At 32.7% G+C, this 57,671-nt stretch carries 37 protein-coding genes and 1 pseudogene (2 of these 38 running past the window's edge); 12 read left to right on the forward strand and 26 right to left on the reverse strand.

The window, feature by feature from the left end; genetic code table 11:
* From E0H99_RS12510 to mobA, 4 genes are all read right to left on the reverse strand, one after another.
* Window positions 1-1,248, reverse strand: partial view of a recombinase family protein gene (locus E0H99_RS12510; RefSeq protein ID WP_131995973.1) — the 5' portion only. The gene continues 276 nt to the left of window position 1, outside the view; only the first 1,248 of its 1,524 coding nucleotides appear in the window; its start codon is at window positions 1,246-1,248; the stop codon falls past the left edge of the window.
* Window positions 1,232-1,387: a hypothetical protein gene (locus E0H99_RS17255; RefSeq protein ID WP_165930299.1), complete on the reverse strand. Its 156-nt coding sequence runs from the start codon at window positions 1,385-1,387 to the stop codon at window positions 1,232-1,234. The genes E0H99_RS12510 and E0H99_RS17255 overlap by 17 nt, the downstream gene beginning before the upstream one ends.
* Before the next feature lie 279 nt (window positions 1,388-1,666).
* Window positions 1,667-2,956, reverse strand: a complete 1,290-nt coding sequence (gene mobB / locus E0H99_RS12515; RefSeq protein WP_131995976.1) for a conjugal transfer protein MobB — start codon at window positions 2,954-2,956, stop codon at window positions 1,667-1,669.
* On the reverse strand, window positions 2,953-3,384 hold the full coding sequence (gene mobA, locus E0H99_RS12520; RefSeq protein ID WP_131995979.1) for a conjugal transfer protein MobA: 432 nt from the start codon (window positions 3,382-3,384) through the stop codon (window positions 2,953-2,955). The genes mobB and mobA overlap by 4 nt, the downstream gene beginning before the upstream one ends.
* A gap of 216 nt (window positions 3,385-3,600) precedes the next feature.
* Between mobA and E0H99_RS12525 the strand changes: the two genes are divergently transcribed.
* Entirely contained in the window at window positions 3,601-4,281 is a 681-nt protein-coding gene (locus tag E0H99_RS12525) for a nucleotidyl transferase AbiEii/AbiGii toxin family protein (RefSeq protein WP_131995982.1), read from the forward strand.
* Between the two features lie 39 nt (window positions 4,282-4,320).
* Window positions 4,321-4,638: a DUF6922 domain-containing protein gene (locus E0H99_RS12530; RefSeq protein WP_131995985.1), complete on the forward strand. Its 318-nt coding sequence runs from the start codon at window positions 4,321-4,323 to the stop codon at window positions 4,636-4,638.
* A gap of 790 nt (window positions 4,639-5,428) precedes the next feature.
* On the opposite strand, the gene E0H99_RS12535 is transcribed toward E0H99_RS12530, so the two are convergent.
* Together E0H99_RS12535 and E0H99_RS12540 are read right to left on the reverse strand one after the other, a co-directional pair.
* The gene (locus tag E0H99_RS12535) at window positions 5,429-5,782 is read right to left on the reverse strand and encodes a hypothetical protein (protein WP_131995988.1); all 354 of its coding nucleotides are present in this window, start codon (window positions 5,780-5,782) and stop codon (window positions 5,429-5,431) included.
* A gap of 43 nt (window positions 5,783-5,825) precedes the next feature.
* Entirely contained in the window at window positions 5,826-7,442 is a 1,617-nt protein-coding gene (locus E0H99_RS12540; RefSeq protein WP_131995991.1) for a hypothetical protein, read from the reverse strand.
* Window positions 7,443-7,614: 172 nt separating this feature from the next.
* Between E0H99_RS12540 and E0H99_RS12545 the strand changes: the two genes are divergently transcribed.
* Complete coding sequence (locus E0H99_RS12545; RefSeq protein WP_131995994.1) at window positions 7,615-8,016, forward strand: helix-turn-helix domain-containing protein; 402 nt, start codon at window positions 7,615-7,617, stop codon at window positions 8,014-8,016.
* 188 nt (window positions 8,017-8,204) lie between these two features.
* Here E0H99_RS12545 and E0H99_RS12550 read toward each other — a convergent pair whose 3' ends face one another.
* The 12 genes from E0H99_RS12550 to E0H99_RS12610 form a co-directional block, all read right to left on the reverse strand.
* A complete protein-coding gene (locus tag E0H99_RS12550) occupies window positions 8,205-9,869 on the reverse strand; it encodes a hypothetical protein (protein WP_131995997.1) in 1,665 nt (554 codons plus the stop codon).
* Complete coding sequence (locus E0H99_RS12555; RefSeq protein WP_131996000.1) at window positions 9,866-11,458, reverse strand: hypothetical protein; 1,593 nt, start codon at window positions 11,456-11,458, stop codon at window positions 9,866-9,868. Before E0H99_RS12555 ends, E0H99_RS12550 begins: the two co-directional genes overlap by 4 nt.
* A gap of 234 nt (window positions 11,459-11,692) precedes the next feature.
* Window positions 11,693-12,400: an STING domain-containing protein gene (locus tag E0H99_RS12560; protein ID WP_131996003.1), complete on the reverse strand. Its 708-nt coding sequence runs from the start codon at window positions 12,398-12,400 to the stop codon at window positions 11,693-11,695.
* A complete protein-coding gene (locus E0H99_RS12565; protein ID WP_131996006.1) occupies window positions 12,400-13,497 on the reverse strand; it encodes a hypothetical protein in 1,098 nt (365 codons plus the stop codon). The genes E0H99_RS12560 and E0H99_RS12565 overlap by 1 nt, the downstream gene beginning before the upstream one ends.
* 93 nt (window positions 13,498-13,590) lie before the next feature.
* Window positions 13,591-17,046, reverse strand: coding sequence for a DEAD/DEAH box helicase family protein (locus tag E0H99_RS12570; RefSeq protein WP_131996009.1), 3,456 nt, complete (start codon window positions 17,044-17,046; stop codon window positions 13,591-13,593).
* A gap of 38 nt (window positions 17,047-17,084) precedes the next feature.
* Window positions 17,085-19,286 (reverse strand): DUF262 domain-containing protein, encoded by a 2,202-nt coding sequence (locus E0H99_RS12575; RefSeq protein WP_131996012.1) that lies wholly within the window; start codon window positions 19,284-19,286, stop codon window positions 17,085-17,087.
* A complete protein-coding gene (locus E0H99_RS12580) occupies window positions 19,276-21,054 on the reverse strand; it encodes a DUF262 domain-containing protein (RefSeq protein ID WP_131996015.1) in 1,779 nt (592 codons plus the stop codon). Before E0H99_RS12580 ends, E0H99_RS12575 begins: the two co-directional genes overlap by 11 nt.
* Window positions 21,055-21,070: 16 nt before the next feature.
* Window positions 21,071-22,237: a restriction endonuclease subunit S gene (locus tag E0H99_RS12585; protein ID WP_131996018.1), complete on the reverse strand. Its 1,167-nt coding sequence runs from the start codon at window positions 22,235-22,237 to the stop codon at window positions 21,071-21,073.
* A gap of 329 nt (window positions 22,238-22,566) precedes the next feature.
* Window positions 22,567-24,120, reverse strand: a complete 1,554-nt coding sequence (locus E0H99_RS12595; RefSeq protein WP_131996021.1) for a class I SAM-dependent DNA methyltransferase — start codon at window positions 24,118-24,120, stop codon at window positions 22,567-22,569.
* 6 nt (window positions 24,121-24,126) lie between these two features.
* Entirely contained in the window at window positions 24,127-25,308 is a 1,182-nt protein-coding gene (locus E0H99_RS12600) for a hypothetical protein (RefSeq protein ID WP_131996024.1), read from the reverse strand.
* A 2-nt stretch (window positions 25,309-25,310) separates the two neighbouring features.
* Window positions 25,311-27,773 carry an N-6 DNA methylase gene (locus E0H99_RS12605; RefSeq protein WP_131996027.1) on the reverse strand — a complete coding sequence of 821 codons (2,463 nt, stop codon included), beginning with the start codon at window positions 27,771-27,773 and terminating at the stop codon, window positions 25,311-25,313.
* 68 nt (window positions 27,774-27,841) lie between these two features.
* Window positions 27,842-28,852, reverse strand: coding sequence for a helix-turn-helix transcriptional regulator (locus E0H99_RS12610; protein WP_131996030.1), 1,011 nt, complete (start codon window positions 28,850-28,852; stop codon window positions 27,842-27,844).
* A gap of 996 nt (window positions 28,853-29,848) precedes the next feature.
* Between E0H99_RS12610 and E0H99_RS12615 the strand changes: the two genes are divergently transcribed.
* On the forward strand, window positions 29,849-32,725 hold the full coding sequence (locus tag E0H99_RS12615) for a hypothetical protein (RefSeq protein ID WP_131996033.1): 2,877 nt from the start codon (window positions 29,849-29,851) through the stop codon (window positions 32,723-32,725).
* A 374-nt stretch (window positions 32,726-33,099) separates the two neighbouring features.
* Here the strand turns inward: E0H99_RS12615 and E0H99_RS17570 are convergent.
* Window positions 33,100-33,237: pseudogene (locus E0H99_RS17570) on the reverse strand (transposase); the annotation flags it as partial.
* A gap of 181 nt (window positions 33,238-33,418) precedes the next feature.
* Between E0H99_RS17570 and E0H99_RS12625 the strand changes: the two are divergent.
* Window positions 33,419-34,612, forward strand: coding sequence for a hypothetical protein (locus E0H99_RS12625; protein ID WP_131996036.1), 1,194 nt, complete (start codon window positions 33,419-33,421; stop codon window positions 34,610-34,612).
* Window positions 34,613-34,621: 9 nt separating this feature from the next.
* Window positions 34,622-36,037 carry a hypothetical protein gene (locus E0H99_RS12630; protein WP_131996039.1) on the forward strand — a complete coding sequence of 472 codons (1,416 nt, stop codon included), beginning with the start codon at window positions 34,622-34,624 and terminating at the stop codon, window positions 36,035-36,037.
* A gap of 505 nt (window positions 36,038-36,542) precedes the next feature.
* On the opposite strand, the gene E0H99_RS12635 is transcribed toward E0H99_RS12630, so the two are convergent.
* From E0H99_RS12635 to gldJ, 3 genes are all read right to left on the reverse strand, one after another.
* Window positions 36,543-37,298, reverse strand: coding sequence for an NUDIX hydrolase (locus tag E0H99_RS12635; RefSeq protein WP_131996042.1), 756 nt, complete (start codon window positions 37,296-37,298; stop codon window positions 36,543-36,545).
* A gap of 420 nt (window positions 37,299-37,718) precedes the next feature.
* Complete coding sequence (locus E0H99_RS12640) at window positions 37,719-39,005, reverse strand: UDP-N-acetylmuramoyl-tripeptide--D-alanyl-D-alanine ligase (protein WP_131996045.1); 1,287 nt, start codon at window positions 39,003-39,005, stop codon at window positions 37,719-37,721.
* A 64-nt stretch (window positions 39,006-39,069) separates the two neighbouring features.
* A complete protein-coding gene (gldJ, locus tag E0H99_RS12645) occupies window positions 39,070-40,755 on the reverse strand; it encodes a gliding motility lipoprotein GldJ (protein WP_131996048.1) in 1,686 nt (561 codons plus the stop codon).
* Between the two features lie 207 nt (window positions 40,756-40,962).
* Here gldJ and porU point away from each other — a divergent pair, with 207 nt between their 5' ends.
* The 5 genes from porU to E0H99_RS12670 all read left to right on the forward strand — a co-directional run bounded on the left by porU (window position 40,963) and on the right by E0H99_RS12670 (window position 49,370).
* Window positions 40,963-44,793: a type IX secretion system sortase PorU gene (porU, locus tag E0H99_RS12650; protein WP_131996051.1), complete on the forward strand. Its 3,831-nt coding sequence runs from the start codon at window positions 40,963-40,965 to the stop codon at window positions 44,791-44,793.
* A 38-nt stretch (window positions 44,794-44,831) separates the two neighbouring features.
* Window positions 44,832-46,001 (forward strand): type IX secretion system outer membrane channel protein PorV, encoded by a 1,170-nt coding sequence (porV, locus tag E0H99_RS12655; RefSeq protein ID WP_131996054.1) that lies wholly within the window; start codon window positions 44,832-44,834, stop codon window positions 45,999-46,001.
* A gap of 84 nt (window positions 46,002-46,085) precedes the next feature.
* Window positions 46,086-46,568 (forward strand): cytidine deaminase, encoded by a 483-nt coding sequence (cdd, locus tag E0H99_RS12660; protein WP_131996057.1) that lies wholly within the window; start codon window positions 46,086-46,088, stop codon window positions 46,566-46,568.
* Window positions 46,569-46,711: 143 nt separating this feature from the next.
* Window positions 46,712-47,710 (forward strand): pyruvate dehydrogenase (acetyl-transferring) E1 component subunit alpha, encoded by a 999-nt coding sequence (pdhA, locus tag E0H99_RS12665; protein WP_131996060.1) that lies wholly within the window; start codon window positions 46,712-46,714, stop codon window positions 47,708-47,710.
* Between the two features lie 7 nt (window positions 47,711-47,717).
* Window positions 47,718-49,370: a pyruvate dehydrogenase complex dihydrolipoamide acetyltransferase gene (locus tag E0H99_RS12670; RefSeq protein ID WP_131996063.1), complete on the forward strand. Its 1,653-nt coding sequence runs from the start codon at window positions 47,718-47,720 to the stop codon at window positions 49,368-49,370.
* Between the two features lie 56 nt (window positions 49,371-49,426).
* Here the strand turns inward: E0H99_RS12670 and E0H99_RS12675 are convergent, their stop codons facing one another.
* Window positions 49,427-50,668: a glycosyltransferase gene (locus tag E0H99_RS12675; RefSeq protein WP_131996066.1), complete on the reverse strand. Its 1,242-nt coding sequence runs from the start codon at window positions 50,666-50,668 to the stop codon at window positions 49,427-49,429.
* A gap of 111 nt (window positions 50,669-50,779) precedes the next feature.
* On the opposite strand from E0H99_RS12675, the gene E0H99_RS12680 reads away from it, so the two are divergent.
* Window positions 50,780-51,361 carry a tRNA-(ms[2]io[6]A)-hydroxylase gene (locus E0H99_RS12680; protein ID WP_131996069.1) on the forward strand — a complete coding sequence of 194 codons (582 nt, stop codon included), beginning with the start codon at window positions 50,780-50,782 and terminating at the stop codon, window positions 51,359-51,361.
* A gap of 76 nt (window positions 51,362-51,437) precedes the next feature.
* On the opposite strand, the gene E0H99_RS12685 is transcribed toward E0H99_RS12680, so the two are convergent.
* The 3 genes from E0H99_RS12685 to E0H99_RS12695 all read right to left on the reverse strand — a co-directional run.
* The gene (locus tag E0H99_RS12685; protein ID WP_131996072.1) at window positions 51,438-53,303 is read right to left on the reverse strand and encodes an OmpA family protein; all 1,866 of its coding nucleotides are present in this window, start codon (window positions 53,301-53,303) and stop codon (window positions 51,438-51,440) included.
* A gap of 19 nt (window positions 53,304-53,322) precedes the next feature.
* Window positions 53,323-54,240 (reverse strand): type IX secretion system membrane protein PorP/SprF, encoded by a 918-nt coding sequence (locus E0H99_RS12690; protein ID WP_131996075.1) that lies wholly within the window; start codon window positions 54,238-54,240, stop codon window positions 53,323-53,325.
* A 61-nt stretch (window positions 54,241-54,301) separates the two neighbouring features.
* Window positions 54,302-57,671, reverse strand: partial view of a gliding motility-associated C-terminal domain-containing protein gene (locus E0H99_RS12695; protein ID WP_131996078.1) — the 3' portion only. The gene runs 1,439 nt beyond the window's last position; the window shows 3,370 of its 4,809 coding nt (coding positions 1,440-4,809); the start codon falls outside the window, past its right edge; it ends in the stop codon at window positions 54,302-54,304.

A 57,671-nucleotide genomic window follows, 5' to 3' on the forward strand; every position in this document is an offset into this window, starting at 1 on the left:
GAGTCTTTCTATTGCTGCTGAAAGGGTTAATATGTGATCACTGTAGGTAGAATACCATCTTTCGTAGGTGTCCTTGTTTATTTCATCCTTAAACCATTTTTCTTCTACTGCATTTAATCGATGCAGTACTTCCTCCAGTTCCTGTTTTTTGATTGCTACTTTTTTCTTGTTTGCCTTTACTTCCTGTTCAATTGAGGCATAACTGCCATCTCTTATTTCTTTAATCTGTCTTTCAGGAACACTCATGAAATCGCAGGCATTTAAGAACTGCTCATGTGCTTTTATTGCACTTATGTTGTTGTGTTTTGAATGTTTGCATTTATAGTAGTAAAAATATTTACCCGATTTACCACGGGAAGGTGCACCTGTAAGCGGACTTCCACAATGACATTTTACAACGCCCCGTAGCGGTATTTCATCATCGATAACTACCTTTACTTTATCAGCTTTCTTCATTTTGGACTGTACCATTGTCCATGTCGTCTTATCAACTATTGGCTCATGAATGGCTGGGAAAAGTCCCCCTGGCAAATCCTTGAAAGGTTCAACTCTTACAAGTCCCGCATAAACAGGATTTGCCAGCACACGATCAATAGCCATGTTTCCTTTCCTGTCAAAACCTGATTGATAAGCTATTTCTTTGATTTTATATAACGGCACATCACGCAGATACATATCATAAATTGTTTTGACAATTTTAGCTTCTATCTCATTTACTTCAAGGTGGCGCTGTTTTCCTTCTCCAACCTTGCTGTAGCCGAAAGGTTTTTCTCTAGTAAGGAAGCGACCTTCTTTTGCACGGGCTGTATAGAGTCCGCCACGCACTTTTATACTCCTGTTGATATTGTCTTCTTCAGCTAGCAACAATTGCAAGCCTGCTCTGAAAAAGCTTCCCGGTGTATCATAATCAAAAACTATCCCTTCGGTCACGCTGATAATCTGAATACTGTATTTTTTTTGGAATTGTTTGACCAAACTCATAGCTTCACCCGCATCCCTGCTGAAACGGTCAAGCTGGTCTACAAGTAGGTAATCCACTGATTTATAATGTTTGGCAATGAATGCCTGTAATTTTATAAAATCTGGACGGTCAAAAGTCTTGGCACTTTTACCCCGGTCGATGAAGGAATCCACCAACTGTATATTATTATATTGCAGATATTGGTCTGTGTATAATTCCTGTCTTTCAATCGAGCCATTACTCTGCCCTAACTGACTAAATCTTAGATATCTAATCGCCCTCTTCATATAATTCTTTCAATGTTAATGATACAATAATTTCAATCATTAAATCTACGAATTTTTGTTCTTTTTCCCGTTCTATATCTTCATAATTTTTCAAGATATATTCTTCTATATCAGTCTGTTTGATAAAATTCTGTTTCATTCTGCACCTCCTTTTCCTTTTGGTAAAACAATGATTCTTAATGTGCCTATGAATTTAATACCACTGATGGCTTAAGAGTAACTACAGTCTCACCAAGGAACTCTTTGGCCGCTTTAGTCTCAAAGCAATATTAAAAACAGTTATATAAAAAAAAAGACAATCCCTCCTTATTGTCGGGACAGTCTTTGTTTTTAAAAATAGTTGATACAGCCAATTTGATGAATCACTCCTCTGTCGTGAATCAACAAGAAGGCTGGCGATTAAAATTGATTGTATGCACTATCTTTTTTTGCGTCTGGCTTTATTTTTTATTTGGTTGGTAAATAATTCTTCATCATAGTCTTCTGCTTTTGCATTGGATAATAACCCTCCAAAGAATTTAAAAAAGTTGCTTTCTTCGTGGCTATAGGACAGATCTTCCTTAACCAAAAAGCCAAACAGATTGTTTGGTTCTTTGATCTCTTCATCTATAGTGATTTTGTCCTTTGAATTAACATTTCCCTTTGCAGGCTGATCCATTTTATTGTCATTATTCCACAAATCATTGAAAACGTTAGCCGAAAAGTTTTTGCCTAATTGTGAACCATTCCACACGGATTTCGAACTATGGTCTACAAAGGTGATTCCGTAAACTCTCCCTTGGCCATTTCGTCTTACAACGGTATTAATTCTTCGTTCCAACAACCGTTTTTTGAATTCCCTTTCATCCGATGCCTCCTGAAAGGACATTTCAATCGTTGTTTTAAGCAAAGCTTTGGATGGCTCATTTTTCAACAATTCTTTGGACTGGGCATAGTGTTGTTGAAGCTGAACATATCCTGCCTGTTTACCGAAAAGCGAAGCCTTAAAGGGATTGCTTGCTTTTTCTCCCTTTTCATTTAATGCAAAATATATCAGTCCCTGCCTTGTGATTCCATTAAATTCGCCCTTTACTTCTTCGGTGGCAATATTGAAAAGTGAAAGCAGGGCATTATAGGCACCGAAACCCTCAAATTTATAGTTCTTTGGTAAATGACGGATTACCGAAGCCATCTGGCTCTTTATGTCCCCAGCATTATAATCAACAGGCATGAATATTTGATTTTGGGGATTTTGTTTTTTCTCAATAGCCGATATCAGGCAGTATTCTTTTTCCAGTTCACGACAGACATCCATCGAACGCCTTTTTTCAAATTTGTCGGATATTTTCTTGCCGTCTTCATCCACACAAACTGATACGATATGAATATGGGTCCGCTCAAGATCAGTGTGCTTGAATACCACAAAAGGCTGTTCTCCATATCCCATTTCTTGCATATACTTTTGCGCCAGCTCTTCAAACTGTTCATCACTTACCTTATCGTTCGGATCAGGATTCAGCGATATATGCAATACTGGTTTTTCTGTCTTTCGATTGGCCAATAGGTACGGTTCAAAAGATCGCAACAGTTGACCGACGGCATAACTGCCATCAGGAGTTTCAATTATCTTATTGGTATACAAAACCTGCCCGCTTCCTTTTTCCACTTTGAGCTGATTGTATGCCAGTGCACCATATAGATTACTCCCTCTTCCAATTTTAGCTATCATTTTTTCAGGTGTTTTGCTTCAAACTCCTCGGTTAGCTGAATAATCTTTTGGCATAACACCGCCATTTCAGCAGTTTGTTTTTCCAGTTTATAGAGATAGGCTGCGGCTTTTTTCTCTGAAAAATTGCGGTACAGTATTTTTACCACTTGGTTATAATTTGTTCCTATAGCCCTGAACTGGCCGAATAAGGTAGTCAGACGCATATAGTAATCCATGGTTGCCTTGTCAATCGTTACGGTCGTAATGCCTTTTTGGAAAACACATGCGGTAATAAAATGTGCCATTATATCCATGCGTGAGGCTTCATAGAGGGAAAGGAAACGTGCATTTTCTTCAGCCGTAAGGCTTATGGAATAGCGGTGAACGGCGGGATCTTTCTTGGGATGCCTGCCTCCTTTATGTGGCGTGGTTTTGCCGTTGCTTTCCATAACTATTATTACTGGTTTCGTTTAAAGAATTTTAAAACCAATATATTTTATTATTAGTAATGACATCTAAATATTGGTGGATATGGAAGCATTTGGCCTATTATTTCCGCATATGGATTTTCGCCTTAAGGACAACTTCCGTCAAGTAAAGCCACGACAGGACACTTTCAAAGAGTGCCTCGCTTTCGGGATTAATTTCATGAAAAACGTGAAATTATGCTCTACAAAGAAACAGTTACCAAAGAGATGTGGGAACTTCTTCAAAGACTCATGAAAGATGAAAAATTGAAAGATTTTAACCTTGTAGGAGGAACAGCTCTCAGCCTAATGATTGGCCATAGATTAAGCATCGATTTGGATCTGTTCACCACGAATGATTTTGACGAGCAAGCCATACTTACCCATTTAGGAAATCAACACTCGGTAAAGATCAGGCAGATTCTTGAAAATACAATGCTTTTGGATATAGGCTGTGTCAAGGTAGACATTCTCGCCCATAAATATCCATGGCAGGAACCTGTTCAGAATGAAGAAGGAATACGGCTGGTCTCTTTATATGACATCGGTGCCATGAAGCTTCATGCGATATTTCAAAACGGAACAAGAATAAAAGACTTTGTAGATATGCATTTTCTTTTGGAACACCATCCCCTTAAGACCTATTTAGAAGCTTACCAAAACAAATATAATGGAAATCCGAGACTGGCAGCTCTTGCATTAATGGATCACAGGAATATAGACAAAGAAGAAAAAGTCAAACTCCTGAAAGGCAAAGAAACCAATTGGAACAAAATGACCCAGCGACTGAAAAAAGCAGTTTTCAATCCTTCCATTTTATTTTCTGAATCAAAAAATCAAATTCCTCCACCCAATAAAGGACGTGGATTTAGACGCTAAGCGTTTGAATAAGTAGTTAAAAAATCGTATATTTACTTCATGGCAAGAGTTAAAAAAAATAAGGCAATCCCAAATCTAAACCCAGTATTTTTTTGGGATTTCGACATAGATGCAATGGACTTTGAGAAAGCCTACAAAACTATTATTGCCCGTATCGTAGAGCGTGGAGGACAGGAAGAAATCGACGAAATTGTTCGTTTCTACGGCCTTGAAAAGGTGATAAAAGCGATTCGTGACGAAATTTATTTTCTTCCTAATTATGCCATTGACAAGGCTTTAAAATTGTTTCCTGAACTTAAAAAGGAAGAGATGTACTGCTATCTTAACCGTAAGGATAAACCCTACCACTGGATTTAGTTTTTAGACTATAAGCCATTCTTACGAACAAATAAAGAAAAAGAAAACGAAGTTAGGCCAGGCATTAACCTTAGCAAAAGACTACGGCATAATGTCTTGCTCGTTCCTCACAATCCACCCCTACGGGACTTATTCCGTTTCCTTTTGCTAAGCTTACTGCCAGCCCTGTGAAATTGCTTTCTTTTTCTTTTTTCCGGTTTTTCTGTTTTCTTTTGCATTTATATTTATGGCTTTACATATGCACATACAGCAATATTTGAAAGCTTAAATATTTACTCATGTTCACATTCATATTTATATGTAAAAGCGTATGTACATAAATACAGTTTTAAAAGCATATGTATATATTCCAATCTGTAGCTATCAACAACTATGCTTACATATTTACTTTTGTAAAGTAGTGCGTGGCTACATAGCTTTATGCTTATGGGTTGACAGGCGTAAATACGTAAATACATAATTAGGTAAGTTTGATTTCCAAACTTGAGTGTGATAAACAATCATAATCCTAATACTTCGATGATTATACTGGTCTGAGATTTGAAATCGAACGCTTTTTAAATTAATTTACCTTCCAGTTTCGCCATATCAAAAAAAGGGCATCAAGCCCTTTCAATTAAAACCATATCAAATAATATTTTCGCAGGAAAATAGCAAGTTGTGTTTTGAGATGCTTGAAATGAATTCAGCATCTCAAAACCACTTGCCCTTGCAGGGGCCGGAAAACGCCTCCAAAGTCGGCGTTTTATTAAAATTAGAATTGGACGTAGGTTAGTTAACAATGTGATTGTTACTTATTAATAATCTCATGTTCCTTTTTAGAATCGGCAGGAAATAATATGCTTATTTCATTTAGCAATTCGAATTCATCAATTGGAAATAACTGCAAAGCAATCCCAAGAATAAGCCCAACATCGATCGACTTATTTTCGATAGTATTAGGAACTTCAGCGCCATCATGATCCAGAGCCACTATACATAACTTCATTAGATTTCTAATAACTGAGGCAAGTTCATAATAATCATATACTTTTATTTCAGCACTATGAATCTTTCTTTTATCATTAACTGGTCTCAACGTACTGAGACAATTGGAAGTTAATCTTTTAATGGTCTCAAGCTTTTCAATTTCATTTGTTTCCATGATTTTTATTTTAAATCGATTAATTTTATTAAATATTTATTAATCAGTCTTGCTCAAAATTTGTGAGTAACCTTCCTTCAATAACCAAATTATCTAATTCATACATCAGTTTCTCAACAATAACAGTCATCTGATCAACTTCATTTTTTTTGAGCATTGATAACTTATGATAAAGGTTCATATGCTTATCTAAATAAGGAAAGAAATCAGTCCAGAACTGTTCTGTCAAATAATTGCATTTTCTTATGTCCGCATCTGCATAAATACACAGTTCCCACAATGCTTGACTTGACAGATAATGAGGTAAGTAGAAGGTTTTAACGAAAATATATGTTCTGCAAAAGGACAGGAAAAATAATGTAAAAAGAGCATCTAAACCGCAGTAATTCTCTTTAGTATTATTGACAACCGCACAAAATTGTAAAGCACTATCTTTGGCTGATTTATAATAAAAATACAAATCAGCATGGTAAGGATTGTGAGGAACCTCCCAATGAAATTCTGGGTGGTATGGGCTGGATGAATATATCAGGTATTTATCTTGTATAATATTATAAAAAAAACTCTGACACTGATACAGGCTCTTTTGAATCCAGTTGCGGTTATGACTTATCAAAACAAAATCATATTTTCCGACCATTTTACTTTTCAGGGATTGAATGATTGATATCAATTTTTCATTACCTATACCATTACCTATTATCAGTAGATAATAGGTTGTTTTTTCACCGTACACTATTTGATGATATAAGTAGATCTGCTCAACTTTAAAGGACTTTAATATGGTTTCGATGGCTAAGTCAAGAATAATATTTTTAGGTTTTTCATCAACTTGAAATGACACTTCTCTCTTTTCAAAATATCTTTTTTTTATTAATTTCTTAAGTTCTCCAAAGCGTTCTTCGATCAATCGATAGAGACTTTGTTCAACAATTCCAACTGCTTTATACATTTCATTTCTATATATTACATCATCATCGGCAGTTGCTTCTTTCGCTTTTACAAACAGATCAGTAAGATAATATTTGTTGTGGCTGTTCCTCACAAAGTATTTTTGAATCTCAGGAATGTATTGGATTAAGTTATTGATTCTGTCATTTAAATTCAGCGAAGTAGAAGTATTTCCCGAATATAGCTCTTCTAAATATTCAAGATCATATTCGATTACTCTTGCATATGAAGTAAAAACACTGTTTGAGAAACCTTCTGAAATGATATTCTGAACTTGTACCTTGTAAAGGTCGTGGTCGTGATAAAAGCATTCTACAAACTCATTAAACTTTTTCTTATATTTTCCCCAATCTCTCGTAATAATTAGCGGATTTACAGAGTCTTCATTTTGGTAGATAAGAGCCGAATCATAACAGTAAAATTCAATAAATGGATGACCCATAGACATTCGATGTCGAAGCTTTCCTGAATAAATGAAATAGACATCGATCTGATAGAAATTTTTAACTTTTTTCACCCATTTAGTCATTTGTAGCTGTTCAGCATCTATCTTTTTTTCGAGATTAATTACAAGATGTGAGTTTAAAGAAAGTTCTTGTTTAGTAAAAAATATCTGAACTACAGAATACTGATTTACTAATTGTCGAAGAATATTTTCTAAAAACTCGTTTTCGAGTTTTGGAAATGAAAGTTTTTTTGAAGTTTTCATAATTTTGCTTTTTTAGTTAAAACTTATCCGAAAAATTGTATTTTTGTTTAAATACACAGCAAGTAAGCAATAGATTGTACCGTACCGAACTACTGGGAATTGTATCTCACAAAAGCAGACTTGTTTTTTACCAAAGCCTTTTTTTTAAATGATTTTTAAATACCTTTGAGTTATGAACACAGCAACAAAACCAAAACATATTGGCAGAAATATCAGCCGAATTAGAGAACTAAAAGGTATGAAGCAAGAAGCCCTTGCTACTGCAATTGGTGTTAGTCAGCAGTCTGTTTCTAATATCGAAGCAAGTGAAACAATTGAAGAAGAAAAATTAATTGAAGTTGCAAAAGCTCTTGGTGTGACCACAGAAGCAATAAAAAACTTTTCGGAAGAAGCTATGATTAATTATTTCAATACCTTTACTGATACTGATTTCAGTAATAGTCAGGGTGCATTTGGTCATAATCATCAATGCACATTTAACCCTCTTGATAAAGTAGTTGAGTTGTACGAACGTTTAGTGCAGGCAGAAAAAGACAAAGTCGAGTATTTGGAAAAACTACTAAAAGGAAAATAAACTATATAGAAAACAAAATAATTCAAAAAATGAGACTTGATAGGTCTCATTTTTTTATTTAGGAATACTTTATGTGAAATATTAATAACAAACAATAAGATGGACAAAAACCATTAAACTTCATGTAAAAAAGGAATTGACAACAGTGAGAGCGGACGAGGTTTTCTTGGAAAAGTAATGATAAGTCGTCAGTTTAAAAATTCTCTCCAAAATAAAGGCAATAAGTTTGAGCGATAATGTCTTGATGATAAATAACCTAAATAATAGAAATATTGTGAGAAGATTGAGAACTCTTTTTCCTCACAAAATAATGTCTTTTCTTCAAGCATTTCCTTTTTATATTTTTCAACGTCATCATATAATTCAATCGAGCATTTTGCATGTCCACTTTTTCTACTCATATTGGTGGTATATAAAAAGTCTTCTGAAGTGGATTCAGGAAACCAAATCTGCAAATCAATTTCTGGATAGTTTTCAGAGATCATTTTTTTTACTAAATCATAAAGTCCTGGTTCATTTAAAATTACAGCCCATTCGGCTAATAAGGGAAGTAACATAGAGGAATGTGGCTCCGAAATACTATTGCCTAAATGTATGTTTGCGAGTTCTTCGTAATCAGTTCTAAATAGAGGAATAAATTTTTTTAATTTGAAAGAGTCATTTAAACCTAAAATTATATCAGCAATCCATTTTTTTGCAAATTCAAATTCTTTAGCCTTGTGCATAAGGATTAATGCTAAGGAGATTTCTATCAAATGCTCATCATATTCTGGATACTTAGATGGGGGATTATAAGAAATTAAGAATTTTAATCCTATGACATATTCATTTGCATTAGAAAAGCAAGTATTTGCATAATCAGTGTTACCTATTGCTGATTGAATTTGACCTTCAGCTACTTCTGATAATGCTATGGAACTTAGGATCCCTATTTGTTCCCAAATAGTTAAGGAATATTCTAATTGATTTCGGGAGTATTTGAACAAACTGTGTTTAATATACAAATGTTCTCTAATTTTTAGAAAATATTCACGGCCAATAGTGATTTTTAAACTATGGATATTATAAAACTCGTCTAAGACATAATTATTCTTTAATAAATCATTTTCCCGTATCCAATTCCATGTCAACAATAGAGTTCGCTCTGAAGCTATAATGGATTGTTTTAAATTCTGGGCATCCTTTGACCATTTATGGATTACGCTGAAACATACCCGAACAATTCTTAATATTTTGAGAATTTCTTTTTTCTTAGCAGTTTTGCTTTCAAATAGCTTTTCTAACAATAAGTAATAATGATTACAATCGTAATCTTCTAAATCAATGAAAGCAAGGGTTTTGCGCAGTAATATTTTAAAATCATTTGGAAATATCTGTTCAGGTAACAAGTATTTGTCAATATCGGATGCTATTTGGTCAATACCCCAAAAATCAAACTCAATTTTATTAGGTTGGGTATTTTCATCTCGATAACTATTCCAGTTAAATTGTACTGTTTGCTCCAGAACACCATTCGTAGCCACAATGATTTTTTTGGGTAATACATTTTGACTTTTCGTAAGTACTTTTGGAATGTAAAAATCTAAAATCTCGTTTAGAGTCGGTCTTATAGAAGTTGGGTTAGTGTCCCAGATATTTCTGGTAATATTACCCTGTTTGACTGCAAATAAAAATACCTTTTTAATTCCATCCTCATCAACACCAATAGCAGAAATATCCACTCCAAACTGTCTTCCTCTTTGAGGCTTGGAAATAGGGATTATATTCATACTAAAAAGAAGATCTGTAATTAATGAATCTAATTCACCATCTTCTTTTAGTAATTCCAAATATTCTTTTAAAACAAATTTCATATTTCTCTTGTATAATTTCGATAGATTGTCCTGAGTTTTTCTTGTCCAATAGCATCTATAAATTCTCCTCTAGGAAGTTCAGCACTGGATTGAATTCGAGACATTTCTGTTTTTTCCGTATATATGCCTTCATGTTTAGAAAACATCCCTTTTCCTGTCCTAAGCTGAATGTTTTTACACATATTTAAAAAAGAATGTTTATTATCAGTGGTTTCTTTTAGTTTTATTTGGAACTCCTTTTGATGAATGCCATTATAAATTTTAAGCCTTTTGTCTGATGGATTGAATTCATTTATGAAGTCCAGCTGATTAATTTTTTCAAAATACTCTTTGTTGATTTCTATTATTTCGTTGACTACTTTTTGGACTTTTTTAGAAGATTTTTTTTTCTCTTCTTCAAGATATTCAATTGTAGAAGGATAATTGAATACTATATATTCATTGAAAATGGATTTTATAAAATTAACACAATCCACATCATCAATTTTTACTTTTAGTATTGAAAATATTGACGAACGTATAAGCTCTTTAAAGTAAATATATCCAACAATTTTTATTACAATGAACTGAATTTCTTTGTAATTAAGCTGACCAAGATAATTCTCATCTAATTCTAGATTTTTGAACTCATAGTGAGGGGCTTCCATTATTAATTTGCTGATAGCTTTATGAAAAACAGGATCATCAGTATTAAGCCAAGAGGAGACCATTTTTTTAAAATAATTGCTGTTTTTTGAATGTAGTTCCTCGAAAGTATTACTGAATTTAATGATTTCTCCTGCCCTTTTTTTGTCAAATAATAACCATTCTTTCAAGAATCTATCTATTAGTTCAGGACTATCAATTACAAACTTTTGAAACACTAAATGATTTAATAAACTGATAATATTGTGATATTTGGGATCAATTGTTTTAAGATTAAACAGGAGTATTTCATAGATTTCGGGATTATTTGAATATTTCAATTCGTAGCTAAGAAGTCTGGTAATTTCATATAGAACCTCTTGGGAATCTAACTTTGATAATGAAATTAAATTCTCTTTAGCTTCTGGTAAAACCTTGATAAATTTTCCGAGCACTCTAATAATATAGCTAAAAAATATTGTAATACTATTCTTAATATCAGTTTTAATCAAATTATAGATATATCCCCTAAAATCTTGGTTTTGGTTTAATTCCTCTTCTTTAAAAGTTATCAAAAAAGCATATCCCTGTTTTTTTAATTCGTCCAATTTATTTTCTAATAAAAACTTGGCTTCTTTAAATTTATTGAATTCGGTATTTGATTTACTTATTCCATCCAAAGTGCTTGGGACTAGTGTCAATACTTCCTTATTCTCAATTTTTATCAGTTTACTGAATAGTTCAATACCTTTATTGGGCTGGAATTCAGAAAGTTTACTTACTGCATCATAGATTTGGTACGATAGAGCGTTTTTTTCAATTTGCTTAAATATCTTTGGTAAAAGAGCTACAAAACAATCAATATCGATGTCTTCCTGATATAAATCATTGCAAAATGAACGGTAGTTATTCCAAAACTTATTTTTGCGCATTGAATTTTCCAAATTATATAAAATTACACTCATGTTTCTCAAAAATTTAATTAATAATTTGAAATTTTACTAAAGATATCTGACACAACTAGATTAACTGTACTAATTGGGTGGATAAGTCTGATAAATGTCAGGCATTTTCTGCCTTAAATATAGAAACAATTCATTATAAATAATCAGAGCAACTTTTTATTATTTTATACTTTGGTACTTTTAATACTGTTCATTGTGTTAAGAACCAAATGTATCTAAAATGAAATGTAAAGACTAAAACAAATTTAAATCTCCATCACAAAATTTAATATTTTCGTAAATTCTTTTTTCTTTAGTAAGTTCTTCTACTTTTTTGTAAAATTTAGTGATTAGACCAATACCTAATTCTGTTTTTAATTTGTCTGGCGAAGTATTAGGTTTAGATTCTGCTTTATAATCTATATAATTCAATAAAGACAAAAGTGTATTTGGAAAATCAAAATAAATTTGTTTGTTTTCATTTTTCTGAATTGTTAAAATATCCCTAGCTCTAGCTTGCTTCAGATTTAACTTAACTTCTTGTAATAAATATTTTTTGTTACGCAGATCTGCTTTTATTACATCAATATTACTAGCTTCAAGTTCATTGATTTTATTTGGTTTGTAAATACATAAATTTGGATTTTTTATTCCATCTTCTTTTAATTGTGTTATCACCGGTAAAAGAAAATTATTTACATACCCAAGTGCCAATACATCAGCTGGTGAATATTCTGTTCTTTCAAAAAGCTTTCTGTTTAGTTGGTTTAATGTCACAGCAAAAAACGAAACTATAGTAACTAAAGCTTCTAAATCAATATTTTCAAATTTAGGTATGGCTTTTTTTAATAACCAAAAAATAATAATTATAGCGGTAATAGTATTTAAGAGATAACTTAAATAGGTGAAAATTTTGATATTACTGGTAGCTAAATCTAAAAGAGAATTTTGTAATTTTTTCATTATATAAGTTGTTTATTAAGAAGGTTTAAATCGATTATAATTTGATTAATTTCCGCCTGTAAAAAGCGAATTTCTTGAAGTTTTTTATCACAATCTTTTTCAAAAATTGTTTCAGTACCATCAACTGATTTGATATTGTCTCTATACGATTTATCAATTAAAATTCGAATTAATTCGTCATTAATTACTGTAACAAGTTCCAAAAAGTGAGCATATTGATATTTTGCTACATCGATATTGAAACAAATTGCATTAATATGAAAGCTTCTGATTGCTCCTTTATTATCAATATTATCACAATCAAATTTGACGTTTTTAATAAAACGAATCATATTTTTCAATCTACCATTAGTGAGAATGCTTCTTTCATTGATACGTTTTATGCTCCAAAATGGATAATCTACATTTGAAAGCTTGTGTAATTCTTTATTGTAGATTTGTATCCCTCTTCGATAATCACGATTAGTTTTCATATAATCAACACCTTTATAGTATGTTGCAGTAACTACATCAACATCTCTTTTAGGTGAACTAACTTGAACATAAATTGAATTAACCTTTTCAACATCAACCTCTTTATAGGTAGAGGCCAAGACTTCTTCGGATTTTTTTCTAATATTTTTAAGATCAGTTAATTGATTGCCTTCATATTGTGAAAAATCCTCTGAATGTTTCTTTAGATTTTTATACTCAATAGAATTTAAAGTATTAGGATTTGCAAGAGTGTTTTTAAGACCGATATGATCAACCCCTTTAGATTTATTGGTAATCTGTACTAAATCAATATCATTATCTTTAAGAATGTGGGTATTGGTCATCACTGATCCTTGCCTTTCAAAATGCACCTCTGAACTGTGACTACGTTTTAAATGTTCTTCTACCTGATTTGCTGCCGTTTTACTATTGTTTGTGTATTCTTGAGCAACACCTTTCATCGCTTTTTGTACATAAACATATACTTCAGCTGTTTTTAATTTTTTATTTTCAAACAGTAATGAAGTAACATTTTCTTCAGCGAATAATGCTTTCATTGTGAAAGAATCGGGATTGGTCCTTTGATTGATTTTTTGAATTAATTCGTCATACCTTTTAGTCATTATATATCAGTTTTAAAGTTTACTTCTGCAAAGAAAAGTACTCTTTGTGCAATATAAGTGCACAGTAATAAAGTTTCTGATTTTATGGACTAATTAACCAATTAAAGCATTTTGATTAACCACTTTTAGTAAATTGATTATTTTATGAATTTTGTCGTCTTCATCTTGAAAAATGCCAATTATACCATTGTCATTTTCGGTATTAAATGGACTTTGAGTTAGCATTTTGGTGTCAAGAATTCCATTTTTATTAAGATAATCAATGATGGTATTTACAAAAGTAATTTGATTGGCATTCAAATTTTCTTCCTGAATAAAAGTGGCAAAATGTTTGTTGGCTGCTTCAATATCCAAGCCTAAAATCTTTCTAACAAACATTCCTAAAGGCTGTTCTTCATATTCTTCGAACAATCGTTCTTTACTTTCAGCTTCCTTCATTAAGAATTGTTCGAGTAGCTCCAATTCTGAAGGTGTGATTGGAATATTTTTATACAATTTATCAATCACCAAGTGTGTTCTGTTTTTTCGTATAAATGACTCAACACGATCTTTATAACTTTGCAGACGTTTGTAGCTGGCTAAAATATCTGTTTCTTTAACATTGGCTTCAATTAGTTCATCTTCAAAATCAGAATAAACAGGCTTTACTTTATCATCATCTTTTAAAAACTGAATTAATCCTCTTAACTCTGTTCTTAATTGCTCTAATTTATCCAAAGAAATAGTTGACCAATATTCAGCAGTTTTAATTTTGTTGATTGTTTCAATATGCTGACCAACAGCAGGAATATTTCTTTTTACAAATAATAATTCTCCGATATTAGAAATATTTTGTATCAGTGAAACTTGTCTTTTCGATTGTTTAAGTAAGGCTAGTTGCAGTTGGTAAATTAACCTGTCAAATTGTTTAGCAAACTCATCTTTGTCTTCTGTATAGGCAATCAAGTGTGATAGATGCGTTTGAATATCTAAAATATCTGATTGGTTTAAACTATTCCAGTTTTCTCTTTTGCTATACTTAAGAACAAACTCCAAGTGCTTTTTTACTTCAAATCGACTTTGATCTAGTTCTATGATTTTTTGATGTAAAGCATTGGTGTATTCTTTTGCTATTAATTCATCACTTTCAGTAACTTCTTGACTGTTTTGAATTGTAGTTATAATTTCTAACTGTCCTTCAAATAATTGTTGTGATAAGGGTTTAGCTGTTGAGCCTTCATAACCGTTAGGAAATTCTTCAAAAAACTCAAAGTTACCACAAATGTCAAAGATTAAAAAGAACTCTTTATCTAATCCTTGACCAAAAATATTCGGACATTTGCGCGTACCTCTTCCTATCATTTGCCAATATTTGGAATAGGATTTTACTTCTTTGAAAAATACTAAATTTAAGGCTCTCGGTGCATCTACACCGGTATCCATCATATCTACTGAAACGGCAATTTGTGGTTCTAAATCATCACCTTTGAAGTAGCAGAATTTTTCCAGTAAATCTTGTGCTTTATCTTCATAATTATCGATGACCCTTAAAAAGGTACCACCAAATTCAGGATAGTTTTTATTAAAGCGTTGTTCTATAAAAATGGCATGAGTGTGATTTTTAGCAAAAATGATAGTTTTACCTAATTTGTCACCACTTTCCACACGTTGTCCAAAGCGCATTATATAATCTAAAACGGTATCAACGGTATCATTATTAAATAAAAAAGAATTGATTTGTGTTTTGGATATTTCGGCTATTCCAGTTTCTTTTTCGTCAGCAGGTACACCAAATAATTCTTCATAACGTCTTTTGTCTTTTTCACTTAATTCCGAATATTTCACTCCTTTTCGTGGAAATTTAACGGGTACTTTATATGATTTTGGAGGCACTAAATGTTTTTCGGAAACAGCGCGATCTAATTCGTAAGAAAATGTTGGTACATCATCTTCAATTTCAAAAAGACTATAGGTATTTTTATCGATGTCTTTTTTTGGCGTAGCCGTAAGACCTACTAATATTGAATCAAAATAATCAAATATTGCCTGATATTTTTGATAAATCGAACGGTGGGCTTCGTCAATAATGATTACATCAAAATGTCCAATACCATAAAAGCGTTCGTCTTCATTTTTTAATGAATCAATTTTGTTTAGAATCGTCGGGTAAGTAGAAAACACAACACGAGTTCCCAATTCTTCTTTTTCTTTGGTTAAATCAACTGCCGAAAGATGGGATAAATGTTCTTTAAAAGCATTTTTGGCTTGAGTAACTAATGCATTCCTATCAGCAAGAAATAAGATTCTTTTTGCCCAGTTGCATTTGGTAAACATATCTACAATAGCTGCTGCGGTTCGGGTTTTTCCGCTGCCAGTTGCCATTACCAGTAATGCTTTTCTATTTTTGCCTCTTAATGCATTATGTTGAGTAGTGACCAATGTTTCAGCAACACGTTTTACGGCTTCTAATTGATAAGGTCTTTCAATAATACTCGTATTTACGACAAAGTTTCTTAAATCCTGACGCTCGTGACGGCGTCTGATAAGTATTTGTAGTTCTTCTTTGGTATAAAACCCCTGAACCAATCGCTCGGGATAAAATTGGTCGTCCCAAAGATGTGTTTGAAATCCATTTGTATAAAAAATGATTGGGCGCTGGCCTGTCTTTTTTTCTAAGCAATCCGCGTATAAAGTAGCTTGATGTTTGCCTTTTCGGGCATCGTGTAACGTGCTTTTGGCTTCTATAACAGCCAATGGTTTGCCATTATCATCCCATAAAACATAGTCTACAAATCCTTTTCCTGTTGGATTAGTAGTTAAAGGCATTCCAATCACTTCATATTCTAATTCTGTGCCATTACGAAGGTTGTCCCAGCCTGCTTCTTTAAGTAATAAATCAATTAATACTAATCGGGTTTGATGTTCTGATGTTAATTCGGGAATGGCTTCCTCAAAAGTAAATTCCTGACTTCTATTTTCTTTACGCTCAGCAATTAACTGTTTTTGGTCGTTTAATTGCTTTTTAAGTGACTCGTTTTCTTCAGCTAGAAGTTGTTGTTTTTTTTCTAAACGCTTAGCTTCTTCCCGCTCTTTTTCGATGACTGCAGCCAATTCTTGTAACTGCTTACTATTTTTATCGTTGGTATCTCCATAGGGAATATAACGTTCGTCAAATGATGTAATATCGGGATTGGTTTCGCTGTAATATTTACTTAGCCAAGATAAAAAGCGAAAGGTGTTTTTTAATGATTGTAAAGCTTCTAAAGCTCGTACGGTTTTACCATGAGCGGCATTGTTACCATATAAGCGGACAACATCTAGCTCTACCAACATACTTGGTTTGAGAATAGCTTTAAAGCTATCATTGTGTAATAAAGCACCTAGCTTAGTGTCATAAGGTAACTCTAAATCATCATCATTTTTATACAACCAGAATATGGTTTTCTCCAAGGTACTTCTGCACAACAGTGCCGCATAGCGGGGTGCTGTGAAAGTGTTTTTTTCGGCTTCTTGAACTTCTTTGTAGATTTCAGGAAACTCTTTTTGAAGAAAACTAAAGTTGGTTTGCATAGGCTTCACTTGATGCTACTAAAATAGCTTTTTATTCGTTAAAGTTCCATTTGTTCAATTTCTTTTCTGCTTTTTAATTTTATTGCTTCTAATTTTTTACAAATCGAATGTATTAAATTAAAAAAATCTTGTTTGTCTTTTATCGTTGTTTTTAAATGATATCTAGAATTTCTTATTTCAAAATTAAATTCAACTAAAATGTTATTTACTTCTTCAGGATACTCATTTTCATATCGATCATAAAAGCTAATAGAAAAAACTTCATCAAAATAGATGTCTAAAGCAAAATTATGTTTTTCATAAAACCAGTTTTCTATAAAAATGCATGGTTCATCAACTGTTTCAAAATAGACTATTCTATTAAATGGGGCTAAAGGTTTGTTCTCAAAATGTGTTGAATACATATCATAAGTATACAATTCTGCTTTTCTTTTCCAATTATTGGCCGTGCTTCTTGCTAAATATATTTTCTCTCCATTCTTCTTAATTTGATAATTGGAGCAAAAATCTAGTACTTTTGGATTGTCTATAAAAGTTTTTTTCCAATCATTCTCAGAATAATTTTCGATCATTGCTTTTAGATCATTTTCTAAAGATTCAAATTGAACTTGGTCTAACAAACTTTTTAAAACAAGATTTTTTTTATCATCATTAAAAACTTTTCTCCAATTGTCTGCTTTAGCACGGAGACCAGTTTCAAAATTGCAAAATGTTTTACTACTACTAATATCAACTATGTAATATCCCAAAGAGGTTAGTGCCCTTTGAAATAGATAATCTTTATTTCCTTTATAATCGGTAAATAAAGTACTTAATAACAAGGAATAGTTACGGAATTTATCTATACTATATTCTCCATATTCTTTTGAATAATTTAGAATAAATCCAATTTGTCCATCAAAATAAGGATGGTTTTCAATTTTTTCAATTTGATTTTGCCAATCGGTATTTGGCTTCAAAATGAGTTCTGCTTTTAGTCGCTCTTCTTCCTGTTGGTTTTTGATAAAACCCTGAACAAAATCTTTTGATAAAATATGATGGTATATATCATTCAATCCTTCGCTTAGCTGTTTAATTGATCTGATAGCGGTATAAAACTCAGATGGACTTTGAATAAGAGTGTTGTTTATCAAATTTCTACACAAACGCATCCAATTGTGATATATCTCTTTATTAGTTGTAGAAAGTGCTCCTTGTTTTATGAAAAACCTTGTTACAGCATAAAATCGTAAACGCTCCCAATAAGTTATATTTGTAGATTTGATAAAATCGTTAAAATACACCTCGTCGTCTGTATATGATTTTAAAGCATCTAAAATTAATTTTATGTCTTTTATTGGTTGATTCAAATCCTTAAAAACAGCTTCATAATGATTGAATAGGTAAAAATTGTCTAGAAAATTTTTATCAACATCGTTTTCTTCTACATAAAAATTTAATGTTATGTTTGAGAAAAAATTATAAAATTGATTGTCTATTTTTTTAATTTCTAATGTAGATTTTGAGCTTTCTAGTTTCCAAAAAATATCATACCACTCATTATCTAATTTAGATTTTTCATCTATTTCCAAATAATAAGAAAAGTTAGCTTTGAAGTTTTCAAATTCAGTCAAAGGTTTTCCTCTTGAATTCATTTTTATATACAATTCATCCGTTAATTTGAATTTGTCTAAAGGTAAATAGTTGAATGTAATCAAACTTTCAGTACCAAAAAGCTTGTCAAAAACTAAACTGTCAGTATCTGAAAAATGCTCTTGAATAATATTCAACATATTCAATATCGCTTTTATGGTAGGGTCTGATTTCCATGACAATGAGAACCATTTTTGATCTTCAATTTGTAAGCTTAGCAGTTTACTATTGTCAATTTGAGCAATTCCATCGGTTACTATTTTTTTGCAAAAATCTTGAGAACTTGGTCTTGTTTCGTAACTAAAGTTTGCTAAAATATTTTTTATTTCTGGAGTATTCTGACCTTCTTTTGTTGCAATATACCAATGAAGTAAAAAGAGTGTCGTTAAACGTTGTTGTCCATCAAGTGGTACTAACTTAGCATCTACAACTTTACCATATACAAAATCTAAATTTAGTTTTTCATTTGATAGTAATCTGCTTTTTAATTTATTTATAAAAGTGCGAGCAATTCTGCTTTCTTCTGCCCTTCCTTGTGCGTAATCACGTTGGATTATCGGTATTTCAATTTTGTTGTTCGATATAAGTTCCCAAAAACTAGTTTTCATTTCCGTTGGTGTTATTTGGTAAATAATTTTTTAATGTTTTTTCTAACTCTATATAGTAGGCATCTTGATCCTCAGTGTTCCAACTCACATTTTGGTCTACATTACTAGAGTAATATTTCATAAAAACATTTTTAGTTCCAATAGGAATAAAAGAACCTTTTTCGTCTAATTCTTTTATTTTATCTTTTTTAATTGGAAAAATGTTATTGTTCAATGATGAATTATCATTTCTAGTTAATAATGCCATGTTTTGAATTGAATGCTCGATACTTTTGTCTGAATATTTAGAAAATAATTCATTTTGCAAGTCGTTAAATTCGGCATCGTTTACAATGGTTTTTCCAAGTAATTGAGTTATTCTATCAAAAAGAGTAGTATCTTTTTTTGCAAAATAGACTTGTTGCTCTATAAGCAATAAACGTTTTTGTTCTTTTTTTAAACCTTCTGAATTTTGAGCATGTATATGTTCTAAACTCCAATTCTCTTCTTCAAATTTTTCAAAAGGAAATCGATTGTAATTACTTTTCATTGTGGAAATAACATTAAAAAGCAATAGTGCTCTATGCGTTTCATCATAATTGTCATATGATAATTCCTTTAATTCAAGCTTAAATTGCGATCTAATAAGGTTTTTCAAGGATTCTTCAAATTCCGTTTTGGTCTCGTTTTCAGCCAAAGAAAGAATATCCGCTATAGTATTTTTACTTGAGTGAATCAAATAACCTATTAAATGATAATATTCATTATGATTATAAAAATCTAAAAATTGACGGTAATATGTTTTGATTTCATCCCAAAGGAAGGTTTTTGCAGTTTCAACAGTTGCAGAGGTAATAATTGGTACTAATTTATTTACAATTAAGTCATTAAACACATAAAAGGTATATAATTTGTCATCCTTATATTTACTGTCAACCGTTGTTAAATTGACATATTTATCAGCAATCAAATTAAAAATCAATTCAATATGATTAGATCCTTTGTAAGGAGATGACGTTAGAAAATACCAGAAGTTTTTGTTTTGTAATGCATTTTCAATCTGATCCCACTCGTAACCCATTTGTAACTGATGTCTCTTTTTTGTATTTTCGTCTTTATCAGTTATAAAAAACAAAGCTTTGACCAGTTCAGCATTGGTTAAAGCAATTTTTCCCATATTTAATCTCGTAAATATCTCAATTGGTTTTTGCACCTCTTCAGTAACTTCATACCATATAAAACGGATATTATTAGCAATATCTACGTCATCTTGAAAATTTGTTTTTAATAATGTATTTAAAAAATCTCCAACATTTACACCCGGTTTCTCAAACCAAGTTTTAACAGTTAGATAGGCTTGGCTCATATGATAAAAATCAGAATTAGTTTTATCAATTTCAGTTGTGTTTTTGAGCTGATCTAAAAATGCTTTACTACTAAAACCATCTTTTTCTCTAGTTTCATATTCTATAGAATACAGTTTAGAACTTGGAAATAGAATTTTTTTTGCCTCACCCAAATAAGTTAAAATAATGAACAGAGTTGTAAGTCTTTGTTGTCCATCAATTACTTCCCAATTGCCGTCTCTATTAATTACAACAATAGGCTGGAGACAATAAAATTCACCTTCTTCTTTGTTTCGTTTATTATGAAATTCTTGAATATCATTCAATAAATCAGATACTTCTCTGTCTGTCCAGCGATAGCCTCTTTGATAGGAAGGAATGAAGAAATGATTGTTTAAAAAATCTTCTTCTCCTATAGCTTTTAATGTAATCGTATTGTTCATCTCTTTTTGATTTTTTTTAATTCAACTCTCCCTTAAACGCCTGTTGTAACAAACTCTGAAACAATTCCTCGCTTTTTGCCAACGCTTCTTGAACTTGTAGTTTTTGGGTTTCTATAAGTTCTACTCTGTCTGCGAATTGGTTTTGGCGGTTGATTGGAGGATTAATTAATTCATAGTTTTTTAATAATCCTAAATTTAGATTTGGTTGATTTCCACCTCTACCTAAACTTCTTAAATCATCATATAACATAGATAAAGTGTAATAAAGAAATTGAAAATTCATTTTATTGCTTGGCTTCAAAACACAACAAGCTTGATTTGTTGCGGCCTCAATTCCTAAAATTCCAATTTGTCCTCTAGTTTTCCCTTGACCATACATTGCAATGACAATCGATCCTTTTGGAAATAATCTGCAACTTGAATTCTCTAAAGCTTCTTCTGAAATTTTTTCTAAAGTATCATTAATTATCTTTCCATTAACTTCCGTTGTTTTTATCCAAGGAATATTGCCTTTGAAATTATTTTCATTCGTTCTACTAGGTGTGCTACCAGAAGCCATCTTTGAAATTTCTCCTAATCCTATTTTCTCCCATCCCTTTTCATTTTTCACAGGATCACCAAACATATCTAAAAACAAACTTTGTGTCAAGGCATCATATTTCTTGATAAGTTGTTTGTTGTATTGTCGCAGTTCATCAGCTTTGTCGAGGATGTTGGCTATTTTTTGTTGGGCTGGGAGTGGAGGGAGGGGGATTTCTAGATCTTTAACAATTCCAAGTGAAATATTAGAAAGTGCAACACCTACAGCTCTATTAAGTAACTGCTCTTTAATTGTTAAAAACCAATATCTTAAATATTTAATATTTAATTGTTTTTCATCTTTTAAATTAATACCAAGAATGGCTTGATTAGTTGACAACTCAATTTTAGCAATAGCTGTTTTACCAACAGAGCCATACATAGCTAAAAGTAATGTTCCTTTTTTAAAAAATCTACTATTAATGGATTTTAAACCTTCTAACGTTATATGTTCTTCCGTTTTATAAATATAGCCATCATTACTTTTTTCTAAATCACTAATTTTAGACCAAGGAATTGTACCGTTATAATATTCGGATTTACCTCGTGAAGGAGTTCCTCCACTTTGCATATTGCAAAGTTGATCTAGTTTAACTTTTTGCATTAATTCTATATTTTGTAAATTCGTTTTATTAATCAATTTAAAGACGATTAAAGTTAATTGGTTAGAGCACCTGCCTTCTAAGCAGGCGGTCGGTCACAGGTTCGAATCCTTCTGCCATTACAGTTATCAGTTAAAAGATTACTGTTTTGAATCCAGTCAAGGTCACAATTTGAAATTTAGGGTTTTTAGTTCGAACCCTGACTCGTTCACAAACTTACTATACTTTTCAATGACCTCAGGATTCATAATCCTTATGTCATTCTTGTGTTTCGAATCCCTTCCTCTCTGCTATTTTTCCCGGGGTGGAGAATCCCTCTTACTCCGCGTAACTATTCTAACATTTTTTCCAATTCATTCATGGCATTCAAACGTTTTTTGTCTAATTCTTTTATATCTGCAATTAAGGTTTGTGGTTTTTCATAGACCACTTCGTCATAGACAATTTCCTTGTAACGGTTAATGCTGAGGTCGTAATCGTTGGCTAAAATATCAGCTTTTGGAACTAAAAATGATTTTTGAGTTCGGTCAGTGAAGTTTTTGGTTAGTGGTTTTTGGTTAATAGTTTGCCAATCATTTAGAATAAATGGAATATCGCATTTTCCTGTTACTTCCTTAGCGGTTGTTTCTGAATTAGCAAAACAAGCTTCGAGTTGGTCATCAGTAATCAAAGCGTTACGTTTGTCATCTAAGCTAAAACCATCAGCTTGCATATCATAGAACCACACATTGTCGGTCGCACTTGAGTTGGTTTTTGTAAATAATAAAATAGCGGTACTTACACCTGCATAGGGTTTGAAAACACCACTAGGCATAGAAATTACCGCTTGCAGTTGTTGGTTTTCGACCAATTCTTTACGGATGTTTTTGTGTGCACCAGAACTGCCAAAGAGTACCCCATCAGGCACAATTACTGCTGCACGACCACCTAATTTTAGCATTCTTAAAATAAGTGCTAAAAAGAGTAATTCGGTTTTTTTGGTTTTGGTTACTTGCAGTAAACTGCTTTCTACTTCATCATAATCCAATGCTCCCTTAAACGGTGGATTGGCTAATATTAAATTAAATTGTCCGTTTATGTCATTGCTTTCAGCCAAGGCACTTCCTCCAACTAAGTTAGGTTTTTCCATACCGTGCAATTGTAAATTCATAGAAGCAATACGCATCATTGATGGATCAATTTCTAAACCGTTGAACATTGAACTGTTAAAATGGTCCCGGAATTCTTTTTCTAGAAACCAATCTTTGTGATGATCTTGTATGTATTGGCCAGCAGCGACTAAGAAACCTGCAGTTCCTAATGATGGGTCGCAAATAGTATCGGTTTTACTTGGTTGCATTAGCTCCACCATCATACGAATGATATGTCTGGGTGTACGGAATTGTCCGTTGGTACCTGCTTCGGCAATTTTACCCAGCATGTATTCATATAAATCGCCTTTGGTATCTCGATTGTCGAGTGGCAGTTTGTCTATTTGTTGTACTACCTTATCTAAAAGTTTTGGTGTTTCCAACATAAAGGTGGCTCCCTTGATGTATTCAGAAAACTTGCCACCATCGGTACCTAATGTTTTCATGAAATCAAAAACCGTTAAATCATTTAAATGACGTTGCGGTCTGCGGAACAAATCAAACATTACTTCCGGATCTTTGTCTTTGAAATAGCTCCATCGTAATTCTTTTTGCTCATCACTATATATCATTTTCTTGGTAGTCCCACCAAGCATTGCAATCTCTTTCTCGATAAGAATTTGCTTGTCATCTAATTGCTTTAAGAAAATAAGATAAGTAAACTGTTCTATAACGGTCAAAGGGTTGGAAATTCCTCCTGTCCAGAAGTCGTTCCAGATGCGGTCAATTTGTGATTTTAATTCTCCTGTGATCATGGGGTATTATACTATAATTTTATTAACTCTTGTTTTTGTTTCTGATGTTCTGTTATCGACGTACTCTTTAATCTCAACCTCAACTGGTTTTTCATTTACCAATGAATAATTGGTCACTAAATGAGGCGGAATAAAAATATTTTCACCACCTGTATTAGGTTTAAAGAAAGCAAACCCCTTTTGGATGTTTAGGTTAATTACAACACCTGAAATAATTGTATCTAAGGCTGTACTATCACTATCTGAATCATTTTCACCCTTTGACCAATTCTGTGTTGTAGGATTTGAATCTACATATGTTTTAAACCAAACTAAAACGTCTAAAAGTTGAAAAAACACACTTTTGAAAAGGTATGATGTTTTGATAGACTTCACAAATAAATCAATTTCAGATCGGTGTGAACCTGCTTGAGTGACTGACAAGATACTTCTTAAGTAAAAAGCAATTTGTTTTGGTAAATGAGTTTCCTCTAGATGTTGATGACCTTTTTCTATGAAAAATGTACCATCAGGACTCTTACCTGCTAAAAACTTACTAGCTTCATTTAAGGAGACACTTGGCGTGATGAATTCGCTTGGTAATAAGCTAAATTTAACAAATGCCATAAAGAGATCTTCTACAATTTTTCTTATTGTATTGAAGTGATTATCAATATTTGTTTCATCATTTACCTTCAAGAGATTTAAAATATCTTGTCCTGCTATTTCACCTATATATTTTTCTGTACAAACATCAAAAACACGCTTGTAAGCATGGCGAAGTTGAGTGTCCTGTTGATTTGCAGCTGCATTTTTTATGTCTACAAACAATCGTTCAATATCTTCATCACTTCCTTTTTTGTAAACCTTCTTGAAGGCCTTATTAAAAGTACTATCCTCATAGGCTTCTGCTTGACCAGTAAGGACAAAAATTTCGAACTTCTTCTTCAATTGCAATAATTGTTCTTTCGCTCTATGAACATTATCAGTATCTTCTGAACCTTTGATATCGTCTTCATTCTCTAAAAACTTAGCATCTAATAAAACTCCATCATAGAAAGGATAGTTTTGTTCTAATTCGCTCATTCCGGCATTCAATGATTTGAAGGGAACTAATTGTATTCCGTTTCTTTTGGCGCGACCTTTGGTTCCAGTGAGCGTTTCATGCTCATCATCAATCCATAATAAATTGTACACTATATCTTCCATAATTAATTAATCAATTTGATTGAAAATTGAAATTTAAACTTTACCGGATAAATAGGATCTTCATTTAAAGATAATTCCCAATCCGGATTATTAAAATCAAAGGCAATTCTATGTATATCATAGCCGCCTAAACCACTACCTGAACTTTTATCTGCCGTTGAGTATTTGGCAATAAACTTTTCTCTGTCAAAATTTTTAGGAAAAGGTTTTCCGTTATTTTTAACTTCAATAACTAGAAAACCATCTACTTCAGTTAATTCAATAACTACTTCATTTACAATCTCTTTTATGTCAAAAGCATATTTATTTGCGTTTGTTAAAAGATTATCGAGTAAGGTTTTAAATAGCGTTCTGTTTGCAAAGATACCTCGCTCTTTTGTGTTTTCAGCCTTTAAAAGCAACTTCTTAATCTTAAAGTTAAATCCATTATTAGATAAATCGTTAATGATGCTATTAATATCAGAAAGCGGAATAACTTGCTTTTCGTATGCTGATAAAACAAGACCATTTTCCCCTTTTTCTAAAACTTCAGTAATAAAGTTCACATCTCGTTTGATTTCTTTAAGAACAGACATCATGTCAACATCATAAAATTCAACAAATGCCTTATTCATCTCTTCAAAACCAGTCTGATTATTATTAATGAAATCCAATAAATTGTCGGACCAATCTAAAATATTTTGTCTTGGTCTTCCAAGAGTATGCTTTAGTGAAGCAAATTCATTAAAATCCTTAACAGCCTTTCCATGAGCTAATGCATTTCTTTCCTCTTGAAGCGTCTTAATTTTGTTTGCTAATTCATAAATTCCTTGGACTTTTGCCCTTTGTTCCTCTAGGGAAGGCAATTTAATTGCAACTTCGAGTAAATCATTCTGGCGAATAAATGGAATAGTAGCACCTAAACGATAAGAATCCAATTGCTTCTGAACATATGCTGACTGAAGCTCATTGATTAAATAAGCTTTATCAACTCTTGATTCATCAACTTTAGCAGAAAATATATCCTGACTTTTGAAAATTGGGTTACTCTTAAACTCAAAAAATGTTGGCTTTAATGTTTTCCAACGAATTGCCAATAATAAACATGATTCATTTATTTGATGAATAATATGTCGTCTATTTAACTCTGTTTCTTCAACGGCTTTATCATCCAATAAAAAATCTACATTATCATCTTTTAAATCTCGAATACGAATTAGTTTTCCAATTTCAGGTAAATTACCTCTTTGTCCTCTAAAAGGTTCGATAATATCACCCAGTTTAACCCCTTCAAAATGTTCTTGAAAATAGCGTGCAACACTCAGGTTATAGTCGTTAGTACGAATTTGTTGGTTATCTATAATTCGAATGACATCATTATCGACTATTTCATCGTGAATAAAGTCAATTAACTTATTATCATCTAATACTTTTAGTCTTGAGTCGACATTCGATACAAAACTTGTAGCATCTACGAACTTAACTTTTCCAGTTAATAATTTCGAATTATTAATAACTAGAATTGTTAATGGAATTCCAGTATTTAATAACAAACCGCTTGGCAATGAGACAATACTTTCAATTAAATCTTTCTCAATTAGAAACTCTCTTAATCTGTGCTCTTGCATTCCTCTAAACAAGAATCCTTGTGGTAAAAGTGCAATCAATTTACCATCTTGTTTTAAAGATTGAACCCCTTTATCTATTAAAAAATGTTCAATTGTTCTATACTGGACAGCAATATCTTTATAACGATTATCAAGTCGAATACCATATGGAGGATTGGAAATAATTAAATCATACTTTTCTGAACTGTTAGGCCAGTTTAAAATAGAATCTTCACAAAGATATGCTGAATCCACAGGCTTGTTGTATGCCATAAGTCTTAAAGCACCCAAAACCCAAGTTTGTGGATTAAGTTCTTGACCAAAATAGTTTTGAGAACGGTTAAGATTAACACCAAAAGAAGCTAGTCCTGCAAAAGGATTGTAAACTCTTGAATCCATTTTTAAGTTAGCCAGACCATTCATAAAACGTGTTAACTCAACAGGTTGAATAAATTCGCCAGCATAACGCCCGTGAGAATGAGCAATCCTATAAATTACATCGTCAACTACACTTGGAAAATATTCCGAAAGCATTTCTTCTTCAATTTGAAAAAGATGAAAGTTTAAATAACTAAGTGGTTGACTAAATACTTTTGATAAAGAATCACTAAGTACATCAAAAATCATTAAATAAATATCCTTAGTCTCTGTATTTAGATTTGACTCTAAAATGAGTATTTTAAGATCTGAAAGACTAAAATTATTAGTGAACGTTTTTTCACTAATTACACCATCTTTATATAATGTCACAAGCAGAAGAACAATTTGTACAGAATCCTCTAAATGATTTAATTTAGGATTTGTTCTAAAAGCATCGAAAATACCAAAAATTTTGAATGAGATAACTTCCACTGGGTTTGAGTATACTACTTTCGCCATAAATTCAATTGTTTTTTAATTACAGTTCAAAGATCTTAACTGTTTGTGCAGTATAAGCGCACAGCTTGTCAATAATTTTCAAATTGCTTTTTTATTCTATCTGAAATTTTAGATACTAATGGCTCCGGAGCTATAACTTTTACTTTTTCACCAAATGATAAAATCCTCATTTCTAATTCATAGTTTAAAATTACCTTGATTCGGATCTCTAAAGAACCATCTTCAAGAATACTTTCTTTTTGTGAACAGTGTAAAGGTTTAGTTTTGACATAAGGAGCTTGCTCTTTGGTAAATAATAATTTTACTTCTTCCACTTGTTTTTCAGGATCTTTAGAAACCCCAATTATATCATCAAAAAAATCTACCCAATCTGTAGTGTCTTCTCTATAATCCTTATTTGTGTTTTCAATTTGACCATTAATTCTATCTAAAGCTAAATTCCAATATTGATTATGATTGAATTCATTATATCCAAAAACAAACCATCTATTATTATATTGTTTTAAATAATAGGGGTGAAAGGTTATTGTATATTCGGAAGTATTAAATGGTTCATATCTAACTTTAATTACACATTTGTTTATTATAGCATTAAATAAGGGTGTAATATATTCATAACCTTTATAATCAATATTTGATTCTAGAGACATTACTTTTTGACTCTGATCTTTTAGTCCAAATTTATCATTCAATAATGGAGCTATTTCATTAACCCATTCAAATTCAGGGCTGCCTTCAAATCTTTGTAAAATAGAGACTGCGTTTTTTAATTGCTGTGCTTCGGTATCATTTAGAGGACTATTATTAATAGAGAAATTTTTATCATCATAACGATAATAATTGGTGCCACTTGAACTTTTTATAGTTTCAATAGGAGCATTATATCCTGATTCACTTCGCATAAATTTGAGGTCTTCTCTCAAAGTTCTAATCTGAACACCTGAATTAGTTGGATCATGTTCTATTATTGCATCATTAACAGCCTCTAAAAGATCTTCAAAAGTATATTCTCTTCCAAAATTTTTAAAACAACGGTCGAGTCTATTATATCTGATTATTTGATGTTTATTTATTGCCATTAAGTCTTCATTGAAAGTTAAATTACCTTTGCTATTGTAATTCAATATTCTTGTAAAACTAAATATTTTAAGAATTAAAACCTACTCAAATAAAGCCAATACAGGATATTGTTTTTTGTTATAATTGATATAAAGATTTAGCTAAATTTATTTTTAACTAATTTTATCAAACTTAAATCACTTAGATTTTATGTTATTTCGTAATTAACAATAGCTTGGATATCCCGTTTGACTTGAAGGTCAATTTGCTGCATCATCCAATTGGCAATTTTTTCAGTAACGTGAGTTGACTAATTTAGTATCTCTATTCAAAAGAAGTCAGAGGGAATAACAAAAAATAATTTTTCAGCCCAAAGAATACAAAAAGAGGCTTTCATACATTATAGATCTGCTTACACTACAATTATAGGTAAAAGATCATTGCGAAGTGAAAGAAGATTTCGATGTTAAAATAAATAGACTGGATTTAAAATTGTCGGCGTTAAAAGAAAATCAAGTTGATCTAAACGATTTGCACAATTGACCATGGAGGGATCTAAACCATCTGAGAACTACTTTAAGTTATCAAAAAATGTCAAAAAAAGTATAAAGAATTTAATTATTATCCTTGTCAGCCAACATAAAATAAATAAAGCATTGAAATATAATGGCATTTTTTTTAGCAATCTTTAGAAAAAAATTAAAACTTAGTATTAGTTTTTATACTTCTATTTCTCAAAAGAATATTATTGCTTTTCCTGCATACCTGCTAAAATCTTTAGATGTATTTAATTACAAAGAAAGATTAAACTGAATGACGTAAGGTCTCTCCTTAATACTCTTTACTTTTAGCATAATAAAATCATCTTATGCGTATTGAAGAGCCTTGATAATTTAAGATTTGTGATTATCTGCTTTATCATAGAGTTTTTTATAATGTTTTTTATAAAAAAGCAAGAGTACATACTTGATTATCAAAATTTTAAGTATTTTTATTGAAATTTTAACAAACCTTTTATGAAAAAAATATCATTACTCTTATTTTTTCTATTTTTAAGTTCATTATCATTTTGTCAGGTTAACCCAACACTGGCAGTGGGCCTTGAAAAATTAACCATGAACAAAGGAACTATTGATGTGGAAGTCTTAACTAAAATCATTGTAACTAAACAAAAAGAACTTAAACAAGAAGCACTTCGCAGATTTATGTTTAAAATGTTTCCGGAAGCCAACTATACAACCAAATATTATGTTCAGAATTGCTTGAACGTTCTTTTAAATGAAAAGAATCCGCAGGTGATCGAAAAAGAAATTTTGGAATTAACTACTAATTATTCACTTTCATTGGGGGTTGCGTATACTATCTTAAAATCCCCAGAGAAAGAACTCCTTGATCTCAATAAGGCTTATTCAAACTATAAAATATACTCCCCTTATTATCAAGAAATGATTATCAAAGAAAAAAGTAATCAATACAAAAAAAAAGATAGAAGGCGGGAATTGACTGATTCAATTATTGGGCTTGAATTATTTGTTGCAGGCAAATTAGAAAAGTTAGAAAATGATAAAAGTATTAACAAGAATGACTTTGATATATTAAATTCCAAAAGAGAAAAACTTGTGTCATACAAGAAAAAATTAGCACGCCTAAACTTAAGAAAAAATATTTCGCATGATGATTCCAAATTTGAGGAAGATAAAAATTCAATAAATATCCAATTTGGAATTATATTGGACATTGTAAGTCTTTCTCTGTCAGAAATACCAGAATTACAAAAGAAAGGTTTTTTTAAAAATAAAATTGACTATCGTTCAGGTGACTTTTATTTAAATCTGCTCAATAAAGAATTTTATTCAAAATCCGTAGCTGATAAAAAAGATGAAGCTATGAAGATGGAGAGTAAGGCAAGAGATTTTAAGGAGAGTCTTGATAGTATGAAATTATATGTTTGCAACAGAATTACACAATATGTAAAAAACTATGATATCATCAATGAATTTATCAAAAGAAATAAAGAGAAAGAAGTAGAGAATATTTTAATTGATTTAAGACAAAAAAGCCTGGAAGTTATTATTCCAATATTTAATAATCGTGAATGGATCGATGCTTATCCACAAATAAAAAGCACATTAAATGAAGTCAAACAATTAGAAGATATTTTAGCTTTTATAAAAAACACTAATATCGGTACTACGTCAGTTCAAGGTCCATTAAGCCAATTTGTATCTTGCACCGATAATTGCAATAGAATTATTATTTCAACTTACATAGAATCGGTTAGAGTTGAAAAAGATTTAAAATCGATTAAAAAAATTATATCCGATACTCAGATTCAAAATAAAGCTAATTCTATAATAAGCTTAATTTCATCTAATTATAAAACGTTTTCATGTAAAAGTGTAATGCCTAAATTAAAACTAATAGACGTCTCATCAGACAAAGTTAAAAGACCTGTTAGTGACTCAATTGTTAAAATAGATATTAACCGTTTAATTGAAAAAATTAATAGCAGAGTTGATAAAATTAACGATCCGAAAGATGAAACTTCTGAGCCAAAAATAGCTGGTATTTTAAATGATATTGTAAGTTTAGATGTAATTGTTAATAGTTTATCAGATAGTAAAGTAATTGCTAAAAACATAGAACTCGATTCTTTTATAAATGGTAACTTTTTAGAAATTGAAACTAATAATTTTAATGATGGAGTTAAAAAAATCAACGATTCAATAATTGATTTAATTAACAATACAATAAAAAATAATTCTATAACGATAGCACAACTTAAAACAACGCTAAATACTAATTACAAAATTATCGCAACGTCAGATAAATTTTATAATGATTATTTGACTTCCGTATTAAAAGAAATGGAAGGAGAAATTCCATTTATCACAGACAGTTTGGATTCTCTGACTATTTCTAAAGCGTCGGAAATTTTACCGAAGATCCATACTAAACTAAAATCTCTTATAAATAATAATGATATTCATATGAGCGATATTGTCTATCTTGAAGATTATATTACCGATAAAATGATTGAACTTAAAATAAGAGACAAACATAATGACAAACTATATAATTCCATTATTGCCCATAACAGAATCATTATACCTTTACTAAAAATAAGAGCTTTACAAAAAATAGGAAACTTTGGTTATGACGAAGAATTAATGAATCTATTTGAGTTTATTGCCAATCTAGACAATCTTGATAAAGCTGAAACTTATCAGAGTATTGTCAATATGCTACGTGATGGTAGTAAAAAAGTAGAAGACAATCTTTCCGACGGCGAATTTAAGGATAGCTACATCCTTTTTATAAATGCAATGAAAAAGTATACGCTAATTAATCCATCTGAAGAGTACGTTGAAATTGATGTTGTCTCATTTTTGAATGAATTACAACAATATCATAATAGAAATAACAAATCAGTTTTTTCTTTATATCTGAGCATGGGATTAAATCAAAATTTCTTTTTTGACGATTTCAAATTTCCAGATTCTGAAGAGTCAATTGATAATATCAGTTTTGCTTCTGAGAAAATTGGTGTAAAATGGCGCATTACCAATTTCAAACGTTTTGAAGGTTATGAAAATGTAATTAAAGATGATGTATACCTGAATAAAAAAGCTCCATTTATTAATGAATTTTACACAATTGTATATGGATCTGGGCTACTTTATTCGCTAGCCAATACATCAACCAATGAAAACTTTGATTTTGCACACGTGGGGGTAGGAGTTGGAATGCGTTTTTACAATGCATTAGATGTGAATTTAATTATAGGTTTTCCTTTTGTCAAAGATGCCAACTTTGGTGACAACGCTTTTCTTGGCATTGGACTAGATATCCCTTTGGGAGAATATTTGGAAAATCTTGGGAACAAAAATTAAATTCTGACAGCATTCAAATAATTTTTTAACTATGTTTTTTCAAGTAATTACTTATATTACGAAAGGTTAGTAAAATGTTGTAATTTATAAAAAGTCTTGTGAAGCTAGTTTCTTCAAGTCATGTAAAAAGTGGTTCGTAAATAGGTTCGTAAGGACCACAAAAAGACAAACAAGGTCATTGGAATCCAATGGCGTTGTTGTTTTCACATTTATACTATTTTAGGTTCTCAAAAAACGTCAAAATTGGTATCAAGTGTTCGATTGCTGTCCCTGATAGCCCACAAGTTTAATAACAAATCATTTCAAAAGCCGATAAATCCTAAGATTTATCGGCTTTTTTCTTTTGGACATACTTCAAAATTATTCATTCAATCTTATGGATCAAGTTCAAAAAGATTGGATAATCTGAATAAGAAAAGATCTATTTTGCTCAAACCCATAAAACGACTTCTAAAAGCTTTTATTTTGGCATTAAAAGATTCTGGTGATGCATTAGTACTTCGATTATTAAAATAGTTTAGTAATGATTAGTAATTAAAAGTTATTGTATTGAGAAGAATATTGAAGTTTTTAAACCCGGATTCTTCAACTTTAAACTATTCAAGAAGTAAAACTTCTTAAAAATTTAAGAATCACTTTTCTATAAGAAATTTTTTGTTATTTTTGAACAAATTTTCAAAAACAAAAAATACTATGAAATTAAATTACCTACTAGGATTTGTATTTTTTTTGTCGCTGTTTGCAAAGGCAAATGCGCAAAGCATTTCTTCAGAAGTTGTAGAATACCAACTTTTAAGAGAACCAAAGATTATGATTGAAAATGGTTCTCGACAATATTCAGTTGCTGTTACTTCACCTTATAATTTAACTAGCGATGAAGTTTATGCTCAATCAAAGGTTGATTTTCAAAATGAATTAGACAACTTTGATAAAAAAGCTGCAAATAGTGAAAAAGAGTTTCAACAGAAGCTAGCAGATTACGACAGTGATGTTGCAAAAGCAAAAGAAAAATACAAATTAGAATCTGAAGAATTTAAAAAATTAACCTTATTAGAGCGTTTAACCTTGACAGACAAAGGACAAAACCCTAGACTTAGAATTCCAAACAGACCAATTTATGTAGCGCCAACAAAACCGGTTTACCAAGAACCAAATCTTCAAGATTATGTTATTATAGACAATAATGTATTGGTCTCACAGGTAAATATTGATGGATTTACCAAAGACGGAAATTATTTGACTATTACATTAGATATCAAAAAAACAAACTTTCAAGACAATTCCGGGCAAACTTATGCCAACCAACCTACAACGCTGATTGTAAAACAAAATGGACAGGAAAAGATAAACAAAACCTTTTTTCAGGAATATAAGTACATTAGCTCATCACCTACAAACAACATCAATAAACCTCGTGAAGAACAACAGCATTTGAAAAAAGTAATCGCTTTTATAAATGAGTATTTAAATGAAACATTTGCTTTCAAGACTATAAGATACAGTGTAAGACTTCAGAGTGTTAAAAACAAAGGACAATACGACGATTTAGAAAAAGCAGATATTTATGTTTCGACTAATTTGAAAAAATTAAACCCTACAAATCCACAAATTAACGCTGCTGCCTTTACGGGAATGCAAAAAGGAATTGATATTTGGAGAGAAACGCTTGCAAAGGTTAATTATAAAGATTCCAAAGCTGATTTTAATCCTAAAATTGGCAAGTTTATTTATTTTAATTTAATGAATTTGAATCTGGCATTAGATAAAAAAGCAGAAGCAGAAAAGGTTTTAAACGAGATGCAGGAAAATTTAATCTACATGAATTTGAACTCAACTGAAGAAACGGAGTTAAAAGCTATCGAAAATCAAATCTATAAAACTACCTAAAAACAAAATATGAAAACTAAAATAGTAGCGATCTTTTTTTTATTGATAAGTATTTCCGGATTTAGTCAGATCAAAAGAGAATTAGGAACCAAATTTGACTATAACGGAAAAGATGAAAAAGATCTTAAAGTAGTTTTAGTAGACAACTACAATCATTATATGTTTTCGGTAATTAATATTGATGGTGGTATGATGCCTACGAACAAATTAATTATTAGAAAATTTGATCAAAAAAATCAATTAGTAGATACTTTTACGGAAGAATTTCCGCATAAAGATGTTTTTACATTACACAATTATCTTGGAAGTTTTGAAATAGGAAATGAGAAACTGGTAGTTATAACAGATACTTATTCGAACAAAACAAAAAAGAAAGAATTACACAAAATTACTTTTGATAAAAAAACAGGCACATTTGACACCACATTGATAAGTGAACACACTTTTGAAAGTTTATCAAAATCAGGAACTGCTTACGCAATGGTTTCACAAAACAAAAATTATATAGGTGTTGTTTACAGTAAATTTGCTAATAAAAAAGTTGCCGAAGAACACGAATGTGCAATTATTGATGGCAGAACAGGAGATTTACTTTGGCAAAAAAATGTTTCTTTCCCTTTACTATCGTTTACTGACAATGTTGTTTTGAACGACAGCGGGAAATTTATTTTTGTTAGAACTACTAAAGAAACAGGATCTAAAAACGTGCTGGCTATTGCGGACGGAAACACAATCGAGAATAAAGATTTTGGAACTGAAGATGTTAAGATAAAAAAACCGCTTTCGTTTTCAGTGGGACCAAATGACTATTTATTGGCATTTGATACTTATGCTCATGGTGTGAATCGCGGAGAGTATGGAAAAATTCTTATGTACGATGTAAATGCCGGAAAGGTATTGAAAAACAATTTTTTAGAGAATTTTAATCAAATTAAAGATTTAAATAAAGTGAATTTCAATACATTGTTTGTACAAAATGATGAAATTTATGTATTTGTAGATTGTGACTTTCAAAGTGGAACAAAACCAGATCCTACTTTTCCAAATTCTACATTTAAGGTGCCTGAATATTCTAATGGTTACCCTAGTTTGTTAATATTTACAATGGATGGAGAATTAAAAAGAAGTGTAGACTATAAAGTACTATCATTTAAAGAAGGTAATAAATCAATTGGGGTGCAAAACATTAAAGGCAATTTTTATCTAAATACCTATGTGAAAGGTCTAAACCATTATTATAACGGAATTTATCAACTAAATAATGGATCTATTGATCAAAACATTAAAAGATTGAGCCTGGATGAAGATGGAACAGTAATTACACAATTTGGGAATTACTTACCAGAAGCTAAAAGGTTAATTTTGGCAGAATCATACGGTGATACAAAAATGGCCTTTATCAATGTTACAGGTATACAACTATAGAATAAAAGTAGCTTAAGAAGTAATTTATTTTGAATCATATAAAGGCACTTGTTTATAGCAAGTGCCTTTATATATTTTATTACAGGTGTATGAAAACTGGGAGTATGAAAAAAGCTTCTTTAATTCTTTAATATTAAATACAAATCAACAACTTAGTAGTTTCGCCTGCACCATAAGTTTTGAAGCCTGCAATATAAAGTTCGTCAAGCGAAGTTCCAGACATTAAATTAATTATTTTTCGGATCTGTTTTTGAGAAATTTCGTAAAGTGCACTTATATTTTTATTTATTAAAATGATGTTTAAGGAAAGTAATTCACAACTGAAATGGCAGGAATGGCGCTATATGAAATGTTGGGTAGTATAAGCTATAAATACAAATTTATTAAGTTTTTAAATAACCGAATGACGTATCGGACTATTGTTAACTCCATTTGAGACGAGACTCGAGTTCATGGCTTTATCATTATTCATACTAAAGTGATTTACATGATTTACTATTTTAAATTACCAACCTTGAGTCAATCCGTTCTTAACTACTGCTTCGTATTTTTCTTTATCGAAACTGTATAAATTTGGGGCTTTATGGGCTACATTACTTTTCTTCTCGTCCAGTTTGGTTAAAATCCCGATTGCCGTAATTTTGCGAAGAAAATTTCTTCGATCCAGCATTCTGCCTAATATGGTTTCATATAGTTTTTGTATTTCCGGGATGGTAAATTTTTCAGGAAGTAAATTATATCCTACCGGCACTAAATTCAATTCCATACGCAGGGTTTCCAATGCTTTGTCCAGAATTTGCTTGTGATCTAAAATCAATTCCGGCACCGCATTATGGTCAATCCATTCCACAGTTTCATTGTTCCCTTTAGGTTGCGGAATCGTTTTTAAAAAATCAACTAAGGCATAATAACCAACTGTTACAAAACGGCTGGCAAACCATTTTCCTTTGTCTAAAGGTATTCCGTAAAAGTCCAGAATACTATTACTAAAATTAACATCACATCTTCTAGCAGCTCCAAATGTAGAAAACTGCCTTAGGAAAATCCCTTTTAGCCCTGTTCTTCCATGCAAAACAGTAACTGCAGCCTGATCAATATCTTCGTTTACAGATACAAAACCCCCAGGCAAAGCCCATTTATCACTGTACTTTGTTTTTATCAATAACACTTTAAGCTGATTGTCATGAAATCCGAAAATCACACAATCTATTGACAAACCCGGCTGATAGCTTTCCTTGTTATCTAAAATGGCTTTTAACATGCGATCTATCTAGTAATTAAATTATACTTTTTGAAAGACGCAATTTAGTTCATTTTTTTAAGAAAATAAAGGAGCATACAATTTAAAAAATTATTGTTTTTTACTTTCAGTTTAAAACAAAAAAGATTTGGGCAAAGAAACAAATCCATTCGATGAGAATCTTTGCACCTGGTAATTTGCTCTCTAAAGCCATTTTTTTGCAACATTTGCTTTAAAAAAATCATTCCGCTCCAAGGCCTAATCTCTTTACTGGTAAAGGATATGTCGAATTCCATAACGCTGATTTTTCTAATGCTACGCATTAGGTTTTAAACTACAATTTAATGATTTTTTTTCTAATGCAAAATTTGGGTTTAACAAAACCAAAAAAAGCCATCATAATAATTCATGATGGCTTTTTTATTTATAAGCTACTTGTCTTTATGAAAGGAAATCCAAGGTTCGCTCCAATGCCATTCCTCTGGAACCTTTTATCAAAATAGTACTATTATTGAATTCAGCCGTTGGTAAATCATTCGAAAAATCTTCAAATGTATTGTAGAACCAGAAGTTGCTTTTTCCAAGTTTATTAGCATAAAATGCCGAACCAATAAAATAACATTTCACTTTATCTTCATTCGAAAGCATGTCAACAATTGCTTTATGTTCTTGCTCACTTTCCTGTCCCAACTCAAACATATCTCCCAAAATCATACCCTTATTTGAACCCTCTAACTGCAGGAAATTTTCAATAGCTACTGCCATACTGCTCGGATTTGCATTATAAGCGTCCAGAATAATTTGGTTAGTTCCTTTTGTCAATAACTGCGACCTGTTATTTTCAGGCACATAGCTCTCTAAAGCCTCTTTTATAGCAATATCATCAATGCTAAAATACTTTCCTATAGTGAGTGCTGCATTGATGTTATTAGCATTATACAAACCTATTAAATGGGTTGAAATGGTTAGATTCGAATAATCTATTACTACAAATGGATTTGCTTTAACAGATGCAATATTTACATCCGCATTTGTTTTATTTAAACCAAAAGAATACGCTTTTAACGACATTGATTTCTCAACTTGAATCGGGTCTTCTAAGTTTATGAAAGCAAGCTTATCATTTGCTAAAAGGTATTGATACATTTCACTTTTCCCTTCAATAACTCCTTCAACGCCACCAAAACCTTCCAAATGTGCTTTTCCAAAATTAGTGATATAACCATAATCCGGCTTTGCTAATTCACATAGAAATTCAATTTCTTTTTTGTGATTCGCCCCCATCTCAACTATTCCTATTTCTGTTTCTGAAGTAAACGAAAGCAATGTCAATGGCACACCAATGTGATTGTTTAGGTTTCCTACAGTCGCTTTTGTTTTATACTTTCTGGAAAGAACAACATGAATTAGTTCTTTCGTAGTTGTTTTCCCATTACTTCCCGTAAGCGCAATTATAGGTAGTTTCAAATACTCCCGATGAAATTTAGCCAGTTTCTGCAAGGCTATTAAACTGTCATCAACTAAGATGGTTCTTTGATCAATAAAATAAGATTCATCATCAATTATCACATAAGAAGCACCTTTATCTAATGCTTCCTTCGCAAATGTATTCGCATCAAAACGTTCCCCTTTTATGGCAACAAATAAGGAGTTTAGCTCAATCTTGCGGGTGTCTATCGAAACCGATTTACATTTTAAAAATAAACTATGAATGTAATTAATATCCATTTGAAACGATTTAAAAAAATAAAAGCCCTAATCAAAGGGCTTTTATTTTTATTTTATAAAAAATTTAATTTCTAGCTGATTTTTTCTTGTCGGCTTTAGGACCAACTCGAGACATAGCACATCTAAAACCAATGTAGTCTGTAGCCATATCCTGCGGAAAATATCTTCTTTGCGCTGGATCTAACCAATACGCTCTATCTCTCCAAGAACCACCTTTATAAACTCTAACTTCATCATTTATCAAAGTTGTTCTCTTGCTTGATTTATCATATTTTCTAACCATTTTGCCTAAGCTATCAGTTGTAACATTGTGTTTAGGAGAATTATACATGATTTTCTCCTCTTTTTCTTTTTCAGTATCAGCTTCTGAAGATCCAAAATTATAGTATCTGGTAGATTGTTTATCACCATCTCTGTAATTGACATTATCACTTTTGTCAAAATTTTGTCTCAAATACGTTTCTTTTTCATCAACAGGAACTTGAGCAATCTGACCTGGATATCTTCTGGCAACTATTTTACCATTACTTAAAGTGTCAAATTTCATATTGGTTGCAGTAATAATTTCAACTTTACCGTCAGCTCCAATTTTATTTTTAGTATATTGATTTCCTCTGAAATAATTAAAATCATTTCCTTCGTTATCAATTATAGGTCTGTAAACATCTTGCACCCATTCGGCAACATTTCCAGCCATATCATACAAACCAAAATCATTTGCAGGATATTTTTTTACTTCATTTGTAATATCAGCACCATCATCAGACCAACCTGCAATTCCACCGTAATCTCCATTACCTTGTTTGAAATTGGCCAATTGATCTCCTTTACTTTGTCTTTTCCCAGAGCGAGTGTAACCACCAGACCAAGGGTATTTTTTCTGACCTTTATAGATATTGTATTCTCTTTGTCCTACATCAGCAGCAGCTGCATATTCCCATTCTGCTTCCGTTGGAAGTCTGTATTCAGGAAGAAGAATACCCGAAGAACGTTGTGCATAAACATTTTTAGGCTCAATTACTTTACCATCTTTTCCAGCTTTAGGACTTTTTCTACCTCCATTTTTTCCTTTTAATACAATCTCTTCATTTCCTCCGTATGCCAAAGTAGGTGAATTTAAATACGTTTCTGTATCAAAATTACTCTCAGCAGTAACATCTAAAGTTTTCGCATTCTTTTTAAGATATCCGTTTTTTTCCAAAAGCGCTTCATTTACACGTTGTGTTCTCCAGTTACTGAATTCAACTGCTTGAATCCAATTTACTCCAACAACAGGATATTCTGCATAAGAAGGATGTCTTAAATAATTATTAGTCATCGTTTCGTTATAACCCAATCTATTTCTCCAAACTAATGTATCAGGTGAGGCTCCCTCATATATATTTTTATAATTTTCTTCAGTTGGCGGATAAACACTTTTCAACCAATCTAAGTAATCTAAATACATTGAGTTAGTAACTTCAGTTTCATCCATGTAAAAAGATTGAACGTGTTGTTGTGTTGGGGTATTATTCCAATCATGCATAACGTCATCTGCTACTTTTCCCATAGTAAATGTACCACCTTCAACAAAAACCAAACCTGGCCCTGCTTGTTGTTTTTTACTTGAACCAGCTTTTTTGCTGTCCATATTCCAACCCGTTGCTCTTGAGGTATTTTTGGAGCTGGACTTCTTGCTGCAACTGGAAAAACCAATAACTAACATGATCGATATCAACAATCGTAAGCCCATAATTTTGTTTGCTTTCATACTCTTTAGTAGGTAATAATTTAAGTGACGCAATATAATAATTAACCATTAATCAACATCAAACTTTCCAATAATTTTCGCTGGTGTAATTTTAACAATAAATTATATATCAGAACGCAAATTTATAATATTTATTATTTAAATCACACGAAATGGTTTATTTTTACTGATAAATAATAACTCACTATTAATCCCGTTAAAAAAACAATGAGAAAAATACTTCTGGTTTATTTGAGCCTAATTCCTTTTGTTTCTTTTGCTCAAATTAAAGATGACATAACCATTGAATGGATAGAAAAAAAAGAAATGTCCTATGGAGATTACAAAGTTATTATTCCGCAATTTACAGGAAATAATTTCCATTATGATGCTTCGCAAAAAACACTGTTTTATACTTTAAAAATAAAAGAACCAGTCACTTTCAACGAAGGGAAAGTCACAATCACAAATGTAATTTACGAAGCAATCACAACTGCTCAACTGGGTGATTTAGCTCCCGAAAACATTCCTAAAACAATAAATGCATCCCTGAAAACAAACATTTCAAGAGACATCAGAGAAGCTTTTATTAATCTGTCACCCATAATTAAGGACGATTTCGGATTTAAACGTATCAAATCTTTTTCTTATCAGGTAGAAAACAATACTGCCCGTATTTCACAATCCAGTAAAAGCACAAATAGCATTGTTAATTCTGTTTTAGCAACGGGCAACTGGTATCAATTTTATATTGAAAAATCCGGTGTATATAAAATTACCAAAAGTTTTTTACAACAGCTAGGATTAGACGTAAGCACAATAGATCCCCGAAAAATAAAAATATATGGTAATGGTGGGCGAATGCTTCCGCTATCAAACAGTTTTTTCTATCCAAATGACGTATCCGAAAACGCAATTCAAATCAACGGTGAAGCTGACGGCATTTTCAACAATGAAGACTATATTCTTTTTTATGCCGAAGGAGTTGACACTTGGAATCCCGAAAGTCTGACCTTTACTAATTTGTACGATACAAAATCCTATTATTACATTACTATTCAAGGTGCTGATGGAAAAAGAATCAATCCTATGGCCCAACCTTCCGGGAGCAGTACTTTAACCGTAACTTCTTTTGACGATCATCAATACCACGAAGCAGACCTTATTAATATAGCGCGATTGGGTCGTCAATGGTTTGGCGAATCATTCGAAGTCAAAGACGAGCAGGAATTCGACTTTAATTTTCCGAATTTTGATGCTTCAACTCCTGTAAAACTGATGTTAACTGCTGCTTCCGCTGCATTTACTCCAACTTCTTTGAATGTGGCTGCGAATGGGACTCCTGTTGGAACCATTTCTTTTCCTGCTTTAAACAACAATTCCGGAACTGAGTTTTATTTAGGTTTTTTGCCAAACAACACCAACTTCAATGGTGCTGAAAATATAAAAATAAAACTGAAATACAACAACAATGGTGTTCCGGGTTCCAAAGGTTTTCTTGACAACATAAGACTTATCGCCAAGCGAAAACTACAAGGTTATGGAAAACAGTTTCATTTTCAATACGATCAATCTAATTCTACTCTTGGGATTGTAAATTATAGCATTTCAAACACAACAAGTATTCCTCAAATTTGGGATGTTACTGACATTTACAATGCAACCAAAATCGAAAACTCAAATCAGAGCACATTAAATTTTAAAGCAAACTTAGGAGAACTCCGAAAATACATTGCTTTAGACGCTTCGGATTATTATACCCCTTTAAAAGGTACCAAATCTAAAATTGCGAATCAAAATCTAAAAGGAACATTATTTAAAAACGGACAAGGTCAATTTCAAGACATCGATTACGTGATTATCACACCATCTTTTTTAGCCACACAAGCCGAAAAATTAGCTACTTTTCATCGCACCCAATCCAATTTAAATGTAAAAGTTATTCCTTTAGAGTCCATCTATCAAGAATTTTCTTCTGGAAAACAAGATGTTGCAGCAATACGAAATTGCATTAAATACATCTATGACAATGCTTCCACGCCTGAAAAAAGAATGAAATTTGTCAATCTTTTTGGCGATGCTTCTTTTGATTTTAAAAATAGAATCTCAAACAACACTAATGTTGTACCCATTTACCATGCCTTAAACAGCAGCACAACAGGCGAATCATCCTTTGCCTCCGATGATTTTTTTGGATTAATGGATCCCTCAGAAGGAAATGTTGTGTCGTTTTTTGGAGGAATCGATATTGCTGTAGGAAGAATGCTGGTTACTGATACCAAACAGGCCGGCGAAATGGTAAATAAAGTAATCGAATACCACGACCTAAAATCCTACGGAAGCTGGAGAAATAACTTCGTATTGGTTTCTGATGATTCAGATATAGCATCCGATGCCAGCTTACAAAACAGACAAAACATCCTTGCAAATACAATTGCTTCTGAAAAACCTTTTCTAAATGTGAATAAAATATTTTTAGATTCTTATGTCCAAGAAGCATCCGCAGGAGGCTCCAGGTATCCCAAAGCTCGAACGGATTTCTTCAATGCTTTCGAAAAAGGGGCTTTGGTATTTAATTATTTAGGACATGGCGGTGAAGATGGCTTATCAAGTGAACGCATTTGGGAAAAATCAGACGGACAAAACTTAAGCAATCAATACAAGTATCCTTTATTTATAACCATCACCTGTGAATTTTCCCGTTTTGATAATCCTTTAAGACCAACCGCCGGAGAATATACGTATTGGAACCCAAAAGGCGGAGCAATAGCAATGCTTACCACCATTCGATCCATTGGACAATTCAGCGCAGAAAACTTCAACGACACGCTAACAAAAAATTTATTATCCTACAATTCGAATCAATATACTTCAATTGCAGAAGCGCTGAGAATTTCAAAAAACAGCAATCCAAATTCAGCCACCAATGTTGTTTTTTATATTGGCGACCCCGCATTAATGCTTGCCATACCAAAACCAAAAATTAGACTGACAAAAGTAAATGACATTCCCGTTACCCAGCCCATTGACGATTTCAAATCATTGGCAAAAATGAAACTGACGGGAGAAGTTACTGATGAAAACAACAATCCACTAACAAATTATACCGGAGAAGTTTCTACAACTATTTTTGACAAAACAGTTTCAAGAACAACTTATAATAATGACGGCAATAGTCCGGCTATTAATTTCAATGTTTTAGGAGAAACAATATTCAGAGGAAACGCATCCGTCACTAATGGTCAATTTGAATTTAGTTTTGTTGTACCCCGAGATATCAGAGTCCCATTGGCCAACGGAAGAATTAGTTTTTATTCCAAAAAAAATCAGTTATTGCAGAACGAAACCGGGTATGATTCCAATATAAAAATAGGTGGAATAAATGAAAATGCAACCGCAGACAATATTAGTCCAAGAGTTAAGTTATATATGAATGACGAGACTTTTGTTTCCGGCGGAACAACTAATGAATCCCCATTTCTTGTTGCACTGCTTGAAGATGAAAACGGAATAAATACGGCAAGCGGAATAGGTCATGATATTGTTGCTATTCTTGACGGAGATGTAAGCAATCCTTTTGTACTGAATGATTATTATCAAACAACATTAGACGATTTTACAAGTGGAACTCTCCGATTTCCGTTGCGCAATTTAGCTCCGGGATTACACACTATAACATTCAAGGCGTGGGATGTATACAACAACCCGATAACTGCCGAGATTCAGTTTATTGTTGTAGGTGATGAAACGATAACATTGACACATGTATTGAATTATCCTAATCCATTCGTTAATTATACTGAATTTTGGTTTACACACAACAGACCATTTGAGCCACTGGATGTTCAGGTTCAAGTAATGACAATAACTGGAAAAGTGGTTTGGACGAAAAATCAAATTATCACAACTGAAGGATTTTTATCAAAAGAAATCACTTGGGATGGCAAAGATGATTTTGGAGATAAAATAGGGAAAGGCGTTTATGTCTACAAGCTAACCGTCAAATCAAGCGTAACAAGTACGAAAACTGAAAAATTTGAAAAACTTGTTATACTTTAATAAAATACTATATTTGTTTAACAAAACTTCCTGTAATAATGAAAAAAATAACATTACTTTTTATCTTTTTATTTGTGATTTCTTTTACAAAAGCACAAGATAGAGTTATAAACCCGGGGGTTCCCTTTTTATTAGTTGCAGCTGATGCAAGAGCTGCAGGTATGGCAGACGTAGGAGTTGCAACATCAGCGGATGCTTTTTCCCAGCAATGGAATCCGGCTAAATATGCTTTTGCAACTGACCAAAAAGGGTTTTCTATAAGCTACACACCTTACCTTACTGATTTAGTAAATGACATATCATTAGGGCAATTGACCTATTATCAAAAATTGAATGAAAGAAGTGCATTTGCAGGAAGCCTCAGGTATTTTGGTTTAGGTGAAATTGAATTACGCGAAACAGGTGATCCTAACGAAACGCCTAGAATAGTTTCTCCAAACGAATTTGCTATCGATGGTTCGTATTCCTTAAAGCTAAGCGAGAAATTCTCTATGGCTATAGCAGGACGATTTATAAATTCCAATCTAAAGGTGGCTTCAGATAATAACGATGCCTCATCTGCTAGTACTTTTGCTGTTGACGTGGCCGGTTTTTACCAATCTGAAGAAATAGCGTATAACGAATTCAACGGAAGATGGAGAGCGGGTTTTAACATTCAAAATTTAGGCCCTAAAATCAGTTATGACAATGATGATTTCAACAATAACTTCATACCCGCTAATTTAAAAATAGGAACTGGTTTTGATTTTATTTTAGACGACTATAATAAGGTTGCCGTAAATGTTGAATTCAATAAATTATTAGTTCCAACGCCACAAGACCCAGATTTAAACGGTGACGGAACAGTAACAAGTGAAGAACGCAACCAAAACAATCAGAATTACCGTGCTATTGGGTGGACTTCCGGTGTTTTCAAATCATTTGGCGATGCGCCTGATGGATTTGGCGAAGAGATAAAAGAAGTTACATATGCTGTAGGTGCTGAATATTTGTACCAAGATTCCTTTGCGATGCGTTTGGGATATTTTCACGAAAGTCCTGTAAAAGGAGCTCGACAGTTTTTCTCACTTGGAGCAGGCTTCAAATACAATGTAGTCAAAGTAGATGTATCTTATTTATTCTCGGCATCAAAGGTAAAAAATCCTTTAGAAAACACCTTACGTTTTTCGCTTACCTTCAATTTTGGAGATAAATATGACGAATATTAAACTTAAATAAAATCAACAAATACTAATCCAAATTTCAATCCCGAAGCTTCGGGATGAAGTTTGGATTTTTTCCTTAAAAAAAACATGAAAGAAATAACAATTACCACTCAATTCAAAGTATTCGATTCCATTCAGGATTTACCAAATGACATTCAGGATTTAATGGAACAAGCGGTGGCAATACGAAAAAATGCTTATGCACCCTACTCAAAATTCAGAGTTGGAGTTGCAATTTTTTTAGACAACGGTAAAATTGTAGTAGGTTCAAACCAAGAAAATGCAGCCTATCCTTCGGGACTTTGTGCGGAGCGTGTCGCTATTTTTTATGCCGGAGCTGTCTATCCAGACGCCAAAATTTTAAAAATGGCAATTACTGCTGCTTCTGACATAAACCAAACTACAGCTCCAATTCCTCCTTGTGGTTCTTGCAGACAATCTATAGCAGAATATGAAATCAAACAAGAAACCCCTATCGAAATCTATTTCATGGGAGAAATTGGCGCAATTTACAAGTCGGAATCCCTAAAAAATTTGCTTCCATTTATGTTCGACAAAAAATTCCTGTAAAAATTCCAAAAATCGCCTATTAAATTTTAGTTCTCACTTGGAATGTCTTATTTTTGCATTTCGCAAATTTGTGGGAGGAAACTATTTTGCGTTATAGGTACACATTGATAATACAATAACACTTTAGCAAAAGAAAAATTCAGATGAAAGAAGTTACAAAAGAAGTATATTTAAAGTGGTATGAAGATATGCTGCTTTGGAGAAAGTTTGAGGACAAACTTGCAGCATTATACATCCAACAAAAAGTTAGAGGATTTCTACATTTATACAATGGTCAAGAAGCAGTATTAGCTGGTGCATTGCACGCAATGGACTTGACAAAAGACAAAATGATTACTGCTTACAGAAATCACGTTCAGCCAATAGGTATGGGAGTTGATCCTAGACGTGTGATGGCAGAACTTTTAGGAAAAGTTACCGGAACTTCAAAAGGTATGGGTGGTTCCATGCACATCTTTTCAAAAGAGCACCGTTTTTATGGTGGACACGGAATTGTAGGAGGACAAATTCCTGTAGGTGCTGGATTAGCTTTTGCCGATAAATATTTTGAAACAGGTGGTGTTACTATGACCTATTTTGGCGATGGTGCAGCGCGTCAAGGATCTTTACATGAAGCTTTTAACATGGCGATGTTGTGGAAACTTCCAGTTGTATTTATTGTTGAAAACAATGGTTATGCAATGGGAACTTCAGTAGAAAGAACAGCCAATCATACTGATATTTGGAAATTAGGTTTAGGATACGAAATGCCTTGCGGACCAGTTGACGGAATGAACCCAATAAAAGTTGCCGAAGCAATGACAGAAGCTATTGACAGAGCACGTCGTGGAGACGGACCAACTTTCCTAGAAATGAAAACATACCGCTACAGAGGACACTCTATGTCGGATGCTCAATTATACCGTTCGAAAGAAGAAGTAGAAGAATACAAAAAAATTGATCCAATTACGCAAGTTTTGGATGTGATTCTAGATCAAAAATATGCAACCGAAGAAGAGATTGAAGTAATTGATCAAAGGGTAAAAGATTTAGTGGAAGAATGTGTGAAATTCGCTGAAGAATCTCCTTATCCGGAAATTCAACAACTATACGACGTAGTATACGATCAAGAAAACTATCCATTTTTACCTCATAAATTATAAATCAATTATGGCAACAATAATTACAATGCCTCGTTTGAGCGATACGATGACGGAAGGAACGGTAGCGACTTGGCTAAAAAAAGTAGGTGATAAAGTAAGTGAAGGTGATATCCTTGCAGAAATTGAAACTGACAAAGCAACAATGGAATTTGAGTCTTTCAACGAAGGAACACTTTTACACATAGGAATCCCTGCAGGTGAAACTGCACCGGTTGACTCTTTATTAGCAATTATAGGAAAAGAAGGCGAGGATATTTCGGCATTACTAGCAGGAAAACCAGCTGATGCAGCTCCAGCTAAAGAAGAAATAAAAGTTACTGAAGAAACAGCAACTACTCCCGAAGTTACAAAAGCTGCAGCACCTGCAACAGCTTCATTACCAAAAGGAGTTGTAGTTATCACCATGCCTCGTTTAAGCGACACCATGACTGAAGGAACTGTTGCTACTTGGTTGAAAAAAGTAGGTGATGCAGTTGCCGAAGGAGACATTCTTGCCGAAATCGAAACAGACAAAGCAACAATGGAATTCGAATCTTTCAACGAAGGAACTTTATTATACGTAGGAATCCAAGAAGGCAATACTGCACCCGTTGATAGCCTTTTGGCAATCATTGGACCTGCAGGAACCGATATTAGCGGAATTGCTGAAAACTATAAAACTGGCGGAGCGCCACAAGTAGCTCCTGCAGTAGCAGAAGAAAAAGAAGTTGCTCCAACAGAAAAAGCTACAGAACCAACTGTTCAAGAACCATCAACTGACGGGCAAAGAATTTTGGCTTCGCCATTAGCAAAGAAAATTGCTAGTGACAAAGGAATTCAGCTAACACAAGTAAAAGGTTCTGGTGAAAACGGACGTATTGTGAAAAGCGATATCGAAAATTTCACACCACAAACTGCTGCTACTCCAGCGCCGACAACTTCAGCACCAGCAAAAACAGAAACTGTAGCTGCTGCAAAACCATTTGTTCCGGCAGGAGAAGTTTTCACAGAAGAAATAAAGAATTCGCAAATGCGAAAAATCATCGCAAAACGCTTAGCAGAATCTTTATTCACTGCACCACATTACAACTTAGTAATAGAAGTAACTATGGATGAGGCAATGAAATCAAGAGCTATTATTAACAGCGTTCCGGATACAAAAGTATCATTCAACGATATGGTAATAAAGGCTTGCGCAATGGCTTTGAAAAAACATCCTAAAATAAATTCTCAATGGAGAGAAGATTCAATTCTTATCAACCATCATGTGAATATTGGAGTTGCTGTAGCGGTTGAAGACGGATTAGTGGTTCCTGTATTACGTTTTACAGATGCTATGAGTTTATCTCAAATTGGTGGAAGCGTTAGAGATCTTGCAGGAAGAGCTAAAAACAAAAAATTATTGCCTACAGAGATGGAAGGAAGTACTTTTACAGTTTCTAACCTTGGAATGTTTGGAATTACAGAATTCAACTCTATTATCAATCAACCTAATTCTGCTATTCTATCCGTAGGAGCTATTGTAGAAAAACCGGTTGTAAAAAATGGTCAGATTGTAGTAGGAAATACGATGATGTTATCTTTAGCTTGTGACCATAGAACAATTGATGGCGCAACTGGGGCTCAATTTTTACAAACATTGAAACAATTTATAGAAAACCCAGTTACGATGCTTGCGTAATAACTCGGTTTTTAAAATAGTAATCCCGTCTTGTTTATAAAACTTGACGGGATTTTTTATTTATTCTTCTCCTCAATCCAACGAGACATATATTTGGTGCTTTTTAAAGTATGATGTTGTAACATGGCGCCCATAAAATTATTCAGTCGATGTTGCTGTAAATTAGAGCGTAAAAATGCTATTTCAGTTCTAAAGTCACTCTCGAATAAACGTTTAGCATATCGTTGATTGATTATCTCAATTCCATTTTGTTGGGCTTTACCCCAAATTCTTTTGTCTTGATACAATCGTACTGCTTCTTCGGCAAAATCAGTTACAACATCCGTAATAAAACCATTCCAAGGCAAATCACCATGCATAGATTCAGAACCGATAGAAGTCGTAACACTTGGCGTTCCGCATTGCATGGCTTCCAATAATTTTCCTTTGATACCAGCTCCAAAACGCAAAGGAGCTAAAACAACTCGTGCTTTTTTGACTACCTCTTGGGCATCAATTGCACGTCCCATTATTAAAAAACCATCTTTACTATTGTGTAATTGCATTACTTTTTGTGAAGGATAAGCACCATAAATGTTCAAAACAGCTTTTGGCGATTGTGTCTTAATTAATGGCCAAATCGTTTCTTTTAAATACTGAACGGCATTCCAATTGGGCTCATGAAGAAAATTACCGATAAAAATAAAGTCTTTCCGATCTTCAAAAGAAGGTAGTTCCTGTACTTCGGCATCGTCAATTGGTTCCAATAAAAAAGGCAAATAATACAATATGGCTTTATCTATTTTGAATACAAATTCTAATAATTCCATTTCAAATTCAGAAATCATCAGAGACAAATCACAACGCAAAATACTGGCAATTTCCCTTTTTGCTACCTCTTCAACAAACAAATCAGTTGCCTCAAAGGAACGGTTTTCTTTGGATGCTTTCTGGCGAGCCAATCGCAAACAATGCAAATCTTCAGTATCTAACAATCGTAACGCATCAGGACAATTCTCGGCAACGCGCCAACCAAATTGTTCTTCTATCATAAAACGGTCAAACAGAACAACTGAGGGATTCAGCTCTTTTATATAAACATCAAAACTGAAATCATTAAGGGCTATTGATTTTTTATCAACTCCGTGTTTGCCCAAATCAACCATAAAATCACTATTTTGTGCAGGACTGGCAAACGTAATGCTAAAACCTTGCGCTTTAAAAAGTGAAATCAGCTGCATCATCCTTCCTCCCGCTGCGGACGAATTAGGTTCCGGCCAAACAAAACCAATAATTAAAAGCTTTTGAACTTGATTCATACTATTATAAAATTTCAATTGCAAAATAATGCTATTTTGACTTCAATACCGTCATTTGAACCAAAAATAGATTAGAAAACACTAATTTTGTACCAAATAAATTTCATTACCATGTTAGGATTAAAATTAGCCACAGACCCGCGTTGGGTGAATATAGTTGAATCGAATATAGAAGAAATCTTGACAGATCACGCTTGGTGTGAACAAAAGGCAGCCTCAAATGCGATAAGTTTAATCACTTACAATTCGGAATTAGAAGAATTAGTAACTGAAATGTTAATCATTGCAAAAGAAGAATTAGACCATTTGCAATTGGTACATAATTTAATAAAAAGCAAAGGGTTGACTTTAGGCAGAGAAAGAAAGGATCATTATGTAAATGAACTTTTTAAATTCATGAAAAAAGACGGCAGCCGAAAAGATGCTCTTTGCGACCGATTATTGTTTTCAGCTATGATTGAAGCAAGAAGTTGTGAACGCTTTAAAGTTTTATCAGAAAACATAAAAGATGTGGAACTGGCTACTTTTTACAGAGACCTTATGATTTCTGAAGCGGGACATTACACTACTTTTTTGGGTTTTGCGCGGAAATATGCTGATAATATAGATGTAGATAAACGTTGGAAGGAATGGATAGAATTTGAAACTTCTATTATCACTAACTACGGTAAACAAGAAACAATCCACGGTTAATTAAAAGAAATCATATTAAACAAAAAACAGGATGCTTAACGGCATCCTGTTTTTTATTATTTACAATCTAAGTAAATTATTTCACGATCATAAACTCAGATCGTCTGTTCAAGGCATGTTCCTCTTCGGTGCAGTTTTCCTGACAATCCACTTTAAATTCTGATTCTCCAAAACCTTTTCCTGTTATTTTATCAGCACTAATTCCTTTTGAAACTATATATGCTACAGTAGAATTTGCTCTTCTCTCAGAAAGATCTAAGTTAAATTCATCAGTACCTCTGGAATCAGTATGTGCCTTAACATAAATTTTCAATTTATCATTTTGAGACATTACATAAACCAATTTATCAAGCTCTGCAGCTCCTTTCTTAGTTATATTGCTTTTGTTGTATTCGAAATAAATAGGATTCAAAATAATTTCTGTGTCAGTAACTATCACTTCAATAGGATCAATTATTGCATCAACAGTAACTTTTCCTTCATTAATTTTAGCTATCGGAAAAGATTTCGAAATATAACCATCTTTAAAAACTTCTATGGTATATGGCTTTTGACATTCTACGTTATAAAGAACTTCGCCGTTCATATTAGACATTTGAGTATCTAAAACAGTTTTCGTTGCATCTAAAATAACAACTCTGGAATTAGCCAAAAGCTCTCCCGTTTTAGCATTTTTTACTACACTAAGAATTTGCCCTTTACATACTGGAATAGAACTATAAATATGATCTATACCACTACGATTACTGGATAAATACCCGATATTTTTTTCTTTATTAAATGTAAAAGCAAAATCATCTTTCTCCGTATTTACAGGTTTTCCAATGTTATACGGTTCACCATCTTTATTTAAATCTACAGAAAAAACATCTGAACTTCCAAAACCCGTCAAGCCGTTTGAAGAAAAATATAAAATAGCATCTTCAGTTACAAAAGGAAAATTCTCGTCACCGGCTGTGTTAATTTTATTTCCCAAATTTTCAGGTGTTCCAAATGTTCCGTCATTATTCACCGCTACTTTCCAAATATCAGTTCCTCCGACAGAACCTGACATATTGGAAGCAAAATAAAGCACTTTCCCATCTTTGTCTATGGATGGATTCCCCATAGAATAACTTTTACTGTTGAATGGCAGTGGAGTAATGGCTCCCCATTTACCATTTTCTTTAACTGCTTTGTAAAGATTCACTTGACCAAACTTCAGCTTGTGTGTTTTATCTTTCTCGAATAATTTATCTTTGAAGCTTTCACTAGAAAAGTAAACAACATTACCGTCTTTGGTCATTGTAACCGGACCTTCATGAAACCTACTATTTAATTCAGCTACAGGAATTGGCTCTGAATAACTCCCATCAGCATTATAAGTAGACTGATAAATATCTAAAAAGGGTTCGTTATTCCAACCATATATTTTGTTGCTTTCATTTCTGGCACTTGCAAAATAAAGTATATCTCCATAAAGACTTGCCCCAAAATCAGATCTTTGAGAATTAACTGAAATTTTGTCTACAACAAAAAGCTTTTCTTTATTCAATAGCTCCGAAAGATAATTTGGATTTTTATTGAATTGTTTGGCTCTCTGATCATCAGGTACTAAAGCGGAAAATATTTTCATTTGGGCATTAGACTCCGTGTATTTCCCGTTAGATTTTAACATTTGAGCGTATCTAAAATGTGTTTCCGAATCTTGTTTTGTTTGTATCGCTTTGGCATACCATTTTTCGGCTTCTACGGTATTGCGCATATAATAATAACTATCACCTAGATGTTTAGTTACATAAGCATCTGCATTTCCTTTTTCAGCTAAGGCTAGATATCCTTCAGCAGCTTCAACATAATCGTAGCTTTCAAATAATTTATCTGCATTCTTAGTCTCTTTATTTTGGGCGCAAAGTGAGAAACCTGCTAGCACAAAAAACAGTATTAGTGTATTTTTTTTCATTAATTATAAAAATTAAATTTTAGAAAAATCTAGGTGAACGTGAAACTTTTTTCGATTCAAATAAATCATATAACAATATGAATTCATGTGAGGATGGGGAAGTTACTTTCAAATCTGAAATAATATGATCATAAGCATACCCAATTCTTAATTCAGGTGTGATAGCAAAATTGATCATCCCTCCAAAACTGTCTTCCAATCTATAGGTTACTCCAATCTCAAATTTTTCTTGATATAAAAAATTGGCAGAAACATCTAAGGATGGAGATACATTAAACGCCGATTTTAACATTAATGAAGGCTTGAATTTCAATTCATAATTAACATCAAAAACATAACCAGCTGTTAAAAAATAGTGAGATATATCTGAGCCATATTCACGTCCATTATAATCTAAATGAGCTGATTTAATCATATTTGGAATCGAAAAAGACACGTAATATTTGTCCGTGTAATAAAACAATCCTGATCCTAAATTAAATGATGTATCGTTGATGTCTTCTCCAAAAATACCTTCATTAGGATCCGGCAAACTGGATTGAATATCCCTGAGTCCAACTTTGTGAAAAGAAACTCCAGCTTTTAAACCAAAGGCCAATCTTTGCGTATCTCCTAATTTCAATGTATAAGAGAAGTCTCCAAATACATTTTGTTCTGTTACCGGTCCTATCTTATCAGATATAAATGATAAACCAACACCAACATTCTTGCCCGCAGGAGTATGACCTGCAAAAGTAAATGTAGCCGGTGAATCTTCAATATTTACCCATTGTTTTCTATATAAAAGACCAAAAGAAATGCTCTCATTAGAACCTGCATAGGCTGGATTAATAACATTCATATTATACATATATTGGGTATAATGTGGGTCTTGTTGCGCTTTTACATCCATATAGGCAATAAGAATTAAAAGAGACATCAATATTTTTTTGCTCATATCTATTTATTTTTCGGTTTATTGGTCTATTTGAAAATTTACAGACTAATAAATGTATTAATTACTGTTTTTCTCTGATTAAATAAATCCAACCTGTTTTTGGTTCTCCATTATTGGATTCTATCACATAATAATAGGTAGCGCTTGGAAGATCTTCTCCTTTGTCTGACTGACCTTTCCATTGATCCGTATAATTCGTCTGGCTGTAAACCTTAATACCATATCTATTAAATATTTCCAGTTTTTTGACATCCATCAATCTTAAATCAAAGAAGTCATTTGAACCGTTCCCATCAGGAGAAATTCCTTTTTGTATATTACAATAAATAGACTCAACAACTACGTCACTTGATGTTTCACAACCTGTATTTGTAGAAGTTACAGTAAGCGTATATGTTACTGGAAACACTACTTGTCCGCTTGTAGTTGATGCTATCACATCAGTTACATTTAAGACATTTGAATTAGTTCCTACTGAATTTCCATCTTTATTTTTCCATTGATAAGACACATTGTTTGGATCATATGATCCTGACAGTGGATTTGCGGTTAGAGTATATTCTTTATTTTCACAATCACTTATAGTTTCAAATTGAATTTGTGGAGGAATAGCATTTATAGTTATTTCAGAACCTAGAGTTATACACGCAATACTATTTGTAAATCGCACACTCATTATATATTTCCCAGGAGCCAAATTATTAAAGACATTACTGTTTTGATAGCCACTACCTATACTGTATTGAACGTTTGCTTGTGTACTAGTTGTAATACTCCCTGACGGCACCAAACAAGTTGGTTGTGTAACTTGAACCAAAGTTGGTATTGACGGCAATAAAGGAAGTGGATTAACAGTTACACTCGTTAGACTTTGTACTGAACATGTATTGTCAGCAATATTCCTCACATACAATGTGTAATTATTTGGAGCTAATCCCGAAAGTGTATTTGAAGCTTGATAGGTTGTACCATTCAAGCTATACTCTACTCCAGATTGAGCAGCTATTACAATAGTCCCGGATGGTACGGAACATGTTGGATGAACCACGCTAGTCATTGTTGGAACTGCTGGAGGAGTTGGAATAGGATTAATAATTACAACTGATGCAGATGAATTTAAACAGCTGATGTCAGTTGTATTTCTTACATATAAGGTGTAATTACCTGGAACTAATGCATTGAAAGTATTTGAAGCCCGATACGTTATACCGTTTAAACTATACTCTACTCCAGGCTGTGTTGTTATTACAATACTTCCGGATTGCACAGCACATGTTGGCTGAACTACGCTAACTACTGTTGGTGCTAGCACTACTTGAATAGGATTAATTGTTGTTGTTGATACCGAAGAAGTAACACAAGTAGTATCCGAAAGACTTCTTACATACAAAGTATAAGTAGTCCCCGGAGCTAATCCGCTGAATGTATTTGAAGCTTGATACGTTGTCCCATTTAAACTATACTCTACTCCTGTTTGTGTAGTTATTACGATACTTCCTGATGGTGCCCCACACGTAGGTTGAGTGACACTTGCTGTTGTTGGAACTACCGGAGGAGTTGGAATTGCATTAATGGTTATTGCCGATCCTGATGAAGTTATACAAGTATTATCGGCTGTATTTCTAACATATAATGTATAAGACCCCGGAGCTAATCCCGTGAACGTATTTGAAGCCTGATACGTTGTACCATTCAAACTGTACTCTACTGCAGTTTGTGTTGTTATGGTAATACTTCCTGATGGTGTCCCGCAAGTAGGTTGAACAACGCTTGCAGTTGGAACTAGTGGAGGAATTGGAATTGCATTAATTGTTATTGCAGACCCAGATGAAGTTACACAAGTATTATCGGCTGTATTTCTAACATACAATGTATAATCTCCTGGAACTAATCCGCTGAAAGTATTTGAAGCCTGATAGCTTGTACCATTCAAACTATACTCTACTCCTATTTGTGCAGTTATTACGATACTTCCTGATGGTGTACCACACGTAGGTTGAGTAACACTTGCCGTTGTTGGAAGTACTGGAGGAGCTGGAATTGTATTAATGGTTATTGTCGATCCTGATGAAGTTACACAAGTATTATCGGCTGTATTTCTAACATACAAAGTATAAGTTCCCGGAGCTAATCCGCTGAATGTATTTGAAGCTTGATACGCTGTCCCATTTAAACTATACTCTATCCCGGTTTGTGTTGTTATTACGATACTTCCTGATGGTGTCCCGCACGTAGGTTGAATAATACTCGCTGTTGTTGGAACTACAGGAGGGTTTGGAATTGCATTAATTGTTGTTACTGACCCCGAGGAAGTTACACAAGTATTATCGGCTGTATTTCTAACATATAATGCATAAGTCCCCGGAGCTAAGCCTGCAAAACTATTTGAGGCTTGATACGTTGTACCATCCAAGCTATACTCTACTCCTGTTTGTGTTGTTATTAAGATACTTCCCGAAGGCGTCCCACAGGTAGGTTGTACAACGCTAGCAGTTGGAACTACTGGAGAAATTGGAATTGCATTAATTGTTATTGCAGACCCAGACGGAGATACACAAGTATTGTCGGCTGTATTTCTAACATACAAAGTATAAGTACCCGGAGCTAATCCGCTGAATGTATTTGAAGCTTGATACGTTGTCCCATTTAAACTATACTCTATCCCGGTTTGTGTTGCTATTACGATACTTCCTGATGGTGTCACACACGTAGGTTGAGTAACGCTCGCTGTAGTTGGAACTACCGGAGGAGTTGGAATTGTATTAATGGTTATTTGAGACCCAGATGGAGTTACACAAGTATTATCGGCTGTATTTCTAGCATACAATGTATAAGTCCCCGGAGCTAATCCACTGAAAGTATTTGAAGCTTGATACGTTGTACCGTTCAAACTATACTCTACTCCTGTTTGTGTTGTTATTACGATACTTCCTGATGGCGTCCCACAGGTAGGTTGGGTAACACTTGCAGTTGTTGGAACTACTGGAGGAGTTGGAATTGCATTAATTGTTGTTGCTGATCCAGATGAAGCTGTACAAGTATTATCGACTGTATTTCTAACATACAACGTATAATTACCCGGAGCTAATCCTGTAAAACTATTTGAAGCTTGATACGTTGTACCGTTCAAACTATACTCAACTCCTGTTTGTGTTGTTATTAAGATACTTCCCGAAGGTGTTCCACAGGTAGGTTGAGTAACACTCGCTGTAGTTGGAGCTACTGGAGGATTTGGAATTGGGTTAACAATAGCTGGAGTTACTGATGAAAGCACACAAGTATTATCTAATTTATTTCTAACATATAGGGTATAATTTCCTGGAACTAATCCTGAAAACGCATTGGAATCTTGATAAACGCTTCCGTTTAAACTATATTCTACCCCAGGTTGTGTTGTAATTACAATAGTTCCGGTTTGCAAAGCACATGTT

The organism is Flavobacterium sp. GT3P67 (assembly GCF_004349155.1).
Taxonomy (GTDB): Bacteria; Bacteroidota; Bacteroidia; order Flavobacteriales; family Flavobacteriaceae; genus Flavobacterium; species Flavobacterium ranwuense.

What these genes read in the sequence shown, in the direction of transcription:
- E0H99_RS17255 (WP_165930299.1), bottom strand. Translation starts at nt 1,387, where the DNA reads ATGAAACAGAATTTTATCAAACAGACTGATATAGAAGAATATATCTTG.
- mobB (WP_131995976.1), bottom strand. Translation starts at nt 2,956, where the DNA reads ATGATAGCTAAAATTGGAAGAGGGAGTAATCTATATGGTGCACTGGCA.
- mobA (WP_131995979.1), bottom strand. Translation starts at nt 3,384, where the DNA reads ATGGAAAGCAACGGCAAAACCACGCCACATAAAGGAGGCAGGCATCCC.
- E0H99_RS12525 (WP_131995982.1), top strand. Translation starts at nt 3,601, where the DNA reads ATGCTCTACAAAGAAACAGTTACCAAAGAGATGTGGGAACTTCTTCAA.
- E0H99_RS12530 (WP_131995985.1), top strand. Translation starts at nt 4,321, where the DNA reads ATGGCAAGAGTTAAAAAAAATAAGGCAATCCCAAATCTAAACCCAGTA.
- E0H99_RS12535 (WP_131995988.1), bottom strand. Translation starts at nt 5,782, where the DNA reads ATGGAAACAAATGAAATTGAAAAGCTTGAGACCATTAAAAGATTAACT.
- E0H99_RS12540 (WP_131995991.1), bottom strand. Translation starts at nt 7,442, where the DNA reads ATGAAAACTTCAAAAAAACTTTCATTTCCAAAACTCGAAAACGAGTTT.
- E0H99_RS12545 (WP_131995994.1), top strand. Translation starts at nt 7,615, where the DNA reads ATGAACACAGCAACAAAACCAAAACATATTGGCAGAAATATCAGCCGA.
- E0H99_RS12550 (WP_131995997.1), bottom strand. Translation starts at nt 9,869, where the DNA reads ATGAAATTTGTTTTAAAAGAATATTTGGAATTACTAAAAGAAGATGGT.
- E0H99_RS12555 (WP_131996000.1), bottom strand. Translation starts at nt 11,458, where the DNA reads ATGAGTGTAATTTTATATAATTTGGAAAATTCAATGCGCAAAAATAAG.
- E0H99_RS12560 (WP_131996003.1), bottom strand. Translation starts at nt 12,400, where the DNA reads ATGAAAAAATTACAAAATTCTCTTTTAGATTTAGCTACCAGTAATATC.
- E0H99_RS12565 (WP_131996006.1), bottom strand. Translation starts at nt 13,497, where the DNA reads ATGACTAAAAGGTATGACGAATTAATTCAAAAAATCAATCAAAGGACC.
- E0H99_RS12570 (WP_131996009.1), bottom strand. Translation starts at nt 17,046, where the DNA reads ATGCAAACCAACTTTAGTTTTCTTCAAAAAGAGTTTCCTGAAATCTAC.
- E0H99_RS12575 (WP_131996012.1), bottom strand. Translation starts at nt 19,286, where the DNA reads ATGAAAACTAGTTTTTGGGAACTTATATCGAACAACAAAATTGAAATA.
- E0H99_RS12580 (WP_131996015.1), bottom strand. Translation starts at nt 21,054, where the DNA reads ATGAACAATACGATTACATTAAAAGCTATAGGAGAAGAAGATTTTTTA.
- E0H99_RS12585 (WP_131996018.1), bottom strand. Translation starts at nt 22,237, where the DNA reads ATGCAAAAAGTTAAACTAGATCAACTTTGCAATATGCAAAGTGGAGGA.
- E0H99_RS12595 (WP_131996021.1), bottom strand. Translation starts at nt 24,120, where the DNA reads ATGATCACAGGAGAATTAAAATCACAAATTGACCGCATCTGGAACGAC.
- E0H99_RS12600 (WP_131996024.1), bottom strand. Translation starts at nt 25,308, where the DNA reads ATGGAAGATATAGTGTACAATTTATTATGGATTGATGATGAGCATGAA.
- E0H99_RS12605 (WP_131996027.1), bottom strand. Translation starts at nt 27,773, where the DNA reads ATGGCGAAAGTAGTATACTCAAACCCAGTGGAAGTTATCTCATTCAAA.
- E0H99_RS12610 (WP_131996030.1), bottom strand. Translation starts at nt 28,852, where the DNA reads ATGGCAATAAATAAACATCAAATAATCAGATATAATAGACTCGACCGT.
- E0H99_RS12615 (WP_131996033.1), top strand. Translation starts at nt 29,849, where the DNA reads ATGAAAAAAATATCATTACTCTTATTTTTTCTATTTTTAAGTTCATTA.
- E0H99_RS12625 (WP_131996036.1), top strand. Translation starts at nt 33,419, where the DNA reads ATGAAATTAAATTACCTACTAGGATTTGTATTTTTTTTGTCGCTGTTT.
- E0H99_RS12630 (WP_131996039.1), top strand. Translation starts at nt 34,622, where the DNA reads ATGAAAACTAAAATAGTAGCGATCTTTTTTTTATTGATAAGTATTTCC.
- E0H99_RS12635 (WP_131996042.1), bottom strand. Translation starts at nt 37,298, where the DNA reads ATGTTAAAAGCCATTTTAGATAACAAGGAAAGCTATCAGCCGGGTTTG.
- E0H99_RS12640 (WP_131996045.1), bottom strand. Translation starts at nt 39,005, where the DNA reads ATGGATATTAATTACATTCATAGTTTATTTTTAAAATGTAAATCGGTT.
- gldJ (WP_131996048.1), bottom strand. Translation starts at nt 40,755, where the DNA reads ATGAAAGCAAACAAAATTATGGGCTTACGATTGTTGATATCGATCATG.
- porU (WP_131996051.1), top strand. Translation starts at nt 40,963, where the DNA reads ATGAGAAAAATACTTCTGGTTTATTTGAGCCTAATTCCTTTTGTTTCT.
- porV (WP_131996054.1), top strand. Translation starts at nt 44,832, where the DNA reads ATGAAAAAAATAACATTACTTTTTATCTTTTTATTTGTGATTTCTTTT.
- cdd (WP_131996057.1), top strand. Translation starts at nt 46,086, where the DNA reads ATGAAAGAAATAACAATTACCACTCAATTCAAAGTATTCGATTCCATT.
- pdhA (WP_131996060.1), top strand. Translation starts at nt 46,712, where the DNA reads ATGAAAGAAGTTACAAAAGAAGTATATTTAAAGTGGTATGAAGATATG.
- E0H99_RS12670 (WP_131996063.1), top strand. Translation starts at nt 47,718, where the DNA reads ATGGCAACAATAATTACAATGCCTCGTTTGAGCGATACGATGACGGAA.
- E0H99_RS12675 (WP_131996066.1), bottom strand. Translation starts at nt 50,668, where the DNA reads ATGAATCAAGTTCAAAAGCTTTTAATTATTGGTTTTGTTTGGCCGGAA.
- E0H99_RS12680 (WP_131996069.1), top strand. Translation starts at nt 50,780, where the DNA reads ATGTTAGGATTAAAATTAGCCACAGACCCGCGTTGGGTGAATATAGTT.
- E0H99_RS12685 (WP_131996072.1), bottom strand. Translation starts at nt 53,303, where the DNA reads ATGAAAAAAAATACACTAATACTGTTTTTTGTGCTAGCAGGTTTCTCA.
- E0H99_RS12690 (WP_131996075.1), bottom strand. Translation starts at nt 54,240, where the DNA reads ATGAGCAAAAAAATATTGATGTCTCTTTTAATTCTTATTGCCTATATG.